Below are 55,610 nucleotides of genomic sequence, written 5' to 3' on the forward strand. Positions count from 1 at the left end.
GTCCTGCCCGCGTACCGGCGGCGGGGGTACGGAACGGCGCTGTACGAGAACGGGCTCGCCCACGCGCGCGTGCTGGGTGCGAGGACGATCGAGACATGTGTGCTGGCCGTCAACGAGGACGGTCTGCGCTTCGCCGGGAAACAGGGGTTCGTCGAGGTCGAGCGGTATGTGCTGGACGGCGAGAGCGACCTGTGGATCGATCTCAGACGCGATACGGCCGCGTAGAGACGCGTAGATACAGGAGCGGCGTACAACGATTCCCCCAACTTGTGGGAACTCGGTGTGTGCTGCGTCACGTTCCAGTTAGATGATTGCAAGTGAGCGAACCGACGTGCCGTACGGACGGACGCAAGCCTGATGGGGGTCCAGGTGAGTGCTTCCAGGCGTAGTGGGACCACCGACGAGCTGGGGCCGGACGAGCCCGAGCGGCCCGGCCAGCCGGAGCAGCCCGAGCGGGACGGCTCGGATCTGCTGGCCGCCCTGCTCGACGGCATGGACGCGGCGCTGTGCGCCTTCGACGCGGACGGCGCCGTCACGCACTGGAACCGTGAGGCCGAGCGGATTCTGGGGTGGACGGCGGCCGAGGCCGTGGGGCGGCAGGGGTTCGCCGGGTGGGCCGTACGGGAGGCCGACGCCGAGGAGGTCGAGGGGCGGCTGATGTCCGCCATGGAGGCTCCTGGGCGGCAGGTGCACGAGTTCGCGCTGCTGACCAAGGACGGCGGGCGGGTCCTCGTACGGACGCAGTCGGCCGCCGTGCGCGGTCCGGACGGCAAGCCCGCCGGGGTGTACTGCGCGTTCAGCGAGGTGCACGCGCAGATCGACCTGGAGCGGTCGATCGCGCTGAGCGAGGCGCTGTTCGAGGACGCGAGCTGGGGTGTCGTGCTCGTGGACGCGGATCTGCGGCCCGCCGTGGTGAACGCGCACGCGGCGCGGGCGCTGGGCATCGGCCGTACGTCGGTGCTGGGCCGGCCCCTGGGTGAGCTGCTCGCGCAGGGCGTGGAGGAGCTGGAGAGCGCGCTCACGCATGTGCTGGCGGAGGGTGCGCCGCCCGCTCCGGCGGAGATCTGGGTGAGTGTGCGGACGCCGGAGGGCGAGCAGCGGCGCTGCTGGCGATGCGGCTTCGTGCGGCTGGCCTCGCCACTCGCGGAGGAGCCCGTGCCGTTGGGCGTGGGCTGGCTGTTCAACGACGTCACCGCGGCCAAGCTGGCCGAGCAGGAGGCGTCCATGCTGCGCTTCCGGGGCAACCAGCTGCATCGCGCGGCCCGTGCGGCCGCCGAGTGCGAGGACCCGACGGAGGCGGCGACGATCCATCTGGACTTCGCGCTCGCCGGCTTCGCCGACCACGCGGTGATCGACCGGGTGGCGGGGGCCGTCGGCTCACTGGCCGACGGGGACTCGGATGTGCCGGTACGGCTGGTCCGGGTCGCCGCGACTCCCTCCGGGGCGTCGGGGCCGAGCGTGCTGACCGGGCAGGCAGGGTTGCCGGTGCGGTACGCGGAGGGGCATCCGGCGTTGCAGTGCGTGGAGCGGGTCGGGTCGGTGCGGGCGAGTGTGGGCTCGGTGCCGGTGGAGCGGGCGCGGGAGTGGGCGCTGGCTCGGCAGTGGCCGGGGGACGCGGTGCACGCGCTGTGTGCGGTGTTGCGGAGCCGGGGGCGGACGTTGGGGGCTGTGACGTTTCTGCGGGGCGCTGGGCGGAGTGCGTTCGAGCGGTCTGACGCGGCTTACGCGGAGGATGTGGCGCTGCGGATCGCTGCGGCGCTGGATCTGGCGGGGGTGCTGCGGGGATAGGGGCGCGCCGGTTCGCGGGGCGCCCGGAGTGGGGGCTGGGCGGGGGTGGGTCTCGCTCGCCCGCGCGTGCGGGGTGCCGTCGCGCCCACCCGTGCCGCCCTGCGGCACGACTGCCCGCAGCTACGGCGGACGGGCGGTGGCCGCAGCCAGGAGCCCTAGCGCCGGTAGAAGATCCTGTCCGCGTACTCCTCGAACACCCGCTCGTTCCAGTCCAGCCCGCCGTCCACGTTGCCCGACCTCAGCATCGGTGGTTCCACGCCCCGCTCGGCCAGGGACGTCGCGGCCGTGGCCACCATGGCCTGCATCAGGGCGGACGTCACCACGGTCGACGCGGGGGCGAAGGGGGCCGGGACCGTGTCGAGGGTGAGTTCCGCGTCGCCGATGGCGATCTTGGAGTCGAGGACGACGTCGCAGTGGTCCTTGAGGTAGGTGCCGGACGAGTGCCGGGAGCGGGTCTCCGTGGCATACGCCACCGACGTGACGCCGATGACCTTCACTCCGCGCGCGCGGGCGCTCATCGCCATCTCCACCGGCATCGCGTTGCGGCCGGAGAGGGAGATGATCACCAGGGCGTCGCCCGCGCGGAGCGGGGAGGAGTCGAGGACGGCGCCGGCGAGACCGTCGACCCGCTCCAGGGCGGAGCCGAGCGTGGCCGGCATGACGTCGACGCCCACGGCCCCCGGCACGGCGAGCAGGTTCATCAGCGCGAGCCCGCCGGCCCGGTAGACGACGTCCTGCGCGGCGAGCGAGGAGTGCCCGGCGCCGAAGGCGAAGAGCCGGCCGCCGGCGGCGACGGTGTCGGCGAGGAGCGTGCCGGCCGCGGCGATGGGCTCCGCCTCCTCGTCGCGGACCCGTTGCAGCAGGCCGATGGCGGCGTCGAGGAACCGGTCGGCGGGCGTGCCGTCGCTCATACGAACCCCTTCGGTTGGCTGTGTCGCGGATCACCGTGCGGTCTGGACCAGTGCGGTGTCAATACGGCCGACCGTAGGCCCCGGAATGGCCCCGGAATGGTTGCGGGGAGGCGTGGGACGGCCCGGGAAGGGCGCTCCGCGGCGGCCGGGAGGCCGACGAAACCGGCTCGTTTCACCGGCGCGGCACGGTTGTCAGTGGTATGCGTCAGAATTGAGGTCAGGGCCAGCGCACGCGCCGCGGAGTGGTCGCGCTTCCGGCAGAGCTAATCGAGGGGCACGTATGTCCGGACTGATCGACACCACGGAGATGTATCTCCGCACCATCCTCGAACTGGAAGAGGAAGGTGTGGTCCCCATGCGCGCCCGGATCGCCGAGCGGCTCGACCAGAGCGGGCCGACCGTCTCCCAGACGGTGGCGCGGATGGAGCGGGACGGCCTGGTGTCCGTGGCGAGCGACCGGCACCTGGAGCTGACCGACGAGGGACGCCGCCTGGCGACGCGCGTGATGCGCAAGCACCGCCTCGCCGAGTGTCTCCTCGTCGACGTGATCGGTCTGGAGTGGGAGCAGGTCCACGCCGAGGCCTGTCGCTGGGAGCACGTGATGAGCGAGGCCGTGGAGCGCCGCGTCCTGGAGCTGCTCCGCCACCCCACCGAGTCGCCGTACGGCAACCCGATCCCCGGTCTGGAGGAGCTCGGCGAGAAGGACGGCGCCGACCCGTTCCTCGACGAGGGCATGGTCTCGCTGGCCGACCTCGATCCGGGCCTTGAGGGCAAGACGGTCGTGGTGCGCCGTATCGGCGAGCCCATCCAGACCGACGCCCAGCTGATGTACACGCTGCGTCGCGCGGGCGTGCAGCCCGGCTCGGTGGTGAGCGTGACGGAGTCGGCCGGCGGGGTCCTGGTGGGCAGCGGAGGCGAGGCGGCGGAGCTGGAGGCGGACGTGGCCTCGCATGTGTTCGTGGCCAAGCGCTGAGCCTCGGGTCCCTTCCTTCCGGCGGCCAACTGCTGGGGCGGCCGGGGCAGTTGTGGCGTCCCGGTGATCTCGCCGATGCGGGGTCGATGTGAAGCAGATTCGAAGATTCAGTGCGTCGAATCGCAGCGCTCGGACGCCCCGCGTGCAAGGCTGTCGCGTGAGGCATATGACCTGAGGGGGCGGGGATGATGTGCCGCAGACGTGTGGAGGGCCCCGGCGCCATGTGGCGCCGGGGCCTGTCCTCCCCTGTGCTGACCCGGAGCCCCGAGCTCTCAGGGTCATTCCCCTCGGACCGATTTCCCCGAGCGGTCCGCCTCCCGCTGAAGATCTCCCCTCGGCGTCGGCGATCAATCCTTGAGGGAGGTCACTCGAATGAGGGGTGTTCTCGGCGGAGGACGCATTTTCGAATAGGCATTCGATAGCCTCTGGGTGACACGCCGGGCGGAACGTGCGCTTCAGGGAGGGGCGGCGCGAAAGCGAGCACGTCAGGCAGGGCAAGGCAGACATGGTTCACAGGACCGGCCGGCTGAGCGGGAGCAAGCGGTCCGAGCGGAGCTAGGGGGGTGCCAGGACCAATGGCGCGGCGCATCGACGTGACCGGGGCAGGCGGCGTACGCCTGGCCGCCTGGGAGTTCGGCGACCCTCCCAAGCCCGACCTGACGGCGGAGCCGAGGGAGCACGGCGTACGGGAACAGGGCGGCGCGGCCGGCCGGCGGGCCGGGCAGCGGACCGCCCAGGGCGCCCTCGACCGCTCGCCCGGCGTGCTGTTACTGCACGGCCTGATGGGCCGCGCCTCCCATTGGGCCCCTACCGCCCGCTGGCTGTCCGAGCGCCACCGGGCCGTCGCCCTGGACCAGCGCGGCCACGGCCGCAGCGACAAGCCCCCGCAGGCCTCCTTCACACGCGAGGCCTACGTCGAGGACGCCGAGGCGGCCCTCGAACAGCTCGGCCTCGGCCCCGCCGTCCTCATCGGCCACGCCATGGGCGCCCTGACCGCCTGGCAGCTCGCCGCGAAACGGCCCGACCTGGTCTCCGGCGTGATCATCTGCGACATGCGGGCCTCCGCCCTGGGAGCGGCCTCGCAGCGCGAGTGGGCCGACTGGTTCAAGTCCTGGCCCCTCCCCTTCGCCACCCTGGCCGACGTACGGAAGTGGTTCGGCGAGGACGATCCCTGGGTGGAGCGGCCGAACCCGGCCCGCGGAGAGTTCTACGCCGAGGTGATGGCCGAGTCGCCCGACGGCTGGCGTCCGGTCTTCGAGCCCGAGCAGATGCTGAAGTCCCGGGAGACCTGGGTCTACGACGCGCACTGGGAGGAGCTGACGCAGGTGCGGTGCCCCACGCTGGTCGTACGCGGCCTCGACGGCGAACTGGGGCGGGCGGAGGCGCAGGAGATGGTCCGCGTCCTGCCCCGCGGCGAGTACGCCGAGGTGGCGGACGCCGGGCACCTGGTCCACTACGACCAGCCGGACGCCTGGCGCGCGGCCGTCGAGCCGTTCATCGACGGCCTGTTCGGAGGGTAAACACCCTCAGCCCTCAGCCCCCACCCCTGTCACCCCTTGCTCACCGCCGCCAGGATCTCCGGGAGCCGGGCCGCTGTCCTCGGGGCCGACGCCCGCAGCCCCGCCAGTGTGATCGCCACCCCGTACAGCGCCCCCGCCGGCAGCAGCACCCAGGTCCACCGGTCGCCGTCCCTGACCACGTTCAGCCAGATCGTCAGCGTGATCACGGGCGCGCACAGCAGCGCGGCGGCGATCATGCCGCCGAAGATGGAGATCCAGGCGAGCCCGGTCTGACCGGGGGCCACGTTCTTGTAGCCCTCCTGCGGGATGGAGTACGGGAACCGGGCCGAGGTCCAGGCGCCGGTCGCCAGCATCGCGCCCAGCAGGGCGAAGGACAGGCCGAGCGCCTCGGGCAGCCTGGCCCAGTCGCCGAGCATCGCCGTCGTCACGACGGTCACGAGCGTCGCGTACGGCAGGGTGATCAGCAGCAGTGCCAGGGCCCGGCCGCGCAGCTCGACGTAGGCGTCCCGGGGCGAGGAGATGGTCATCGCGACCATCCAGAACGCGGAGGTGTCCTGCCCGAACTGGTTGTACATCTGGATGCCGAGCATCCCGGCGGCGAAGCACGCGAAGTAGATCGAGCCGGTGCCCTGAAGGGCGTTGAAGACGGGGACGATCAGTCCGATGGCCAGCGAGGTCACCCACGCGGCCTTCGTCTTCGGGTCGCGCCAGATGTAGCGCAGGCTCCGCTCGACCACCGTGCCCGTCCGCCCGCCCGGCAGCAGACGCGCGAGCCCGGTCGACGCCCGTTCGCGGGCGGCCGGTTCGGTGGCGGACTGGAGTGTGGAACCGTCGGGCGAGACCATCAGCCGCGTCATGTGCCGCGACCACAGTCCGAGCAGCGCCACCAACGCGCCCGCACTGAGAGCGAGTTGAGCGACCGCGACGCCGTACGACCCCGAACTCGCCGCGTCCGCAGCCCCTATCGCGGACGCGGGCGGCACCCAGCGCAGCACATCCCCGACCGGGTCGAGCTGCTCAAGCCCGCTCGAACCCAGGCGCTGCGCACCGAAGTTGACGAGCTGCGCCCCGATCGCGATCACCAGCCCGCTCAGCACGGCCAGGTCCCGCCCCTTGCGGCTGGTCAGCAGCCGGATGTTGGCGGCGGCGACGGCCCGCGCGAGCGCCACGCACACCAGCAGCGCGAGCACCACCCCGACGACGGCGACGACGTACGCCACCGCGCCGTGCGCCACCGCCACCGCGGAACCGGCGAGCAGGCACAGCGTGAACAGCGGCCCGATCCCCACCAGCGAGGCCGCGAGCAGCGCCCGCACCAGCGGCCGGGGCCGCAGCGGCAGCATCACCAGACGCGTCGGATCCAGGGTCTCGTCCCCGCCGGGGAAGAACAGCGGCATCACCGCCCAGCCCAGCGCCAGCACCACCACCAGCAGCACCACCACCGATCCGGCGTGCTCGTTGCCCCGCAACGCGATCAGCCCGATCAGCTGGAGCGCCGCGAACAGCAGCGTGACGACGGCCGACGCGACGTACGCGGCCCGCCGCCCCCCGGACTGCCGTAGCCCGTTGCGCAGCAGCGACAGCTTCAGCCGTACGACGACGGCGGTGACGTCGGCACTCATCGCGCCGCCCCGCCGCCGAGCCAGTCCAGATCGGAGCCGGCGTTCCGCCCGTGCGCCCCGACCAGCTCCAGGAACGCCTGTTGCAGCGAGGGCGCCTCTCCGCGCACCTCGGCGAGCGTGCCATGGGCCCGGATGCGTCCGGCGGCCATCACGGCGACCCAGTCGCACAGCGACTCGACGAGTTCCATGACGTGTGAGGAGAAGACGACGGTGGCGCCGGAGGCGGTGTACCGCTCCAGCACCCCGCGGATGGTCTGGGCGGACACCGGGTCGACGCCCTCGAACGGCTCGTCCAGGAAGAGGACTTCGGGGTTGTGGAGGAGCGCGGCCGCGAGCCCGATCTTCTTCCGCATACCGGTCGAGTAGTCGACGACCAGCTTGTGCTGGGCCCCGGCCAGGTCGAGCACATCGAGCAGCTGTGCGGCCCGCTTGTCGACCTCGGTCCCGGGCAGCCCCCGCAACCGCCCGGAGTAGCCGAGGAGTTCGCGGCCCGACAGCCGCTCGAAGAGCCGCAGCCCTTCGGGGAGGACCCCGATCCGTGCCTTCACCTCGACGGGGTCCCGCCAGACGTCATGCCCGACGACGGAGACGGACCCCTGATCGGGCCGCAACAGCCCGGTGATCATGGAGAGGGTGGTGGTCTTCCCGGCTCCGTTGGGCCCGACGAGCCCGATGAACTTCCCAGCGGGCAACTCAAGATCAATCCCGGCCACGGCAACTTGCTGCCCGAACCGCTTCCAGAGCCCACGCACACTTACGGCCGACGTCATGCATGCCAACCTAAGCGCTGGTTACCTGTCCCGACCGCACGCATAGGCAAGCGGCGAGATCAACTCCTCAGCATCCGGCAACCACCGATTCGCCGGGGTGGGCCGACAAGCCCACTGCACAGCTCCACGGGACCCGTAACGAGTAGGCGGAGCAGCCACGTACGCCCCCTCGCCCAACGCCACCAGATCCAAGGAAGAAGGCGTCCACCCGAGCTTCCGCACCAACTCCGGCACCTTCACCGAGGCTCCCGGCAACACGAAGAAGTGCATCCGACGATCGGGCGACAAGGTCACCGGCCCGAGCGTCAACTCCATCCGTTCCATACGGGCCAGCGCGAGAAATCCCGCGGTCTCCGGCACGGACACCGCGTCGAACGTCCGCCCCGTCGGCAGCAGAATCGACGCCAGCGGCTGCTTGGACCACAACCGGCGCGCGACGGTCGCACTGCCCGTGGCCTGCGTCGCCCAGTCCTCCCGCGCCGGGTGCGCGCCGGGTGCGGCGCACGCCGCCTCGCCGCAGGAGCAGCGCTGCACCCCGTCGACGGCTTCCAGCCAGGCGCCGGGGAAGACGTCCCAGTGGCGCTCCTCGGCGTAGCGTACGGCTGTCTCCAGCAGCGATTCGCCGCGCTGCTTCGGAATCTGAACGGCTTCGGTGCCCGCGATCGTCTCTTCCACGATGAACACAACTCCCGCACTCACCTGGAGTTACGGGGGTAACGCGCGCGGGGGAGGGGCATCGATTCCGCATCTGGGGCGCATGGATGCACGTGTGGGGGCGCGCGGGAGGATCTGTCGCCGGACGTGGGTAGCCCCGTACGGGGTGGCTTCCGTCTTTTACCCCGGCAATCCTCGCATGTCCCGCATTACCGGTATGTCCGCGGGGCATTGATCTTCACGGCCGGATCTTTTCGCTTCAGGGGTTGTTCCCAGGGGGTATGCCATGGCCGCAAGGCCTCTCGTCGCGCGGCAGCCGAACGAACGGTTGCAGGCGCTCATCCAGGAAGCGGGTTGCTCGAACGCCGGGCTGGCCCGCCGCGTCAACATGTGCGGCGCGGAGCACGGTCTCGACCTGCGCTACGACAAGACGTCCGTGGCCCGTTGGCTGCGCGGTCAGCAGCCGCGGGGCCGGGCGCCGGCGATCATCGCGGAGGCGCTGGGGCGCAAACTCGGCCGTACGGTCACGATCGACGAGATCGGCATGGCCAACGGCAAGAACCTCGCCTCGGGCGTGGGCCTCCAGTTCTCACCGACCGTCCTCGGTGCCATCGAGCAGGTCTGTGAGCTGTGGCGCAGTGACGTGGGGCGGCGGGACTTCCTGTCCGGCTCGTCGGTGGCCGCGTCCGCGCTCGTCGAGCCGAGCCGTGACTGGCTGATCTCGTCGCCGGACTCACAGGTGGCGCGTTCGGCGGGGCCCCGGGTGGGGCAGTCCGACGTGGCGGCCGTGCGGGCGATGACCCAGGCCCTCGTGGACCTCGACCACCAGTACGGCAGCGGGCATGTGCGGCCGGTCGTCGTGCACTACCTCAACAGTGTGGTGAGCGGGCTGCTCGCGGGGTCGTACCGGGAGGCCGTCGGGCGGGAACTGTTCGCCGCGGTCGCGCGGTTGACCGAGCTCGCCGGGTACATGGCCATCGACACCGGCCAACCGGGCCTGGCCCAGCGGTACTACATCCAGGCGCTGCGGCTCGCGCAGGCCGCCGGGGACCGTGGCTACGGCGGGTACGTCCTCGCCGCCTCCATGAGCCATCTCGCCGCGCAGCTCGGAAACCCGCGTGAGATCGCACAGTTGGCGCGGGCGGCGCAGGAGGGGGCGCGGGGGCGCGCGACACCGCGCGCCGAGGCGATGTTCCATGCGGCGGAGGCGCGCGGGCACGCGCTGATGGGCGACGCGCGGGCGGCGCAGGTGGCGTCCGGGCGGGCGGTGAGCGCGCTGGAGTCGGCGGACGTGAACTCCGGGGACGACCCGGTGTGGATCGCCCACTTCGACGAGGCCTATCTGGCCGACGAGTTGGCGCACTGCCACCGCGACCTCGGTCAGGCCGAGGCGGCGGCGCGGCGGGCGCAGGAATCCCTCGACGGGCTGCCGGAGACGAAGGCGCGGCGCCGGGCCATCGGGTACGTCCTGCTCGCCAGCGCGCAGGTGCAGCAGCGCGAGATCGAACAGGCCTGCCACACCGGGCTGAAGGCCGTGGAGTTGCTGGAGACCGTCCGGTCCAACCGGGGCGCCGAGTACCTCGACGACTTCCAGCAGCGTCTCGAACCCTTCCGGGACGAGCCCGTGGTACGGGAGTTCGGGGCCCGGTTGGACCTTCAGGCCGCCGCGTGAAACCTGTGGGTACGGGGGTGTGAACTCCCGGGAAACGAAGGCTCTTGGGCAGAAAGGAGGGCTTATAGAGCGGATGCGGGCCCGGTTCTGTTACCGCGGTCACAGGGACGCAGGTCACGTCCCGTGCTGCGTGGCACCGGGCTCGGGGGACCCGGTAGCGTGAGCCGACGATTCACAAGGTCCCCCATTAGTAGGAGTCCCGGTGACGCAGAGTGGACAGGGCGAGGAGCCCTCGCCGCGCGTGGCGCGCGAAGGCATCGTGCTGCCCTCCGACGGTGGCGAACCGCTGCTGCCGGGCATGACGGGCGTACCCGCGGGCGGTCACGTTCCGCCGCCCGCGCCCACCGCACCTCCGGCCGCCCCGCCCGGCGCACAGGCCTGGGGCACACCGTGGGGTCCCGACCAGCAGGCCCCGGCCCCGCAGCAGCCGGGCCCCGGTGAGGGCTGGGGTGCCCCGCAGGGACAGCCGTGGGGCGCGCCGGACGCGTACCAGGGGCAGCCGCAGGCCCCTGACCCCTACCAGGCCCAGAGACCGGCGCCGGACCCGTACCAGGCGCAGCCGTCCGGCTATGACAGCGATCAGGCGACCTCCTACTACCTGCCGCCGGTCGGCCAGACGCCTCCCGCGTCGCAGCCGTCGCCGCAGCAGGACGCCTCGGCACCGCAGCCGTCCGGCTATGACAGCGATCAGGCGACCTCCTACTACCTGCCGCCGGTCGCCCAGACGCCTCCCGCGTCGCAGCCGCTGCCGCAGGAGAGCGCCTCGGCGCAGCCGCCCGGCTACGACGCCGACCAGGCCACCTCCTACTACCTGCCGCCCGTGGGCCAGCCCTTGCAGACGCCGCCCCCCGCCGGCCCGTACGGCGCCACCGGCGGCGCGCCCCTGCCGCCGGCCGACGAGGGCGCCACGCAGTACATCCCGCCGGTCGCGCCGGGGGCCCTGCCGCCCGAGGTGCCCGCCGAGCGCACGCAGTTCCTGGGACAGCCGGCGCACGGGCAGGCGCCGCAGGGTCAGGGCGCCGGGCCGATGCCGCCGGTGTCGGGGCCGGACGCGGAGGCGACGCAGTTCATCGCGCCGGTGACCGGGGAGCACGGTGGTGAGCGGCAGCCGCCCGCCGAGTTCGACAACCTCTTCCGCGGCGGGCCCGGCGGGGACAGCCCGGCCGGGGCCACGCAGCAGCTGCCGCGCTTCGAGCCGGGGCAGGCCCACCCGGCGCAGGGCCGGCCGCAGCCGTCGTACATGCCGCCGACCGGTACCGGACGGCGGGCGGCGCAGGTGCAGGCGGACGAGCGGGACCGCAGCGGGCGTACCCGGTCGCGGGTGCCCGCCATCGCGGCCGTCGGGGTCGGTATCGCCGTCCTCGGCATCGGTGCGGGCGCGCTGCTGGCGAGCGGTGGTGGTGACGACAAGGGCGACGACAACAAGCCCGTCTCCGCGACTGCCCCGGCGACCGAGGGTTCCGCCTCGCCGTCGACCGACGCGGCGAAGGAGCAGGCGGTCGCCCTGGACAAGCTGCTGGCCGACAGCGGTGACAGCCGGGCGTCCGTGATCAGCGCGGTCGGCAATGTGAAGGCCTGCAAGGACCTCGGTCAGGCCGCGACCGACCTGCGCAACGCCGCGACCCAGCGCAACGACCTGGTCACCAGCCTGTCCGCGCTGTCCGTCGACAAGCTCGCGAACCACTCCGAGCTGACCACCGCCCTCACCAAGGCGTGGAAGGCGTCCGCGTCGGCCGACAACCACTACGCGGCGTGGGCGGACCAGGTCGCCTCGAACAAGAAGGGCTGCAAGAAGGGCCAGGCTCGCTCCACCCCGCAGACCGTGGCGGGCAACCAGTCGAGCGGCGAGGCGACCACGCAGAAGAAGACGGCCGCCCGGCTGTGGAACGCGATCGCGCGGACGTACGGCCTGACCGAGCGCACCTACACCCAGCTGTAGCCGTCGCGGCGGCTACGGCCAGGTGCGGTCGGCTCAGTTGACCTCGGCGGTCGCCAAGGTCCTGCGGACGTCGGTGAAGCCCGGGTGCGCGGCCACGAGGCGGCCCTTGCGGACGACCTGGAGCGTCACGTCGGTGTTGACGAGGCGGGTCAGGCCGATGCCGGCGAGGCTGTTCTCGTACTCCCAGTTGAGGGTCGGCGTGAGGCTGCCGGTGTCGACCTTCAGACCGCCGTTGAGGGCCTTGCGGATCGCGGTGCCGGTCACCTCGCCGTCGCCGAGCGACTCGAGGACGGCCCTGAGGACGGTGTAGGCGATCCAGGTGGTCTGCACTCCGGCGTCCGCGGGGTCGATGCGGTTGTCGCCGAAGGCCTCCTTCCCGATCACCTTCTTCATGGCGTTCCAGCGCCGGTCGGTCGAGGGCGGGTACCAGCTGGTGATGTACGACCCCTCGTACGGCCCCGACCGGCCGCCGGAGGCGTCGATCACCGTCTGGTCGACGCTGCCGAGCACGGTGGCCGTGCGGACGGCCGGGTAGTCCTCGCGCGAGCGCCGGAAGGAGTCCATGAAGGTGCCGGTGTGGTCGCCGAGGGCGGGCACCACACAGCCCTTCTTCGCGGGGTCGGTGGTCGTGTGGTCGAGGGCGCGTGCGGACTGGGCGGAGTACTCGGTGGCGTCCTCGTCGGCCAGCTGGTCCGCGGCGGCGGGATGGCCGCCCGCCTTGAGGCCGGAGTCGATCATGACGTGCAGCTCGTCGCCCGCTATGGAGTCGGGCCGGACCAGGGCGACGGGACCGCAGGCGCCGGCGAGTTCCTTGCCGAGCCCGGCCAGCAGGGTCGACTGACCGCCGTTGACGGGGAAGGAGAGAGGGCTCTCGAACTCGGAGTTGGTGATGCCGTAGCCGCCGATGTAGGGGATGTCGGCGCTCTCCAGGGTCGGGAAGAACGCGTCGCCGTGCTGGCTGTAGGAGCCGACGACCGCGACGACGCCCTCGTCCGCCGCGCGCTGGGCGCACTTGGCGGCGGTGACGGTGTCGTTCTGGTCGTTGCAGACCAGGACGGCGAGTTTGTGGCCGTTGATGCCGCCGCGGGAGTTGATCCAGCGGGCGTAGGCCTGGGCGAGGGCGGGCATGCCTGGCTTGTTGGTCGCGTTGGTGTCCATCGGCGCCCAGGTCATGATCTTGATGGGTTCGTCCCCGGTGCCCCCCGTGACACCGGGGACGACCCCGCAACCGGCGACGAGTGACGCACAGGCCACCAGGGCGCCCGCCGCGAGGGCGGTTGCTCTGACGGGACGTGTGAGCGTGGGGAGGAAGGTGCTGCGGGTGCGTCGCCTGCCGGTCATGGGCACACACGCTTCCGCCACATCGCCAACCTGGGAGTGACGTACGGTCAACGGTTGGTGACGTGCAGGTGAATTGCGGGGTCCGGTGAGACGCGTGGGACGGGGAACGTACGATCGATGACCGTGCAAGGTTCGGAGAACTCTTCCCGTCGCGGCCGTCGCTCATCCACCATGGGCGGTATGCCACTGAACGACATGCCGTGGTGGCGCTGGCGCAGCAATGTGCGCTCCGCGCTGCACATGCTCTCCGACCCCGGGTTCCAGCGGGACGTCTGGCTGGCCGGCGTCGAGGGGTACGGGGACGTCACCGACGCCGTGTACCGCCTCGTCGAGGACACCTGGCTGGACAACTGGTCCGCCGAGAAATACGTCGGCACGATCTTCCGGGACTCCCAGGAGGCGGCCCTCGTCGACACCGCCGTCCTGCGCGTGCTGCGGATCATGCACCAGGCCGGACCGGACGCCCCCGTGTCCGTGTACATGGAGAACCCGGGCTGGCCGGACGCGGTGCGGGCGGCACGGGACGCGCATGTACGGATGGCGACGGCAGACGGGGAGGACCCGGACGCCCCGCCGCGCTCGCTCCAAGTGCTGCACATCATGACCCGGTCCGCGTGACGGACGCGTTCTCTGCGGAACCGGCGGTCGTGAGACCCTGTCCTGCATGAACGAGCAGTCCACCCGAGCCGCGGCCCCGGCCGAGCAGTACGTCCTCACCCTGTCCTGCCCCGACAAGCAGGGCATCGTGCACGCCGTGTCGAGCTACCTCTTCATGACCGGTTGCAACATCGAGGACAGCCAGCAGTTCGGCGACCACGACACGGGTCTGTTCTTCATGCGCGTCCACTTCTCGGCCGAGGCGCCGGTGACCGTGGACAAGCTGCGGGCCAGTTTCGCGGCGATCGGTGACTCCTTCCACATGGACTGGCAGATCAACCGGGCCGAGGACAAGATGCGGGTCGTGCTGATGGTCAGCAAGTTCGGGCACTGCCTGAACGACCTGCTGTTCCGCGCCCGGATCGGCGCGCTGCCGGTGGAGATCGCCGCCGTGGTGTCCAACCACACCGACTTCGCCGAGCTCGTGGGGTCGTACGACATTCCCTTCCACCACATTCCGGTGACGAGGGAGAACAAGGCCGAGGCCGAGGCGGAGCTGCTTCAGCTGGTGCGCGAGCGGGACGTCGAGCTGGTCGTGCTCGCCCGGTACATGCAGGTGCTCTCCGACGACCTGTGCAAGCAGCTCAGCGGGCGGATCATCAACATCCACCACTCGTTCCTGCCGAGCTTCAAGGGCGCGAAGCCCTACCACCAGGCGCATGCCCGGGGCGTGAAGCTGATCGGTGCCACCGCGCACTATGTGACCGCCGACCTCGACGAGGGGCCGATCATCGAGCAGGAGGTCGAGCGGGTCGGTCACGACGTCACGCCGGACCAGCTGGTCGCGATCGGGCGGGACGTGGAGTGCCAGGCGCTGGCGCGTGCGGTGAAGTGGCACGCGGAGCGGCGGATCCTGCTCAACGGGCGGCGGACGGTCGTCTTCGCGTAGTGGTTTCCCTCGCGCATACGAAAAGGGCGGCGCCCACCGACGTGATGTCGGTGGGCGCCGCCCTTTGTGGTCCGTGGCCGCCGCCTCTCCCTCAGAGGCTGCGGGCGGCGATGTCGCCGTAGGACGTGGTGGCGTGGATGTCGAGCGCGGGGGTGCCGTCGTTCCGGAGGGTGTTGGTGACCCGGCCGTAGGAGGTGCCGGCGTCGAGGGTGGCGGAGGTGTCGCGGGCGGCGCCGACGGTGATGTCGCCGTGCTCGGTGTGCAGGGTGAGGGTGCCGCGGGTGGCCTCCGTGACGGTCAGGTCGCCCTTCTGGGTGCGCAGGTCCGCGGGGCCGGTCAGGCGGCCGAGGACGATGTCGCCGGCCTGGAGGGTGAGGCGGGCGCCGGAGGTCTCGTCGAGCTTGACCGTGCCGTGGGCGGTGTCGAGGGTGACCTCGCCGAGACGGCCGACCCCGCGCAGTTCGGCGCTGGCCGTCCGCGCCTCGACATGGGAGCCGACCGGCAGCTGGACGGTGACCTCGATCGCCCCCGAGGGGCCGAGGAGCTGGTTCTTCGTCGGGCTGTTGATCCGCAGCACCCCGTCGGCGCAGGCGACCTGCGTCTGCCTCGCCGCCTTGACGTCCCGGCTCTTGGCGGGGTTCGCCGGCCGGATCTCGACGGTCGTGTCGGCGCGGTGGGCGGCGATGAAGCGGAGATGCCCGGCGGGGACGTCCAGGACGACGGTGACGGGGGCGGGGGTGGTGAACTTCTGCATGGTGCTGCTCCTTCGGGTTATGTTTCCGACGAAGGAAAAGCTACGTTGCGTTCATGGAATCGGCAACGGACTCGTTGCTCGGAGTGGGTATTAGCGCAGGTGGTGGTAGGTAAATCATTGCAACGGCTCAAGAAGTAACGCAACATGGGGTGACTGTGCTCATTGCAATGGGTGAGGGTGAACGCTACATGCGGCTCAGTGACGCCGCCGCGAACAGCACGTCCCTGATCGCCTCGCGGTCGCCCACCTGGCCCGCCGCCGCTTCCTCCGGTGACACATGGCCCGCGGCCAGCTGGCAGAACTCCACGCCGTCCAGCGCCACATGGGCCACCTCGTGCGCCGCGGAGCCCACGGCGGCCGGGGAGTCCAGCGGGATCAGCCACTCGCCGCCGCCCCGCCCCTCGATCTCCAGCCGCAGACTGCGCCCCGGCGCACCCGCCGGCACCAGATGCCGGCCCACACCACGCGACGCCAGCCCGTAGCGCCGCCGGACCGCCAGCGCGGTGGGGAGCATGCGGGCCGCGAGGTCGATCATGCGGTTGAGATGGCGCGGGGACGGGGGCTCGTACGGGTAGTCGACGGCCTCGGCGATGTCCTCCGCGTGCACCCAGCACTCGAAGGCGCGGTCCAGCATCGCGTCGTGCAGCGGGAGTTCGAAGTCGCCGTAGGCGACGGACAGCTTTCCGGCGCCACCGCCCGTGAACGACACCGTGCGCACCAGGTCGTGGCTCTGCTCGCGCCACGGGGCGCGCACGGAACGGGTGGGCGGGAAGTGCGAGCCGCGCCAGTACGCCTCGGTGCGGGCCGCCGGGGTGGGCGTTCGCGCGGTGACGTCACCCAACGGGTCGTCGAGACCGAGGGCCAGCGCCACCAGGCCGTCGACGGTGAGTAGATGCGCGATCACACCGGCGACGGTCGTACGACGGCTCGTCGCCTCGTCGGCCTCGAACCAGCGCAGCCGCACGGGCGCGTGCCACTCCGCGTCGCCCATGTCGCGGAGCAGGGCGTCGAGGCGGGCGGCCTCGGCGTCGTACGGCGCCGCCCACTCGGGTACCGGGATGCGCGGCGGACGGCGGTCCAGGCAGCCCTCCAGTACGCGGGTGCGCAGGCCCGGGTCGAGGTCGAGGCTCTCGGGCGGGTGGAGCAGGCCGACCGCCTCGCGCAGCCGCAGCGCCTCGTCCGCGCACGCGCCGCAGAAACCCAGGTGGTCCTCCACCGCGGCGGTCTCCTCCGCCGAGCAGGCGGCCAGCGCCCAGGCCCCGAGGAGGGACTTCAGGACCGGGTGCTCCAGGACCAGCGGCGGAGGCTTCGGCAACTCCTCCAGCGGGGGCAGCGGCTGTCCCGTGTCCTCGAGGGAGGCGCGGGGGAGCGGTATGCGGGGCGGCTGGTCGGGGTGGGGGTGGGAGGGGCCGGAGCCGGTGCCGTCGGTGGGGCCGCCCGGGGTGCCGGGGCCGCCGGGTGTACCGGGGCCGGCCGGGGTGTCGCCGTACGGCTCGTGGCCCCCGCGGTGCGCGTCGCCCACGTCTCCCGTCCCTCCCGGGCGCTCTTCGCGTTCCTTCCGGTTCGCCTGGCCGTCCTGGCCGTCCTGTCCCTCCGGGTCCTCGTGCTCGTCGTACGCCTCGGAGTGGTTGTCGTTCACGCCGCGCCCCCGTATCCCGGAGGGGCTCCGGGTGCTCCGGCGTCATGGGCGGTGGAGAGGAGTTGCAGGCCCAGGCGGAGGCGACGGCGGGCCTCGTCCTCGGTGACGCCGAGGTCGGCGGCGGTCTGGCGGTAGTCGCGGCGCTGGAAGTAGGCCAGCTCCAGGGCGGCGCGCAGCGGGGCCGGCATGGACGTGACGATGTAGTCGGCGCGGGCGGCGACGGAGGCGTGGCGGACCTTGCGCTCCAGTTCCTCGGTGGAGCCGAGGCCGCCCTGGGCGAGCGCGGCGGTCTCGGTGGCGCGCAGGCGCTGCACGGCGAGGCGGTGGGTCAGGCCGGCCACCCAGGTGCGCAGCGGGCCCTGCTTGGGGTCGTAGGTCTCGGGGTGTTCCCAGACGTGGGCGAAGACCTCGCGGGTGATGCCGTCGGCGGCGCGCTCGTCGCCGAGGACGCGGTGGGCGAGGCCGTGCACGAGGGAGGCGAAGCGGTCGTAGAGCTCGCCGAGGGCGGCCGCCTCACCGCGTGCGAGCCGCTGCTGCATCTTGCGGTCCCAGCGGGGCGGTGCGTCCTTCTTCGCCATGCGGCCCCCTCACCCTGTTCGCCTGCCCGTCCTGCCGGGCGTGGCGCCCGTCAAGCCTGAACCCACCGTCTCCTCGAATGTAGTCGGCACGTCTGACAGCGCACGCCCCTTTGTCGCAATGCGCGCCCCCGGGGAGCGGAGGGTGATAGTGGATGTTCGCGTACCCCACCGTTTCGTGCGCATCCCCGATCGAACAGGATCGAAGGCGACTAAAACAAGCCTCTTCTGATCGGTTTCCGTTTCCCGGGCCGGGTTTCAGGGCACCGCCGGTGGGCAGCCGCGCTGCAAGGAAGCGTAGGAATCGCTTCCGTTTCCGGCGAGCGAAGGGCGTGGTGGTGGCGTTCAACGTGACCGGCGACCAGCACGGGGACTGGGCCGTGCTGCGGGTGTCGGGCGAGCTGGACCTGGTGACGTCGCCGGTGCTGCGCCAGCGGGTGCACGACGTGGTGGCCGAGGGCCGCCACAGTCTCGTCCTCGACCTCTCGGAGGTCTTCTTCTGCGACTCCAGCGGCGTCGGCGTGCTCATCGCCTCCCGGCGTCTGATCCGCTCCTGCCAGGGCAGCCTGCGCCTGATACTGCCCGCCCAGGGGGCACCGGAGGGCTCCCACGTCAACCGGGTGCTGGGCGCGCTGGGAGTACGGCGCCTCTTCGACGTCCACCTCGACGTGGACTCGGCGACGGAGGACGAGGCGGGCCCGCTGTCGGCGTGAGGGTCTCCGTTGTGCGAGCGACTGCGCCGTGCCACACCGTTGTCCCGAAATTCCCCCGGTCTTGGCACAACCGTCGCTTTCCCGCGCCGCGGCCCGGTCCCGCGTCGTACGCTCCGAGCGAGATGCACCGGATGCACCCCACGTGATGTAAGGCGGCTGGTAGAGACATGGTCAGCAGCGAGTACGAGCGCAGGATCGCCGCCCGGTTCGCCACTTTCGACCAGGACGGCAACGGCTACATCGACCGGGCGGACTTCAGCGCGGCGGCCAAGGCGCTGCTCGCGGAGTTCGGGACCGCGGCCCGGTCGGACAAGGGCCAGGCCCTGTACGGCGGCGCGGAGGCGTTCTGGCAGGGCATGGCGGGGATAGCGGACCGGGACGGCGATCAGCGCATCACCCGGGACGAGTTCGTGAACGGGGCCGTCAAGCGGCTGCGGGACAATCCCGAGCGGTTCGCCGAGATCGCCCGCCCCTTCCTGCACGCGGCCCTCGCCGTGGCCGACCGGGACGGTGACGGGACGGCCACCGTCGAGGACGCCGCGCGCGTGCTCAGGGCCCTCGGCGCGGAGGAAGGCGTCGCCCTCGCCGCCGCGAGCGCCCTCGACACCGACGGTGACGGGAAGATCGCCGAGGCCGAGATCGTGCCCGCCTTCGCCCGCTACTTCACCGTCCCGGAATAGCGGAACCGGAATCCGCGTCAGCGGAGCCCGAATAACGCTCGCGCAGTTTGTACTTGAGCACCTTCCGCAGGGTCTCGTTGCGCGGAAGGGCGTCCACCACCTCCAGCTGCTCCGGCAGCTTGTGGACCGACAGCCCTTCCGCGCGGAGGTAGGAGACGGCGGCGGCAAGCGTCAACTCCGGGCCCCCGCCCGCCGGTTCGATCACCGCGCACACCCGCTCGCCCCGCTCCTCGTCCGGCAGCCCCACCACCGCCACGTCCCCCACCGCCGGGTGCGCGGCCAGCAGGTCCTCGATCTCCTTCGCCGAGATGTTCTCGCCCTTGCGGATGATCACGTCCTTCGCGCGGCCGGTGAGGACCAGATGCCCGGAGTCCTTGAGGAACCCCAGGTCGCCGGTGCGCAGGAAGCCCTCCTCGTCGAAGGCCTCCGCCGTCTGCGCCGGGTTCAGATAGCCCTGGCAGACCGCCTCGCCGCGCAGCCGCACTTCCCCGTCCACGATCCGTATCTCCATGCCCGCCGGCGGGCGGCCCTCCGTCGTCGCGAGGTTCTCCGTGGTGTCGTCCGGCGAGCCCATCGTGATCATCGGCACCTCGGTCATGCCGTACCCGTGGGTGAGCTGGACGCCCATCTCGCGCACGACCGCGTGATAGACCTCCGGAGGCTTCGGCGCCCCGCCGCCCGCGAGCAGCCGCAGGGTGGGGATGACGGGCGTGCCCGGCTGCTTGCGCTGCTCCGCCAGGAACATCGAGTAGAACGCCGTCGACCCGCCCGCCACTGTCACCCCGTGCTTGCGGTACCCCTCCAGCGCGTCCGGCAGCGCGAACTGCTCGAACATCACCGCCGGGAAGCCGTACAGCAGCAGCATCACCGTGTAGTCGGGGCCCGCGATATGGGCGTACGGGAAGGCCATCGAGCCCACGTCGGCGGCGGAGAGGCGCAGTGCGTGGGCGAGGCAGGAGCCGCCCGCCATCAGTGAGCGGTCCGTGTGCAGGACGCCCTTGGGGTCGGAGGTGGTGCCCGAGGTCCAGTAGATCCAGCGCACCGAGGTGCCCTCGGCGGGGGGAGCGGGGAGGGTGGCCGGGTCGCCGTCGGGGAGGTCGTCGTACGCCTCGAAGACACCCTTCGCGCCGAGGCGCCGGGCCATCGCCGGGTAGTCGAAACCCCGCCATACGCCGGGTACGGCGAAGTACTCCGCCTTGGACTCACGGAGCGCGAAGCCGACCTCGCGGTCGCGGTAGAAGGGGATGACCGGGGACTGGACGGCGCCGAGGCGGGCCAGGGCGAAGGAGAGCAGGGCCGTCTCGATCCGGGTGGGCAGTTGCCAGGCGACGACCGTGCCCGGACGCACGCCCATGCCGTACAGCCCCGCCGCCACCCGCTCGGCACGCGCGCGCAGCTCGCCGAAGGTCAGGGTGCGGTCGTCCTGGAGGAGGACCGGACGGTCGGGGGTCAGGCCGGCGCGGCGCGCGGCCAGGTCCCAGAGGGTGCGGGCGGAACTCAGGGAGTGCGGGGTCTCGTTCACGGGTGCCCCCTGCTTGGCTGACGACTCGTCAGGTGACATGCTATCTGACGATCCATCAGATAGTGCCTGTCAGGTGAACACCGTCCGGCGGAGGGGATCATGCCGACCGAACTGCCCCGCATCATCAGCGTCGACGACCATGTGATCGAGCCCGCGCACCTCTTCGAGACCTGGCTGCCCGCCAAGTACCGCGACCGCGGACCGCAGCCGCTCACCGCCGGGATCGGCGAACTCGCCTACGTGGGAGGCAAGTACCAGATCACGATGGACCCGGACGGCCCGCCCACCGACTGGTGGATCTACGAGGACCTGAAGTTCCCGTACAAACGCAACATCGCCGCCGTCGGCTTCGACCGGGACGAGATGACCCTGGAGGGGATCACCCGGGAGGAGATGCGGCGCGGCTGCTGGGATCCCAAGGCACGCCTCGCCGACATGGACCTCAACCATGTCGAGGCCAGCCTCTGCTTCCCCTCCTTCCCGCGCTTCTGCGGCCAGACCTTCGCCGAGGCGCACGACAAGGAGGTCGCGCTGGCCTGTGTGCGCGCCTACAACGACTGGATGGTGGAGGAGTGGTGCGGCGGGAGCGGCGGGCGGCTCATCCCGCTGTGCCTGATCCCCTTGTGGGACATCGAGTTGGCGGTCGCCGAGATCCGGCGCAACGCCGCGCGGGGCGTGCGGGCCGTGACCTTCTCCGAGATCCCGACCTATCTCGGCCTGCCGTCCATCCACTCCGGCTACTGGGACCCGTTCTTCGCGGTCTGCCAGGAGACCGGCACGGTCGTCAACATGCACATCGGCAGCAGCTCGCAGATGCCGGCCGCCTCACCCGACGCACCCCCCGCCGTCCAGGCCGCCCTCAGCTTCAACAACGCCATGGCCTCGATGATGGACTTCCTGTTCAGCGGTGTCCTGGTGAAGTTCCCGACGCTCAAACTGGCGTACAGCGAGGGGCAGATGGGCTGGATCCCGTACGCCCTCGAACGCGCCGACACCGTCTGGGAGGAGCACCGCGCGTGGGGCGGGGTGCGCGACACGATCCCCGAGCCGCCGTCCATGTACTACTACCGGCAGATGTACTGCTGCTTCTTCCGCGACCAGCACGGCGTCGCGTCCCTGGACGTCGTCGGCCGGGACAACGCCACCTTCGAGACCGACTACCCGCACGTCGACTCGACCTTCCCGCACACCAAGGAGGTCGCCCTCGACCATGTGAAGGGCCTCGACGACGAGACCGTCTACAAGCTGATGCGCGGCAACGCCATCCGCATGCTCGACCTGGATCTCGACAGGGATCTCGACAGGGATCTCGGCAAGGGCCCCGGCGAGTAATGGACCTGTCGTACACCGCGGAAGAGGAGCAGTTCCGCGCGGAGTTGCGGCGCTGGCTGGCCACCGTACTGCCCACGCTGCCGACCAAGCCGTCCCCGGACGACTGGCCGGGCCGCCGCGCCTACGACCTGGGCTGGCAGCGCAGACTGTACGACGCCGGGTACGCGGACGTGCACTGGGACGCCTCGCCGACCCTGCGGCTGATCTTCCTGGAGGAGACCGAGAAGGCCGGAGCGCCCTATGTGGGCGCAGGGTTCGTCGGGCTGCTGCACGCCGGGCCGACCATAGCCGCCGAGGGGACCGACGAGCAGCGGGCGCGCTGGCTGCCGCCGATCCTGCGCGGGGACGAGGTGTGGTGCCAGGGGTTCAGCGAGCCCGAGGCCGGCTCCGACCTCGCGGCGCTGCGCACGCGCGCGTGGCGGGACGGGGACGACTACGTGGTGAGCGGCTCCAAGATATGGACCTCGCACGCCGAAGTCGCCGACTGGTGCGAGCTGTTGGTGCGGACGGACCCCGCGGCGCCCAAGCACCGGGGGATCAGCTGGCTCGCGATGCCGATGGACGCGCCGGGGATCACCGTACGGCCGCTCAGGACCCTCGCCGGGTCCGCCGAGTTCGCCGAGGTGTTCCTCGACGAGGTGCGGGTGCCGGTCGGCAACCGGGTCGGGGCCGAGAACGACGGCTGGCGCGTGACCATGGTGACGCTGTCCTTCGAACGCGGCACGGCCTTCGTGGGCGAGGTCGTCGCCTGTCGGCGCGTGCTGCGCGAACTCGCCGTGGAGGCACGGAAGAACGGGCGCTGGGACGATCCGGCGCTCAGGCGGCGGCTGGGGGCCCTCAACGCCGAGTTCCGGGCGTTGTGGCGGCTCACTCAGTGGAATGTGAGCGAGGCGGAGGCGCGGGGCGGGGTGCCGGGGGTGGGGGCGTCGGTCTTCAAACTGCGGTATTCGCAGGTGCGGCAGGACCTGTACGACGCGGCGGCGGAGGTTTTGGGGGAGGGGGCGTTGGACTTGAGGGCGCCCTGGGTGGTGGACCGGTTGTCGTCGTTGTCGTACACCATCGCGGCCGGGACCTCGCAGATTCAGCAGAACATTGTGGCGGAGCGGATTCTGGGGCTGCCGAAGGGGCGGTGAGCGGTGCGGTTTCAATTGACTGTGGAGCAAAGGGCGTTGCGCGATACCGTGCGAGCCGCAGTTGGCCGTCGGGCGCCTGCGGGTTCGTCGGGGCTGGTCGCGCCCACGCGGCGGAGCCGCACATGTCACAGCCCCGCGCCCCTTAGCGGCATGCAGGTGGCCGGCGATTCCCAGCTCCGTCTTGATCGGGGGATGTGGCGGGCTCTTGGGGAGCTTGGGTTCTTTTCTCTGCGGCTGCCCGAAGCCGACGGAGGAGCCGGATTGGGGCTGCCCGAAGCCGTGTTGGCGTTCGAGGAGGCCGGGCGGGCGCTTGTGCCCGGGCCGCTCGTGGCTACGCATCTCGCCGCCGGGGTGGTGCCCGGTGCGGATACCGGGGAGGTTGTCGTGGCCGCCGCTGACGGGCGGCTCGTGGAGTGGATGGACGAGGCCGATGTCGTGTTGCCGGGGGCGGAGGGGGCCGTAGCGATGCGGTCGGTGGATCCGCTGACGCCGCTGCACCGGGTGCCCGCTCCGGCGCCCACCGATTCCGTGGCCGTCCTGCTCACCGCCGCCGAACAGCTCGGGACGGCCACCCGCGCGTGCGAGCTGGCGGTGCAACACGCCCGGACACGTGAGCAGTTCGGGCAGCCGATCGGGGCGTTCCAGGCCGTCAAGCATCTCTGCGCGCAGCTGCTGGTGCGGGTCGAGCCGGCCCGCGCGGCCGTGTACGCGGCGGCCGTGACCGAGGACCCGGCCGACATCGCCGCGGCCCGGCTGCTTGCCGACGAGGCCGCCGTGCGCGGCGCCCGCGACTGCCTCCAGGTGCACGGCGGCATGGGCTTCACCTGGGAGTCCGAGGTGCATCTGCTGCTGAAACGGGCATGGGTGCGGGCCCAGCGTGGCGGTGGCCGTACGGAGAGTGAGGAGCTGCTCGCGGCCGAGCTGACGGTCTGACAGGGCCCGGCCCCGGCCTGGGCTGGGCAGTCGCGGAAGCCCGTCCCGGAAATGTCGCGGACTGTGGCATACCGGAATCACGGAGCGTTGATATCGGGTTGTGTCCTATGCGTGACCCGTCACGGCCTGGAGTCGGTGTCCTACTCCGGTACCTTCTGTGGGATGCGAGTGGTTCCGAGCACGAGCCGTGCCGGTGTTGCCTCCGAGGCGGCTCCGGGTGCGGCGGTGCGCGCCGCCTCTCGCCGGGTGGGAGGGCCGTCGGCCCCCGCCTGTTCGACTCCCCGCAGCGAGCGTCGCACAGTATGGCGCACGGGTACTCCTTCGCGCTGGAATATGCCCGAAGCGCTTGTTGGGGTGACTGTACGTCAACCATGCTGGCTCGTAAGGGACTCACGTTGTGTGACCCCGGCTTTGGCTGTTGTTCTGGCCATGCAAAAAATGGCTACGATCGTGGCCCTCGTGAGGCGCGAGGCTATGTGTCTGCCGGTTCGGATGGTGTGAGCGGTGCAGGTGCTTCAAGTGCAGCTGGAGATCCGGCCCGACCCCGCTGAGGTGGGACGAGCACGCAGGTGGGCCCGGTCGCGGCTCGCCGGGTCCGGCATAGGGGCCGACGAGCCGCTCGCCGAGACCCTGATCCTGCTCGTGTCCGAGCTGGTGACCAACGCCGTGGTGCACACCGGCTGTCCGGCCGTGCTGCGGCTGTCGTTGCCCGGTTCCGCGACCGAGGAGGCCACCGTCCGGTTGGAGGTGGCCGACACCAGCGGCTGTGCGCCGGTGCCGCGTTGCGCCGACGGGGACGCGACGGGCGGCCGGGGTCTCGCCCTGGTCGACGGACTCGCCGACCGCTGGGGCTGGAGCCCCGAGGGCGCGGGCAAGCGCATCTGGTGCGAGCTCGACCGGTGTACGCAGGGCCGCCGGGAACCCGCGCCCGCCTTCGGCGGCGGCACTTCGGCGTTCGAGGGCTACGAGGGCCTGGCGTACGAAGCGGTGTAGGGGCCGCGCGATCGGTGCACGGCCGCAAAGTGGCCGGGTCGCCTCCGTCGGATGAGGGGCGGTGCGCCGTGACGTGCTTCCGTGCGCGCCTGTCACAAATGGGGCGTAAGTAATAAAAACCTTTGCTGGTGTTGACGCCGCGTGTCCGTTTGCTCACGCTTGTGGTCAGCGATTCGCCGCGAGGGGACGGCGAGGGTTTCGGTGACGGAAGCCCTTGGCGAGTGTGGGTCGTTGGTTCGGCGTCGGTTCCCTCGGGGCCGGGAACCGGGGCGGGTACGCCGGAGCCGGACGGCGGCGCGCGGTGCCGCCGTTCGGCCTTGTACCGGAAGACTTGTCCGGAAGGCCTGCTCAGAGAATGGCGACCGGTGCCACGGGAGTTCCCGTCGCGCCCGTGAACGGCTCGGGCATCGCCGACAGCAGGAACGTGTAGCGGCGCTCTTCTCCACAGGCTGTGGACAACTCTTCGAGATTCCAGTTCTGGCCCTGCAGCATCCCCATCTCCACCAGGTCCAGCGCATGCACGGGCAGCCACAGATCCTCGATCTCCGGCGGAAATATCTCGAAGGTCAGGGTGTCGTTCGCGACGGCCGCCACATCGCGCGCGTGGAACCACTGAGGCGTACGGATCGACAGGCCCGGTGACGGATAGCCGTACGCGTGCTTGTCGCCCGCGAGACACACCTGGATCTGGCCCGTCCGTACGAGCACGATGTCGCCGGCCCGCACGCGCGTGCCCGCGAGTTCCTCGGCCGCCTCCAGGTCCTCCGGGGTGACGGCGTGGCCGCCGTCCAGCCGTGCGACGCCCCGCGCGCGTGCCACGTCCAGCAGCACCCCGCGCGAGACGATGTGCCGCGCCTTGTCGATGCCGCTGAACTCGGCGCCGCCGTGCGGGGTGATGGTGTCGGCGGGGCGGCCGTTGTAGAGCCGGCCCGAGTGCGAGACGTGGGTGAGCGCGTCCCAGTGGGTGGCCGCCTGGAGGCCCATCGTCACGGCGTCGTCGCTGCACGCCACCGTTCCCGGGCCGAAGATCTCCTGGTTGATCTGCACCATGGCGTGCAGCGGGTTGACCCGGCCCGGGATCATGCCGGTCTGCACGCCGTCCTGTTGCAGGGGCAGGGCGAGCGGGACACGGCGGCCCGTCCTGACCTCGGCGGCGGCCTGTCGTACCACCTCGTCGGTGATCAGGTTGAGCGTGCCGATCTCGTCGTCGGTGCCCCAACGCCCCCAGTTGTTCACGCGTTTGGCGATGTCGTGGAACTCGGCCGGCAATGTCATCGACGCTCCCCAGGGGCTTGTCTCCGGGTATCTGACGGGTCATAAAATCTAACGGTCCGTCAGAAACCGCGGGAAGGGGCCGGTCGTGGGGAACTTCTTGGCAGGCAAGGTCGTCGCCGTGACGGGGGCGGGGCGGGGGATCGGACGGGCGGTGGCGCTCGCCGCCGCGGCCGAGGGAGCGCGGGTCGTCGTCAACGACTACGGCGTGTCCGTGGACGGGTCCTCGCCGACGAGCGAGATCGCCGAAGGGGTCGTCAAGGAGATCGTGGCGGCGGGCGGCGAGGCCGTCGCCGTGGCCGACGACGTGTCCACGATGGCCGGTGGACAGCGGGTGGTCGACGTCGCGCTGTCCTCGTACGGGCGGCTCGACGGGGTCGTGTGCGTCGCCGGGATCCTGCGCGAGCGGATGCTGTTCAACATGACCGAGGAGGAGTGGGATCCGGTCGTCGCGACACATCTGAAGGGCACGTTCACCGTGTTCCGGGCGGCCTCGGCGGTGATGCGGAAGCAGCGGGCCGGGACGCTGATCGGGTTCACCAGCGGCAACCATCAGGGGTCGGTCTCCCAGGCGAACTACAGCGCGGCGAAGGGCGGGGTCATCTCGCTCGTGCGGAGCGCCGCGCTGGGCCTGCACAAGTACGGGGTGACCGCGAATGCGGTGGCGCCCGTCGCTCGTACGCGGATGTCCGCGGGCGTGCCCATGGAGCTGGCGGAGATCGGGGAGCCGGAGGATGTGGCGGCCCTGGTGGTGTATCTGCTCTCGGATCGGGCCCGGGAGGTGGGTGTGACCGGGCAGGTGTACACGATCGCGGGGGCGAAGCTGGCGGTGTGGGCTCAGCCGCGGGAGCTGCGCGCGGCGTATGCGGTGGGTGGGTGGACGCCGGATGCGATCGCCGAGTTTCTGCCGGGGTCGGTGGGGGTGGATCCGATGCCGATGCTGGCGCGGGTGGCGGCGATGGAGGAGGCGGCCGCGCGGGGTGAGAGGCCTAACGCCCAATAGCTCGGGTGGAGTTGTTGTTTGGCGGGTGCGGGTCGGATGTGGCGGGTCGCGCAGTTCCCCGCGCCCCTTAGGGGCGTGCACATGTCCGGCGTTGAGAGGAGGCCCTCTGTGGACTTCGGGTTCAGTGGCGACGACGAGATCTTCCGTGCCGAGGTGCACGACTGGCTCGGTGCGCATGTTCGTGGTGGGCTCGACCGGCGGGAGTGGGAACGCGCCCTCGGCGCCGCCGGGTGGATCGGGCTCGGATGGGCTGAGGAGGGGTACGGCAATCGGACCGTCGGGCTGACTCAGCAGGTCGTCTGGGCCGAGGAGTATGCGCGGTCCTCGGCTCCTCCTCGGTCCGGGCACATCGGGGAGAACCTGCTTGCGCCCACGCTCATCGCTCACGGCAGCCCGGAGCAGAAGGCGCGGTTCCTTCCCGCCATCGCCGCCGGGGACGAGCTGTGGTGTCAGGGGTACAGCGAGCCCGGGGCCGGGTCGGATCTCGCCGGGGTGCGGACCGGGGCCGTGCGGGACGGGGCGTACTACCGGATCACCGGGCAGAAGATCTGGACCTCGCTCGCGCAGGACGCCGACTGGTGTTTTGTGCTGGCCCGGACCGAGGCCGGGTCGCGGCGGCATCAGGGACTGTCGCTTCTCCTCGTGCCCATGGATCAGCCGGGGCGGATCGAGGTGCGGCCCATTCGGCAGCTGACGGGGACGAGTGACTTCAACGAGGTCTTCTTCGACGGGGCACGCGCGCGTGCGGAGCATGTCGTCGGGGGCGAAGGGGCCGGGTGGCGGGTCGCGATGAGTCTGCTCGGGTTCGAGCGCGGGGTGTCCACGCTGGCCCAGCAGATCGGGTTCGCCGAGGAGTTGGGGCGGGTGGTGCGGGCCGCGGTCGGGTCGGGGGCGGTCAAGGACCCTGTCGTACGGGAACGGCTCGTCCGGCAGTGGGCCGAGCTGCGGGTCATGCGGTGGAACGCGCTGCGGACGCTCGGCCGGGCCGGGGACGCGGGGGCGCCCAGCGTGGCCAAGCTGCTGTGGGGCGGCTGGCATCAGCGGCTCGGGGAGCTGGCCATGGCCGTGCGGGGGGCGAGCGGGGGTGTGGGGCCGCGGGACTGGGCCGCCTCCTCGCCGTATGAACTCGACGCGTTCCAGGAGCTGTTCCTGTTCTCCCGGGCCGACACCGTGTACGGCGGCTCGGACCAGATCCAGCGCACGATCATCGCCGAGCGGGTGCTCGGTCTGCCCAGGGAACCCAAGGGGGTTGTGTGATGCGCGGAGTCCTGTTCGACGGGAAGCGGGTCGAGGTCGTGGACGACCTGGAGGTGCGGGAGCCGGGGCCCGGCGAGGTGGTCGTCGCCATCGCGGCCGCCGGGTTGTGTCACAGCGATCTGTCCGTCGTGGACGGCACCATCCCCTTTCCCGTGCCCGTGGTGCTGGGGCACGAGGGGGCGGGCGTGGTGGCGGCCGTGGGCGCGGGCGTTACCCATGTCGCGGCCGGTGATCATGTCGCGCTGTCCACCCTTGCCAACTGCGGGACCTGTGCGGAGTGCGACCGGGGGCGGCCCACCATGTGCCGGCAGGCCATCGGGCGGCCGGGGCGGCCCTTCTCGCGCGAGGGGCGGCCGGTGTTCCAGTTCGCCTCCAACTCGGCCTTCGCCGAGCGGACCGTGGTGAAGGCCGTCCAGGCGGTACGGATCCCGGAGGACATCCCCCTTTCCTCCGCCGCGCTCATCGGATGCGGGGTGCTGACCGGGGTGGGCGCCGTGCTCAACCGGGCCAGGGTGGACCGGGGGGACGGCGTGGTCGTGATCGGCACCGGCGGCATCGGGCTCAACGTCCTCCAAGGGGCCCGGATCGCGGGGGCGTCGCGGATCGTCGCCGTCGACGCCAATCCGGCCAAGGAGGCGGTGGCGCGGCAGTTCGGGGCGACGGACTTCCTGACGTCCACGGAAGGGGTGCGCGAGCTGCTGCCCACGGGGGCGGATCACGTGTTCGAGTGCGTGGGGCGGGTAGAGCTCGTCCGGCAGGCGATCGATCTGCTGGACCGGCATGGACAGGCTGTGTTGTTGGGGGTGCCGCCGGCGGGCGCGGAGGCGTCCTTCGCCGTGTCCTCGCTGTTCCTGGACAAGTCGATCCTGGGGTGCCGGTACGGGGCGTCGCGACCGCAGCGGGACATCCCGCTGTACGCCGAGCTGTATCGGACCGGGCGGTTGCTGCTCGATGAGCTGGTGACGCAGACGTATCCGGTGGAGGAGTTCGAGCGGGCGGTGGCGGACGCGGAGGCGGGGAAGGTGGCTCGGGGGGTGCTGACCTTCTGAGCCGGCTCGGGGCTGATCTTCTGAGCTGGCTTGGGGCTGATCTCTGAGCCGGCTCGGGGTTGTCCACAGGCCGGGAAAAACCACTGCCGGGTTGTCGGTGGCGCCGCCTACCGTCGTGCCCATGTCCTATCGCGATCTCGCCTCCCGACAGGTCCTCGTCTGGGCCGCGACGGCCGTCGGCTCCCGTATGCCGGTCGCCATGGCCCCGCTCGCTCTGGTCTTCCTGGTGCGGGAGCGACCCGGTGGGTACACGCTGGGTGCCGCGCTCGCGGCGGCCTATGTGATCGGCGAGATCGTCGGTGCGCCGGTGCTCGGGATGCGGCTGGATGCCGCGCGGGGGCGCCGCCATCTGGCCCTCGGGCTGGTGGGCGGGGCGGTGGGGTTCGCGGGGCTCGGGGTGCTGCCCGGTGCGCCGAGCGGGGTGCTGGGGGCGTTCGCCTTCGTGGCCGGGTTCGCGCCGGGGGCGGTCACCGGTGGGCTGCGGACGCTGCTGACCTCGCTCGTTCCCGACCGTGCCGTGGCCCAGGCGCTGTCCACCGAGTCGATGCTGATGGCCGGGGTGTGGGCCGTGTCGCCCGTCGCGGTCGCCTGGCTCGCCCTCGGCGTCGCGCCGCGCGCCCCGCTTCTCCTCGCCGCCGCCCTGATGGCGTCGTCGGTCGCGGGCCTGTGGCGGCTGCCCGCCCGCTGGGACGACGAGGCGCGAGAGGGGGAGGACGGCGGCCCCTCGACCCTCCGCGTGCTGATCCGCGCCTGGCCGGTCTACGTCACCGGCGCAGCCAGCCTCACCCTGCTGGGCCTCTCCGAACTCACCCTGCCCGCCCTGCTCGAACAGCGCGGCATCGGCATCGGCTGGACCGGCCCGATGCTGGCCGGCATGGCCGCGTCGGCGGCACTCGGCGCGTTCCTGTACGGGGTGCGGGCATGGCCCGGGCGGCTGCGGACGCGCAGCGCGGTGCTGATGTGCGGCATGTCGGCGTTCGTGGTGCTCGCCGCCCTGATACCGGGCGCGGCCGGTATCGCGGTCGCCCTGGCGCTCGCGGGCGCGATCCAGTCGGGTGCGCTGATCACCCGCAACCTGGCCCTGCGGGAGGCCGTGCCGCCCGGTGCCGTGGCCGCCGGGTACTCCGTGATGTACGCGGCGGCGGGGGCCGGATACGCGGCGACGGGGTCCCTCGCCGGTGGGCTGCTCCAGGTGGTGGCCCCGTCCACGGCCGTTCTCGCGGGTGTGGCGCTGGGGCTGCTGCTCACGGCGCTCGGCTGGTGGGGGGAGGTGCGCGGCGAGGCGCGGGCGCGGGCGTCAGATACGGCTGGGCGTACGGCCGGTGGCGTCGGTGCCCGCGCGGAACGTGCGCCGGTAGCTGGTCGGGGTGACGCCGAGCGCCTGCTGTAGGTGCTGGCGCATCGACTGGGCCGTGCCGAAGCCGGCGTCCCTCGCCACTTGGTCGACGGACAGGTCGGAGGACTCCAGCAGATGCCGGGCGCGCTCCACCCGCTGCTGGGTGAGCCACTGGCCGGGGCTGATGCCGACCTCCTCGCGGAAGCGGCGCGTGAAGGTCCGTACGGACATGGCCTCCTGTTCGGCCATGTCCCGCAGCTGGATCGGCTCGTGCAGCCGGTCAAGCGCCCAGGCGCGGGCCGCGGTCGTGGTGGCCAGCTGCGGCTCGGGCACCGGACGCTGGATGAACTGCGCCTGTCCGCCCTCGCGATGAGGGGGTACGACCGTACGGCGGGCCACGGCGTTGGCGACGGCGGTGCCGTGGTCGCGGCGCAGCATGTGCAGGCACAGGTCGACCCCGGCGGCGACGCCCGCGGAGGTCAGGACGTCGCCGTCGTCGACGTACAGGACGTCCGCGTCGACCCTGATCCGCGGGAAGAGCCGTTGGAGGCGTTCGGCGTCGGCCCAGTGCGTGGTGGCGGGGCGGCCGTCGAGCGCGCCGGCGGCGGCGAGGACGTAGACGCCCGTGCAGATGGAGGCGAGACGGGTGCCGGGGCGGATGTGGGCGAGGGCCGCGGCCAGCTCGGGGGTGAGGACGCCGTCGTCGTAGACCGGGCCGAACTCGTAGGAGGCGGGGACGATCACGGTGTCGGCGGTGGCGAGGGTCTCCGGGCCGTTCGCCACCATGATGTCGAAGTCGGCGTCCGTGCGGACCGGGCCCGGTGGCCGGATCGAGCAGGTGACGACCTCGTACAGGTGCCGTCCCTCGGCGTCTCGCGGGCGCCCGAAGATGCGGTGCGGGATGCCCAGCTCGAAGGGGAGCGCGCCGTCCATGGCGAGGACGACGACGCGGTGCGGACGGAACCCCGGCTCAGCGGTGGGCGCGGTGGTGGTCGGCCCGGTGCTCGGCTCACGGCTCGCGGATCGATGCATGGCCCGATCCTAACGAATGCTGTCCTTCGGGCCACTCGATCGGGAAGGCCGCGGATCGGAAGCTCTATGTCGTGACCCAGACAACCGAAGCCGCCGTCCAGGCGCCCCGTACGGGAAAGAAGCCCGCCCGCCCGCGGCGGAGCCGCAGAATGTCACTGCACCGCGCCTGGTTCGTCGCCGCCGTCGCCTTCGTGACGATCATCGGCGCCGCCGCCTTCCGGTCGCTTCCCGGCCTGCTCATCGACCCGCTGCACCAGGACTTCGGCTGGTCGCGCGGCACGATCAGCGCCGCTGTCTCCATCAACCTCGCCCTGTACGGGCTCACCGCCCCCTTCGCCGCCGCGCTGATGGACCGCTTCGGCATCCGCCGGGTCGTCGCGGTGGCGCTGACCGTGATCGCGCTCGGGTCGGGGCTGACCGTGTGGATGACGGCGGCCTGGCAGCTCATGCTGTGCTGGGGGCTGCTGGTCGGGCTGGGGTCGGGATCGATGGCGCTGGCCTTCGCGGCGACCGTCACCAACCGCTGGTTCACCGGGCGCCGCGGTCTGGTCACCGGCATCCTGACCGCCGCCTCCGCCTCCGGCCAGCTGATCTTCCTGCCGGTGCTGTCCTGGATGGTGGAGGAGCACAGCTGGCGCCCGGCGGCCGTCACGGTGTCCCTGGCCGCCCTCGCGGTCGTCCCCTTCGTCTGGCTGCTGCTGCGCGACCACCCGGCCGACGTGGGCCTGAAGCCGTACGGGGCCGAGGAGTTCGTGCCCAAGCCGGAGCCCGTGCCGGGCGCCGGCCGCCGCGCGCTGAGCGTCCTGGTCAAGGCCGCCCGCACCGGCCCGTTCTGGCTGCTGGCCGGCACCTTCGCGATCTGCGGCGCCTCCACCAACGGCCTGATCCAGACCCACTTCGTGCCCGCCGCCCACGACGCGCACATGCCGGTCCAGGCGGCGGCCTCGCTGCTCGCGGTCATCGGCGTCTTCGACGTGGTCGGCACGATCGCCTCCGGCTGGTTCACCGACCGCTACGACGCCCGCCGGCTGCTCGCGACGTACTACGCGCTGCGCGGCGTCTCGCTGCTCTTCCTGCCGATGCTGCTGGCGCCCAGCGTCCACCCTCCGATGCTGTTCTTCATCGTCTTCTACGGCCTCGACTGGGTCGCCACCGTGCCGCCCACCGTGGCGCTGTGCCGGGAGCAGTACGGCGAGGACAGCCCGATCGTCTTCGGCTGGGTGCTGGCCTCGCACCAGGTCGGGGCGGCGCTGGTGGCCTTCCTCGGCGGTGTGGCCCGGGACGTCTTCGGGTCGTACGACATGGTCTGGTACTTCTCCGGGGCGCTGTGCGCGGCGGCGGCGCTGATGGCGCTGGTGATCCGGCGGAAGCCGGTGGCGGCGGTGCGGGTGGCCGCGGTCTGACCGGTCGGTCAGACGAACCGCCCCCTGTGGAACAGCAGGGGCGCCGCGTCCTCGTCGCCCGTGCCCAGCGCGTCCACCCGGCCGACCACGATCAGATGGTCGCCGCCGGTGTGCACCGCGTGGATCGTGCAGTCGATCCAGGCGAGCGCGCCCGTGAGGCGGGGGGCGCCGGAGCAGGGCGCCGCGTCGTAGGCCACTCCCGCGAACTTGTCCGCGCCGCTGACCGCGAAGCCGCGGCACAGGGCGCCCTGGTGGGCGGCGAGGACGTTGACACAGAAGGCGCCGGCGCGGGCGATGCGGGGCCATGTCGTCGACGTACGGCCGACCATGAAGGTGACCAGGGGCGGGTCGAGGGAGAGGGCGGAGAAGGACTGGCAGGCGAAGCCGGCGGGACCGGACTCGCCGTCGGTGGCGGCTGCGGTGACCACGGCCACGCCCGTCGCGAAGTTCCCCAGCACCCGCCGGAACTCGCCCTGTCCGACCGGCGCCCGCTCGTCCTCGCCGACACAGCGCAGGTCGGGGCGGGGCAGGGGGTCCAGGGGTGTGGCCGGGACGTCCCGCGCCGTGGATTCCCCAGCCGCGGCCACGGACCGCAGATAGCGGACGGCGGCCTCGGCTGTGCCTGCTTGTCCCATCACACCTTCATTGAAGCTGACGGAGCGTCAGATGGAAAGGGGTGGTGCGCGGGCGCCGAAGGCCTTCCGTACCCTGCGTGCATGGGGTGGGGAGAGGGACGACGGCAGCTCACGGACGCCTGGAAGTGGTCCGAGCTGCACACGGCTGCGGCGGCGACCGCGCTTCAGGTGCCGGTGCTCTGGCTGCTCGCGTGGCTGACGACCATCAACGACGACGACTACGGCAGCGGGCTGGGCGGCGCGCTCGCCGGGGCCTTCTTCCTGCTGGTCCTCGTCCTGCTGCCGTTCCTGGCCACCCTGTACGCGGCCGTGGCCGTGATGCCCGTGCTCGTCCTCGCGCGCGTGGCCGTGCGCCGGCTGCGTGGGCCGGAGTGGCTGTGGCACCTCGGGTTCGTCATCCTGGTCAGCGTCTTCTGGGTGCTGGTCCTGGCCGGGTGGTCCGCGTCCGGGCCGGCGGTGCTCGCCGCGGCGGGCATGCTGGCCGCGTTCGGTCTTCTCCCGCTCCTGGCCGTGGCCTACGTCCGCCGCCGTGCCCGGATCAAGGGCAGCGCGTGGGGGTTCTTCGGTGTCTGGCTCCGCTCGGCCTGCGCCACCTTCGGGCTCTGCGTCCTGATCGTCGGCGGCGCGGTCGCGGCCTCCTTCACCGGACTGCTCAAGGACTACGCGCCTCCGACGCTCTCCGTCGAGCAGCTCACCGGCGCCTGGCGCGGCGACGGCGGCGCGGTCCTGAACCTGCGTGCGGGCGGCCGGGCCGACTTCACCGACCTCCCGCTCCAGGACCCCGACGGCTTCGAGTACGTCCGCTGCGACGGCACCGGCACCTGGACCGTCGACCGGGAGGGACGCGAGGACGCCTACGGCGGGGAGGGGCCGAAGGAGCGGGACGGAGTCGTCGTACGGCTCGACGGCGGATGCGGGGAGCAGACGTACTGGACGATCGGCGGCACGGCCCACGACCCCCAGCTGTTCGTGCTGTTCGGCGACGCGGACGCGGGCGAGCTGCGGATCCTCAAGAAGAAGTGACGCGGATCGGCTGCGGTCACCGCCCCCTGAACTCCGCGCTCCGCCGCTCCACGAAGGCAGCCACCCCCTCCCGGGCGTCCGCCGTCGTCATGTTGATCTCCTGCGCGGCGGCCTCCGCGGCGAACGCGGTGGCGCGGTCGGTGTCGAGGGAGGCGTTGACGAGCTGCTTGGTGAGGGCGATCGCGCGGGTCGGCCCCGCGGCGAGGCGGCCGGCCCACTCGGCGGCCGTCTTCGCCAGCTCCCCGTCCGGGACGACCCGGTTGACCAGGCCCAGGCGTTCGGCGTCGGCGGCGGTGAGGGCGTCGCCGAAGAACATCAGCTCCTTCGCGCGCTGCGGGCCGACCAGGCGGGGGAGGAGATAGGCGCCCCCGCCGTCGGGGACGAGGCCGCGTCGTACGAACACCTCGATGAACTTCGCCGACTCCGCGGCCAGGACGAGGTCGCAGGCGAGCGCGAGATGGGCACCGAGGCCCGCCGCCGTGCCGTTCACCGCCGCGATCACCGGCTTCTCGCAGTCGAGGACCGCGGCGATCAGACGCTGGGCGCCCAGCCGGAGCATCCGCGCCACGTCCCCCGCGACCCGCTCCCCGGCTGCCGCACCACCACGCAGGTCCGCGCCCGCGCAGAAGCCGCGCCCGGTCCCGGTGACGACCACGGCCCGCGTCCCCGGGTCGGCCGACGCATCCGCCAACAGCCGGATGAGAAGGTCGCGTTGGCCGGGGGTGAGGGCGTTGAGGGCCTCGGGCCGGTTGAGGGTGAGATACAGGACCTGGCCGGTGACGGTGTACCCGACGTCATCGCTCACCGGCACACCACCAGTGCGTCCAGTGCCACCGCGCCCTGGCCGCGTGGCAGGACCATGAGTGGGTTGATGTCCAGCTCGGCCAGTTCGTCGCCGAGTTCCAGGGCCATCCGCTGCACCCGCAGGACGACCTCGACGAGGGCGTCCACGTCGGCAGGTGGCCGTCCCCGCACCCCGTCGAGCAGTGCCCGACCCCGCAGGTCGCCGAGCATGTCCCGGGCCTGCTCCTCGGTGAACGGCGGTACGCGTACCGCCACGTCGCGCAGGACCTCCACCAGCACGCCGCCGAGTCCGACCGTGACCGTCGGTCCGAACAGGTCGTCGTGGGTGACGCCGACGACCATCTCGACGCCCCGCTCGACCATCTGGCAGACCAGCACCCCGTCCAGGGAGACGCCCTCGTAGCGGGCGATGTCGGTCAACTCCCGGTAGGCGTCGCGGACCTGGCTCGCGGAGGTGAGCCCGATCTTCACCAGGCCCAGCTCGGTCTTGTGGGCGATCTGCGCGCCGGAGGCCTTCATCACCACCGGGTAGCCGACCAGGCCCGCCGCGCGGACGGCCGCCGCCGCGCTGGTCACCAGTTGCTCGCGCGGCACGCGGATGCCGTACGCCCGCAGCAGCTGCTTCGCCGCGTGCTCGCTCAGCTGCTGGCCCGGGCGCGTCAGCGCCTGCGCCTTGCGGAAGGACGGGGAGGTGGTGCGGGGGGCCTCGTCGAGGGGGGAGCGGTAGGCGGCGGTGAAGCGGTGGTGTTCGAGGTAGGCGCGGACCGCGGTGACGCAGTTGCCGACGGTGCGGAAGGTGGCCACCCGGGAGGAGCCCAACAGGACCTCGCGGTATGCCGGTTCGGTGCCGACCGGCGATCCCCACACCACGCAGACCAGCTTGTCCGTCTGCTCGGCCGCGTCCACCAGGTCCTGGACCAGCTTGTCGCTGAGCGGCGGGAAGGGGCCGGTGACCGGGCAGATCAGCACGCCGACCGCCGGGTCGTCGAGGATCGCGTCGATGATCTTCCGGCCGCGGTGGTCGCCGACCGGATGCCCGCCGTTGTCGACGGGGTTGGCGACATTCAGGTACTCGGGTATCCACTGGTGCAGTTCGGCCTGCTTGGCGTCCGAGAGCGTGGGCAGCTTCAGCCCCGCCTCCGTCGCCAGGTCGGCGAAGTGGGCTCCCGTGCCGCCCGAGATCGAGTAGACGACGACGCCGTCCGCGCGCGGCGGCCGGGCCCGCGCCAACAGGGCCGCGGTGTCCTGGAGTTCGTCGAGACCGTCGACCCGGATCACGCCGTACTGCCGCATCGCCGCGTCCACCACCGCGTCCGCGCCGGTCAGCTTGCCGGTGTGGGAGGCGGCCGTGCGGGCGCCGGTTTCGGTGCGGCCCACCTTGACCGCGACCACCGGCACCTTGCGGCGGGCGGCCCGGTCGGCGGCCAGCAGGAAGGAACGGCCGTCCTTGAGGCCCTCGACGTAGCAGGCGATGGCGCCGACGTCCGGCTGCTCGGCGAAGTAGGAGAGGAAGTCGGCGGTCTCCAGGTCGGCCTCGTTGCCGGTCGGCGCCCAGTGGGAGAGGCGGATGCCGAGCTCCTGGAGGGCGAAGACGGGGCGCCCCTGGTGCCCGGACTGGGTGATGAGGGCGATCGCCGGTCCGACGAGGTCGTCACGGAAGTGCTCGAAGGCGTTGAGGTTGGTGTTCGGACCGAGCAGCCGCATGCCTGACCGCCGTACGGCGGCCGTCAGCCGGGCCTGTGCGGCGGCGCCCGCCTCGCCGGTCTCCGCGAACCCGGAGGCGAAGACGACCGCGAACCTCACCTTGGTCTCGGCGAGTTCCTCGATCACCGGAAGCGGGTCGGCGACCAGCAGGACGGCGAGGTCGACTTGCTCGGGCAGCTCGGCGACGGACGCCACGCAGGGGATGCCGAACACGTCCGGACGGCTGGGATGCACCGGGTGCAGCCGGGCCCCGACGCGTTCGGCCCAGCCGAGGAGCTGCCGGGTGACGCCGGTGTTGGGGCGGCCCTCGGTGTCCGAGGCGCCGATCACGGCGACCGATTCCGGCCGGAAGAAGCGGTCCAGGTCGGGGACGTCGCCGTAGAGCCGGCGGCCGCTGACGTCGAGGTCGTCGACGTCGGCCGGCCGGCCGTGGACGGCGGGCCCGGGTTGCTCGCCGCATGCGATGGCCCGGGCCCGGCGGGAGTCGGTGGTGAGGGTGCCGTGGGTTGATCCAAGCATCGGTCCGCCCGCTCCTGTGTGACAGCGATTAACTGACGCAGTGTCAGATTAAAGGAACTGACGCTGTGTCAGGAATGGCCGTGCACGCAAAGTTGACGCCGGCGTACCGCGTGGGTGTGCCCGCGCCTCGTGAAGGGCGGTCATCCGTGGTCGTACCCGCTGGAGGCGCTCTACGTACGTACGGCGTCCAGCCGGGCCGCGGACCCCGTCCGGGCGATCGCCTTCGCGATCTTCTCCGCGTCGATCGCCAGCTCGCGGAACATGCCGGAGATGGGGTTGGTGTAGCCGGTGAAGTAGAGGCCGGGGGCGTTCGGCGGGGTGTGCGGGCCGTGGACGACCGGTCTGCCGCGGGCGTCGAGGACCTTGAGGTGGCCGACCAGACCGTCCAGGGCGCGGACGTAGCCGGTCGCCGCGATCACCGCGTCCGGGCCGACACGGTCGCCGTCGGCGAGGACGACCTTGCCGTCCTCGAAGCTCTCGACGGCGGCGACGATCTCCACCCTGCCCGCCCGGACGGCGTCGATGAGGCCGACGTCCTGGACCGGGATGGCACCCTCGTTGACCCGGCTGTAGAGGCCGCTGTCGGGGCGGGGCAGGCCCTGGGCGGACAGGTCGGGCACGCTCAGCTTGGCCATGGGGCCCGCCAGGCGGTCGACCAGGCCGACCGGGAGACGGCGGACCAGGACGCCGGTGTACTGGGCGGCCCAGCCGGCCGTCGAGCGGCGGACGATGTGCGGGGCGGTGCGCACGGAGAGGCGCACCCGGGAGGCGCCGCCCTCCACCAGGTCCACGGCGATCTCCGCGCCGGTGTTGCCGACGCCGACGACGAGCACGTCACGTCCCGCGTAGGGCTCGGGGTTGCGGTACTCCGAGGCGTGCACGAGGTCGCCGGTGTAGGCGTCACGGCCGGGCCACTCGGGCAGTCGCGGGGTGTGGTTGTAGCCGGTGGCGACGACCACCGCGGCGCCGGTCAGTTCACGGCCGCCGGTGGCGTGCAGCAGCCAGCCGGTGCCGTCGGCGGCGCGCTCGACGCGGGAGACCTCGACGCCGGTGACGATCTCCAGCTCGTGGTGCTCGGCGTACTTCTCCAGATAGCGCACCACGTTGTCGCGGGACACCCAGCGCCCGAACCTGCGCGGCATCGCCAGGCCCGGCAGGCCGGAGAGGCGGCGGGTGGTGTGCAGATGGAGGCGGTCGTAGTGGCGCCGCCAGGAGGCGCCGACGCGGTCGGACTTCTCCAGGACGACGGCGCGCACGCCCTGGGCGCGCAGCGCGTACGCGGCGGCGAGCCCGCCGGGGCCGCCGCCGATGACGTACACGGGGCGGGCGGCGGAGTTCGGCTCCGCCGGGGCTGGAGGGGACGCTGTGGAGTCGGCCATGAGCGCGAGCGTAATCACGCGTCCGGTTGATGGGTCTCGGTCAAGACGGGAATTGGTTGCGGATTGATCACGCCTGTAGGAGGAGTGGGTGGGGCTCGTGGCGTAGGACGCCTGGTTGTGGTGGGCCGGTGCGCGCGTGCCCGCGGAGAAAGGCCACGGCGCCGAGCCCGCTTCTCGCGGAGGGGCTCGGCGCCGTGGTGTGCGGTGGCCAGGTTTTTATGACGGGAAACCGGCACCGCGTTCAGGGGGGTGAGGCAGGAGGCTACTTCTTCTTCGGGGCCTTGTAGCCCGTCACCTTGGCGATCCAGGTGATGAAGTCACCCGGGTCGGTGTTGGCGCCGTGGCCCTGGTCCCAGTAGTAGAGGTGGTTCACGTCGTCGCCGAGGCCCTTCGCGGCGGCGGCGAGGTTGGCGGAGACCGTCAGCGAGGTGTCGGAGTCCTTCGTGCCGAGGCGGATCCACCAGTGCTTGGTGCGGCCCTCGTTGGGCTTGTCGACCAGGTGGTACATCGGGTTCATCAGCCGCAGCTTCTCGGGGATGTCGCTGTCGAGCCGGGCGCTGCTGCCCTTGACGTGCTTCAGGCTGTACGCCGTGAAGTGCCGGAACTGGGTGGTGCCCGTGCCGAACTCGTTGTTGATGTCACCGGCCATCGCGTCGGACGAGTCGGTGGGGAACGTGAACAGGTCGAACGCGGGGGCGTCCTTCTTCCGCGCGCCCACGTGGGTGAGGAAGTCGGCCCAGGTGAAGGTGGCCTTCTTGCCGTCCCATGTGATGAAGGTGTTGGCGGCGAGGTAGGTCGCGCGGTCGGCGTCCGAGAGGGCCGCTAGATAGGTGGTGGCCGACGGCTGGATGTACTGCTTGAGCATGTACTCGTCGTAGTTGCGGGCGTTGAGCGTGCCGAAGCCGTTCAGGCCGCGCAGCTTGAGGCCCGCCTGGTACTCCGCGAACTGGGCCTTGAGCTCCTTCGACACCGTCTGGTCGACCTGCTTGCCGGTGCTCAGGGCGTTGGTGCCCCAGTTCCACTCGTAGGCGGCGTCGGCGTGCTCCAGGTCGGTGATCGGGCACCAGGCGCCGGTCGCGAAGATCGCGTCCGAGGTGTCGGCGGCGCCGGCCGCCTTGAGGTACTTGTCGTAGATCGGGCTGTCACCCGACGCGCCGAGCAGCGCGGACACGGCGCCGCCGGCGCTGGTGCCGGTGGAGACGATCCGGTCGACGTTGCCGGGGATACGGCCCTTGTTGAAGCGCACGTACCGTACGGCGGCCTTCAGGTCCACGATGACGGCGGGCGCGGTGCCGTAGAACTCGCCGGCGGAATTGGTGAGGGTGCGGCCGCGGGCGCCGGGCTCCACGACGACGTATCCGGCCGCCAGAGCCAGGGTGCCCAGGTCGACCATCTTGCCGCCGTTCTGCTGGGCGGAGCTGCCGGACTCGGTGCCGCCGGCGGAGGCCGAGGCGCTGGGGGAGGCACTGGCCGAGGCGCCGCCACCGCCGGATCCGGTCGGCATGCCGGTCGAGCCGCCGCCCACGCCGGTGGCCGAGGCGACGGAGGAGGGCATGTACCCGCCGACATGGTTGGCGAAGAGGATCGGCGCGTCGGACGCGTCCACCGCCTTGCCGTCGATCTCGACCGGAACGCTGACGTTCAGGCTCTGGTACTCCTCGTCCACCGGGTTGGCGACGTAGGTGAGGGCCTTCCAGAAGTGGTAGGCCACCTCGTGGTCGGTGCCGGCGGCGTCCGCGATCGTGGCCGTCACCTTGGTGTAGCCGTCCGGGTCGAAGACCAGGCTGTCGTCCGTGCTGTCCGAGGCGCTGTCGGTCGCCGCGCCGGCGCTCAGGGCAATGCCCCCGACCGCCGCGGCGCCCGCCGTCGCGCCGATGCCGATGACGACGTTCCTGCGCTTGATTGCCCTGTGCTTCACGGTTGGCTCCCTCGGCGGCTTCTGCTTACGGAAGCGAACGTATCCAGAGTGCGGACAAAATTGCCAACAATCCGTGGGTATTCTCAGGGACTGCTCAGATTCTCAGCGGCCGCACAGGCTTCTCTCATCTCCTCTCACCCGCACTCCGGTCTTCCGGGGCCGGTCCATCTGACGTACCGTCAGATCTCATGGACACGATCTGGCTCACCGGTGCGGAATGGCTGGCCGTCCTGCGCATAGGTCTCGGGCTGTGGTGGCTGGAGAGCTGGCGGCACAAGGACAAGAAGACGTGGTTCGAGGGCGGCGGGATCACCTGGGCCGCGGACATCGCCGCCAAGCACCGGTGGACCCCGGTCCGCAGCGGCTTCGACGTGGTCGTGACGCCGCGCCCGAAGACGATGGCGTACGTCGTCGCCTACGCGGAACTGGCCCTCGGCCTCGGTCTGGTCCTCGGTCTGCTCACGCCCGTCGCCCTGGTCGGCGGGCTGCTGCTCAACGCCCTCTACTTCACGCTCATGATCCACGACTGGGCCGAGCAGGGGCAGAACTCGATGATGGCGCTGATCTCGGTGGTCGGCCTGTTCGGGATGTCCTGGCAGACATGGTCGCTGGACAGCGCGCTGGGCTGGTTCTGATGAGCGCGGCGCGGCACAACGTCCCCGAGGCCGACGCCTTCACCCGTACGTACTGGGACGCGGCGGCGGAGGGCACCCTTGTGATCCGCCACTGCCGCGCCTGCGACCGCCCCCACCACTACCCCCGCGAGTTCTGCCCGCACTGCTGGAGCGAGGACGTGCAATGGCGGCCGGCGAGCGGCCGGGCCGAGCTCTACACATGGTCCGTCGTCCACCGCAACGACCTGCCGCCCTTCGGCGAGCGCACCCCGTACATCGCCGCGGTCGTCCAACTCGCCGAGGGACCGCGGATGATGACGGAGGTGGTGGACGCCCCGCCCGAGACCCTGTGCGCGGGCATGGAACTCCAGGCCGGCTTCCGCGACGGGATCCCGGTGTTCCGGCCCCGGGGATGATCGACGGCCCCCTTTTTTGCGGCGCCGCGGTATTCAATGGCCCGATGGCTCCTACACGCGCACGGACCCCGAGTCCCCACCCGGCCCCCGAAGTGCTCGGACACGGGCTGCGGTTGAGCCCCTGGGACCCGGACTCCGAGGCCGACGCCGCGACCTGGCTGCGCGCCCGCGCCGACCCCGAGTTCCGGCGCTGGAACACCCCGCTGAAACTGGTCACCGACCTCGCGAGCTCCCACGCCTCACTGCGTGCGGTGGCGGAACGCATGGCGGACGGCGAGAACGTGTCCTTCCGCGTCGCGGACGCGGCGAGCGGTACGACGCTCGGGCACCTCGGCGTCAACGCGATCGACCCCGTCATGCGCGTCGCCCGCGTCGGCTACTGGGTGCTGCCCGAGGCCCGCGGCCACCGGGTCGCCGCCCGCGCCCTCGTGCTCGCCTCCCGCTGGGCCTTCACCGAGCTGCGCCTGCACCGCCTCGAACTGGGCCACGCCCTCGGCCACGAGGCGTCCTGCCGGGTCGCCGAGCGCTGCGGCTACCCCTACGAGGGAACCCTGCGGGGTGCGATGTTCGAGTCGGGCAGGATGGACGCCTTCCGGGACGTCCATCTGCACGCCCGGCTGGCGAGCGACCCGGAACCGGGGGATCCGCGATGAGCTGGCACATCACCGAGGACCTCGACGCCTTCCTCGCCCGCACCGGCGCCTTCCTGCGCTCCCGTCCGGTGCTGCACACGGTCCAGCTGACGGTGACCGAGCGGCTGCGGACGTACGGGAGCAGGGCGTACGGCGACGAGGCGCCGGTCTTCGGCGTGCTGGAACAGGACGGAGCCCCCCGGGCGGCCTGGTTCCGCACCCCGCCCCACTGGCTGACGCTCACCCCGCTCGCCGCCGAGGAGGCCGCCGCCCTCGCCGCGCACCTCTCCGACCTCGGGCACCGGCTCCCCGGTGTCTCCGCCGACCGCGGCACCGCCGTCGCCTTCGCCGAGGCCTGGCGGCGGCACACCGGTGCCGAGGTCGCCCTCTGGCAGCACCAACGCCTCTACCGGCTGGACGCGTTGACACCGCCCGACCCGATGCCGCCGGGCCGGGCCAGGATCGCGGGCAAGGCGGACCGGGAACTGCTGGTGCGCTGGTTCGACGGCTTCCTCGACGACGTCGGCAAGACCGGCGCAGGCGACCCCGAGGCCTGGGCCGACGCCCGCGTCGAACACGGCGGCGCCCTGCTCTGGGAAACCCCGGACGGCGTCCCCGTCTCCCTGGCCGCGGCGCACCCGAGCGTCGCCGGACAGGTCCGCGTCGGCCCCGTCTACACCCCGCCGGAGCTGCGCGGACGCGGCTACGCCGGGGCCGCGACCGCCGCCGTCAGCCGGGCCGCCCGGGAGGCCGGTGCCGAGGAGGTGCTGCTCTTCGCGGACCTGGCCAACGCGACGAGCAACGGCGTGTATCTGCGGGTCGGCTATCGCGGGGTCGCCGACTTCGCGGTCTACGACTTCTCCACCCCGCGGCCGTCTCAGGGCCAGAGCAGCTCCCGCGTCCAGCCGTCCTCGGTACGGCGGTAGCGGAGCCGTACATGCTGCCGCCGGGCGTCCCCCTGGAAGAACTCCACCTCCTCGGGGACGAGCCGGTACAGCGTCCAGGACGCCACGGGAGCGTCCGGCTCCCGCTGCGCCCGCTCCCAGGCCGCCTGCGAGGTGCGCGCCAGTTCCTCCACCGAGCCCAGGACCTCGCTCTGCCGCCCGGTGAGCGCGGCGGCGAGCGCGCCGGTCGACCGGGCGTGCAGATCCGCTTGCCCCTCGACGGAGGGTGCGGCGGTCACCGGCCCCCGCACCCGCACCTGACGGCCGAGCACCGGCCAGTAGAAGCCGAGGGCGGCGTACGGCCGGGCCGCCAGCTGTCCGCCCTTGCGGCTGTGGGAGTGGCTGGCGAAGGCCCACCCGTCCGCGTCGGCGCCGTGCAGCATCACGGTCCGTACGTCCGGGTTGCCCGCCGCGTCCGAGGTCGCGAGGGACATGGTGTGCGGCTCGCTCTGCCCGGCCGCCACCGCCTCCGTGAACCAGGTGGTGAACAGGGCCAGGGGCGCCGGGGGCGCGGAAGCCGGGTCGAAGGCCGGCAGCGTGGTGACCTCCGGGTCCCACACCCGCAGCGACCTCAGCGACTCGTGAAGATCCGGGGTTTCCATGCCCCGATTCTCGCCTGCGCGGCGGTGCGGGGGTGTTTCCTGGGGCGTGGAACCACTGGGGCAGGGGAGACGATGGTGAAACGCATGTCCGGTACGGCGCTCAGCGCCGCGTCCGTCCTCCTCGCGAGCCTCACCGCCTGCACCGGAACCGGGGGAACCGCGTCCCCCTCCATCACCGCGCCCGCGGTCTTCTACCTCCGCCCGCCGGGCGACAAGGCGGGCCCGCACGACAAGATGCCGTACTCCCTGGTGGCGGAGGACACCGGCGGTCCCGGCGCGCGCACGCTCACCGCGGACGTGCCCAAGGGCGCGGAGGACACCGTCGTGATCCGCAAGTACGGGGGCTGCACCGGCAGTTCGGCGCACGTCACCTGCGAGGTCGACGGCGACTACAGCAACTGGGCCGACGCGCCCCGCGCCAAGGTGGTGGCCGCGAAGGGGGCGAAGGCCGGCGACTCGGCGGTGGTGACGTACACGTACACGACCAAGGGCGGCGAGAAGCTCACCGCGCGGACCCGTTTCGTCGTCGGTGAGCCGGTCGTGGAGGCGGTGGCGCCGGAGTCGGTGGACGACGTCCGCCCCGGCTCCCGTCTCACCGAGCCGATCGTGGTCCGCAACACGGGCGAGGTCCCGGCGCGCGGCCTGGGCCTGGAACTGCGCGTCAGCGGCACGGAGTTCGACACCCGGTACGCCAACTGCCGCTACCCGGGCCTCCAGAAGGGGACCATCGCCGTCTGTGAGTTCCCGGACCTCGTCCTGGACCCGGGCGAGACGGTCACCCTCGCCCCCGCCCTCGGTATCCGCGCGCCCGAGACGCGGATGTACACCTCCTACGGCAAGGACGTCTGGGCGCTGGACATGGGCCCGGGCCACTACGCGACGGTCCACAAGGGCGGCGACCACGGGGAGGGCCCGGCGCTTGAGCCGCGGCCCTTCGGCAAGGACACCGGCGACGCCTTCGTGGCGGGCGGCGGCTCCACTTATGTCGTCCTCGACACCTACGCCGACTACGAGGTGTCCGCGGTCGACCTGAAGGGCGACCCTGGCGACAAGAAGACCTTCGAGATCGAGGTCCACAACAACGGCCCCGCGGACGTCGGCTCCCCGGTCCGCCTCGTCTTCGAGCCTCCGCTCGGCATGTCGATGGTGAAGCAGCCCATGACGGAGTACGACGACGGCGTCTACGAGCCGTACTGCGAGAGCAACGGCTTCACCTACACCTGTGACGTGAAGTCCCTGAAGCCGGGGGAGAGCCAGAGCCTGGAGTTCACGATGACCCTCGGCGATCCGGGCGAGGGCACCCTGACCCTGGAGAACAAGAAGCCGTTCGGCCCCTGGGACGTGGGCCGCCGTGACCCGGACGCGGGCAATGACACGGCCGTCATCAGGGTGTCGCGATGACGGTTCATCCCCGCCCCAGGATCACCGTCCCCGATGAGCAGAACCAGCCTCCGGTGCCGGACGCCACCGCCAGTTCCGGCAAGGTTCCGTCCTTCCGGCGGACTTGCCGCTCGCCCGCCTCGCCCCGTAGCTGCCGTACCGCCTCCACCAGTAGGAACAGGCCGCGCATGCCGGGGTGTTGGGCCGAGAGTCCGCCCCCGTCCGTGTTCACGGGAAGCTCCCGCGCCTGGACGTAGGCCCCGCCTTCGCCCTTCTTGCAGAAGCCGAGGTCCTCCAGTGTCACCAGGGTCATGTAGGTGAACGCGTCGTAGATCTCCGCCAGTTCGATCTCGCTCGGCCGCACGCCCGCCCGCTCGAACGCCAGCCGGCCGCTCACCGCCGCCGGGGAGACCGTGAAGTCCGGCCACTCGGACATCGTGGCGTGGGAGACGTGTTCCCCGGTGCCGAGGATCCGGACGGGGGTTGCCCGGCTGTCCCGTACGTACTCCTCGGCCGCCAGCAGCACCGCCGCGCCGCCGTCGGAGCGGAGGCAGCAGTGCAGCTTGGTGAAGGGGTCCGCGATCATCGGGCCGGACAGGACGTCGTCCACCGTGATCGGGTCGCGGAACATGGCCTCCGGGTTCCGGGCCGCGTTCTCCCGCGCCTGGACCGCCACCTCCGCCAACTGCTCGACGGTCGTGCCGTGTTCGATCATGTGGCGGCGGGCCGCCATCGCGTACTTGGCGATCAGGGTGTGGCCGTAAGGGACCTCGAACTGGAGCGGCCCCCGGGCGCCGTACGAGAGGTTCCCGGTCCGTCGGCCCGCCTTGATGTCCGCCCTCGCCGTCGAGCCGTAGACCAGCAGCACGGCGTTGGCGTGGCCCGCGGCTATCGCGTCCGCCGCGTGGGCCGCCATCACCTCCCACGTCGAGCCGCCGACCGAGGTGGAGTCGACCCAGGTGGGGCGCAGCCCCAGGTACTCGGCCACCTCCACCGGTGCCAGCACCCCGGTGCCCGCCGACGCGAAGCCGTCCACCACGGACCGGTCGAGCCCCGAGTCCGCCAGCGCGCGGCGGGCCGCCTGGGCGTGCAGAGTGTACGGCGTCGCGTCGTCCACCCGGCCGCAGTCGGAGAGGGCGACGCCGACCACGGCGACCTTCCGGGCGCCCGCCGTCATCAATGAGGCAGCCATGAATGACCTCTCCCTCGCTCTGTGCTTATCGACCCACCACTCCTAATATGACGGACCGTCAGATCCGGAGGGAAGGGGTCGCCATGGACGCCGGCTTCACCGCCGAACAGGACGAGATCCGCCGCACCCTGCGCGAACTCCTCCACAAGCGCTGCGGGGCGGAGGAGCTGCGGGCCGCCGTCGACACCCCCGCCGGCCATGACCCGGCCCTGTGGACCGCCCTCTCCGAACAGCTCGGCCTGCCGGGCCTCGCCCTGCCCGAGGCGTACGGCGGTGTCGGCTGCTCCGTCACCGAACTCGCCCTCGCGGCAGAGGAGACGGGGCGCGTACTGGCGCCGTCCCCACTGCTTGCCACCGCCGTGCTCGTCGCCCCGTTGATCCTGGCCCTCGGCACCGACGCCCAGCGCGCCGACCTCCTGCCCCGGATCGCCTCCGGCGCCCTGACCGCCGCCCTCGCCGCCCCCGCCGCGGGCCTCGCCCTCACCGGCGACAACCGCGGGGACTGGGCCGGTGGCGGACGCGCGGGAGGTGTGCAGGCGCGGCGGGCGGGGGCGGGCTGGACGCTGTACGGGGAGGTCGCGCCGGTGCCGGACGGCCACCGTGCGGGCCTGCTGCTGGTCGCCGCGCACACCGGCGGCTTCGCCCGCTCCCGCACTCTTCTCTTCCTCGTCGCCGGTGACGCCGAAGGGCTCGCCCGCACCCGGCAGACGGCACTCGACGCGACGCGCGCGCTCGGCCGCCTCCAGTTCCGGCACGTCGAAGCCGAGCCGCTCGGCGACCAGGAGGGCGCGGACGTGCCCGGCGCGCTCGCCCGGGTCGGGGACGCCGCCGCCGCCGTCCTCGCCTGCGAGGCCGTCGGGGCCGCGGACCGCGTGCTGGAGCGGACGGTCGAGTACGTGAAGCAGCGCGAGCAGTTCGGACGGGCGATCGGGTCCTTCCAGGCGGTCAAGCACCGGCTGGCCGACGTCTACGTCCAGGTGCAGGCGGCCCGGTCGGCCGCCTACTACGCGGCCTGGGCCGCCGCCCACGGGGAACGCGTCGGCGGGCTCGCCCTCGCGCAGGGCCTGGAGGCGCTCAGAAGCTCCGCGGGTGAGGCGATCCAGCTGCACGGCGGCATCGGGTTCACCTGGGAGCACGACGTCCAGCTGTACTTCAAGCGGGCCGCCGGGGACGAGCTGCTGTTCGGGCCGGCCCATCGGCTGCGGGCGCACGCCGCCGACGCGGCCGCACTGTTCACGGCGACGGAGGTGCCGGTGTGATCGGCGAGAAGACGGTGCAGCGCATTTCGTCCACGCGGGGCTTCGCCAAGGTCGCCCCGCATGTCATCCCCGCCCTCGACCGGGCCGTCCACCGCCTCACCCGGGGGAAGGTCATCCTCAGCGCCCAGATGCTGCCGGGCGTCATCCTCACCTCGACCGGCGCCCGCAGCGGCCAGGTCCGCCGCTCCCCGCTCGCCTGCATGCCCGAGGCGGACGGCACCTGGATCCTCATCGGCTCCAACTTCGGCCGCCCCGGCCACCCCGCCTGGACCGCCAACCTCCTCGCCCACCCGGACGCCGGGATCAGCTGGAAGGGCACGGACATCCCGGTGCGGGCCCGGCTGCTGGAGGGGGAGGAGCGGGCGGCCGTATGGCAGCGCCTGCTGACGTTCTGGCCGCCGTACGCCACCTATCAGTCCCGGGTGGAGCGCGAGATACGCGTCTTCCGGATCACCCGCCGGTAGGCACAGCTGCTCCCGCATGACGAAGGCAGGCGGCGGCCCGTCCGGAGGGTGCCGGACGGACCACCGCCTGCCGGACAGGACGGGGTGTCTGAAAAGACGGGAGAGGGGCCGCTGTTACTTCGTCGGCTTCTTCCCGGTCACGCCCAGGTGGACCAACAGCGCCAGGTTCGGCTTGAGTTCGGCCTGCTTGACGCCCCAGGTCTGGAAGCCCTTCTGGTGCGAGGCGACGGCCGCGAGCATCGCGACCAGTGAACCGGCGACAGCCGCCGGGTTCACGTCCTTGTCGACCTTGCCCTTGGACTGCAACTCGGCCACCGAATCGGCCAGGGAGTTGTTCACCGAGTTCAGGATCTTCATTCGGAGTTTGTAGAACCGTTTGTCGCCCTCGGCGGCACCGAGATCGACGACCCTGAGGATGGCGTCGTTCTTGCGCCAGAACTCCAGGAACCCGTCCACGAGTTCCTGCGCGGTCGTCCAGCCGGCCTTGCCGACCCACGACCGGCCCTCCAGCAGAGCGGTCAACTGCCCGCCCTCGGTGGCCATTTGCTCGGCGATCTCCAGGACGGCGCCCTCGACGTCCGGGAAGTACTGGTAGAAGGTGGCGGGCGAAGTCCCCGCCTTCCGGGCGACATCGATGACTTTGACGTCCCGATAAGGGGAGGAGCTGAGCATCTCGCTGAGGCAGTCGAGCAGCTTCTGCCGGGTCGCCTGCCCACGCCGGCCGGCCACGCGGCCGTCGACGGTACGCACTTGTCCTGTCATGCCGTCAGCTTACCGAGGGGTGATCGGAGCGCGATTCGGCCGACTGCAAATGGGGTGCACGGGCTTCGGGAGACGGGTGTGCCTGGTCCTGCGGGGTGCGTGAGTCGCCGTTAGTTTGGCGGTATGGCCGAAAACAGGGCATCCGCGTACGGAGAGGGCGTCCCGTGCTGGGTGGACGCGCAGCTTCCCGACGTCGAGGCGGGCAAGCGGTTCTACGGTGAGCTCTTCGGGTGGAGCTTCGAGGAGCAGCGGTACGGCGGGGCCGTGTGGGCCCTGCACGAGGGCAAGCCGGTCGCCGCGCTCGCGCACAAGACGGACGGGCGGATGCCCACCGTGTGGACGGTGTACTTCGCCACCCCCGACATCGAGGGCCTGGCCGACCGGGTCTGGGCGGCCGGCGGGCAGGTCGTCACCGCCCCCATGCCGGTCGGCGACCTCGGCACCAGCGCCCTGGTCACCGACCCGGACGGCGCCGTCTTCGGCCTGTGGGAGCCGGAGAGCCACCCCGGCTTCGGCACCCGGCACGAGGTGGGCACCTTCGGCTGGGCGGAGCTGTACTCGCGTGACACCGAGGCCGCCAACACCTTCTACGGCGGGCTCTTCCACGACGCCCTGTTCGGGCCGGACGCCGTGCCCGACTTCGGCCGCGCCCCCGTCTCCGACGTCTTCCCGGCCGAGATGCCGCCGCACTTCCTCGTCCACTTCCAGGTCGCGGAGTGCGAGGCCGCCCTCGGGACGGTGAACCGGCTCGGCGGCCGGGTCCAGGCGCCACCTTTCGAGACGTCCTACGGCAGAGCGGCCGTCGTCACCGACAATCAGGGGGCGTCCTTCGCACTGCTGGAGCGCCCGTCCCGGGAGCCCGGCCGGTGAAGGCTGCCGTTTTGGGATGAGACATCCCGATGTGCGCCCGGGTTCGCCACCAGGCCTCCGGCCAGGAAGAATCAGGGTGCGTGCCGCCATGGCGGTGCGGTGGTGAGACGCTGCACGGGGTCGCGTACATAAGGATGTGACGTGGCCCGTACGGGGAGGTGGCAGGCAAGTGGTGGATCAGCTGACGCAGCACGATCCGCGGCGCATCGGGCCGTTCGAGGTGCTGGGACGGCTGGGTGCCGGCGGCATGGGGCTGGTCTATCTCGCGCGCTCGGCGTCCGGCCGGCGCGTGGCGATCAAGACGGTCCGGACGGAGCTCGCCGAGGACCAGCTGTTCCGCGTCCGCTTCACGCGTGAGGTCGAGGCGGCCAGGGCCGTCTCCGGCTTCTACACGGCGGCCGTGGTCGACGCCGACCCGCGCGCGGCCGTGCCGTGGCTGGCCACCGCGTACGTCCCCGCGCCCTCCCTCGAAGAGATAGTGAACGAGTGCGGGCCGATGCCGGCCCAGGCGGTGCGCTGGCTCGCGGCGGGCGTCGCGGAGGCGCTCCAGTCGATCCACGGCGCGGGGCTGGTCCACCGTGACCTCAAGCCCTCCAACGTCCTCGTCGTCGAGGACGGCCCCCGGGTGATCGACTTCGGTATCGCCTCCGGCGTATCGAACACACGTCTGACAATGACGAACGTCGCCGTCGGCACCCCCGCCTACATGTCCCCGGAGCAGGCCAAGGACTCCCGCAGCGTCACCGGCGCGAGTGACGTCTTCTCGCTCGGCTCGATGCTGGTCTTCGCCGCCACCGGCCACCCGCCCTTCCACGGCGCCAACCCGGTCGAGACGGTCTTCATGCTGCTGCGCGAGGGCCCGGACCTCGAAGGCCTCCCCGACGAGCTGCGCCCGCTCATCGAGTCCTGTATGCAGATGGAGGCCACCGGCCGCCCCAACCCGGCCGACCTCCAGGCCCAGCTGGCCCCGCACCTCTTCGGCTCCGGCTCCGACGACAGCGGCACGGCCTCGGCCTGGCTGCCCGAGCGGGCGGTCGGCCTGATCGAGGCCCGCCGCAACGGCCGCCCGGCCGTGAAGCCGGGGCACGGCGGACGCAGCGGAGGCGGCCGGCCCGCCCCCGTGCCCCCGCCGCCCTCCCATGACCCGGTCGTCCCGGCCCGTGTCCCCGTCGGCGCCCCCGACACCGGCCCGGTACGCCTCGCGAGCGCCCCCGTGCCCATCGGGCCCGGCCCGCGTGTCGCCGACGCCCGTGCCGCCGCCGTGAAGGCACCGCCGCCCGAGGCGGGCCTGGTCGCCAGCTGGTCCAAGCCGCGCCCCGGAGTCAACGGCACGGACGGTGCCGTGGGCCCCGCCGTACCCGCGCCCCCGCCCCTCGCGCCCGAGACGGCCTCCGGCTGGCGCCCCTGGCGTTTCCGTATGTCCAACGACGTGTGGGGCACCCCGTCCGTCGCCGGTGACCTCGTCTACGTCACCTCCTTCGAGGTGCACGCCCTGGACGTGGCGACCGGCCGGCGCAGCTTCAAGACGCGGGACGTCGCCTGGTCGATGGCGGTCGCGGACGGCCGTATCCACGCCTCCGACGGCCCCACCCTGTTCGCCCTGGACGCCCGCGAGGGCGGCGACCTGTGGCGGCTCCAGACCGAGGCCTGGGTGTACGCGCTCAGGGCCGACCGGGGCACCGTCGTCACCGGCACCCGCGGTGGCGGCGTCCAGGCCTGGGAGGCCGCCAACGGCCGCAAACTCTGGGAGGTCACCGGCGCCCAGACCGACTTCGAGTCCCCCGAGGCGGGCCCGGCCCTCCACGACGGCACGGTCTACGTCTGGCAGGACGCCCGGCTGCGCGCCCTGGACGCCCGCACCGGGGACGAGCGCTGGTCGTACCCGATCGGCGACGCGGCCTCCTGCGGCGGGGTGCCGGTACGGGTCTCGCAGGCGCCGGACGGCTATGTGTACGTCGCCGCCGGCACCCGCGTCCTCGCGCTGGACGTGGCGAGCGGCCATGTGAAGTGGCACTTCGAGGCGCCGGCCGTGTTCCTGTGCGCGCCCACCTTCGTGCCGGGCCCCGCGGTCACCGGCGGCGGGGTCTACCTGGCCGACTATCTCGGCACGGTCTACGCCCTCGACGCCGCCGACGGCCGCGACCGCTGGCGCATCGCCACCGAGGCACGGTCCTCCATCGAGCCGGTGCTGGTCGCGGCGGGCCATGTGCACGTGGGGAGCGGCAAGGGGCTCTACACGCTGGACGCGGTCACCGGTACACCCAAGTGGCGCTTCCAGGCGGGCGGCGACATCGTGGGCGCCCCCGCGGTCGCCGAGGGCCGGATCCACTTCGGCTCCACCGACCATCTGCTCTACACCCTGAAGGCCGACGACGGCCGGCTGCGCTGGAAGCTGGCGACCGGCGGCGAGATCACCGGCGCCCCGGTGGTCAAGGACGGCGTCGTGTACGCGTGCAGCAAGGACCGCTGTGTGTACGCGCTGGACGCGGAGAAGGGCACCGGGACGGCCCGCACGGCCTGACCGGGCCCGATCGGGCCTTGTGCGGGACGGCCGTCGTACGCCCGGGGCGGGAGGACCGCCCCGCGACGGCTGCTAGCGTGACGTGTTCACGATCAAGCAGGCGTTTTGTCGCCTTTTTCTCACGGGGGAACAGTGGTGAAGCTTCGCCATGTCCGCGCGGTGGCCGTCTTCGTCGGAGTGGTGGTCGCACTGACCGGCGCCCGGCACTCGTCCGGAGCCGGATGCTCGGGTCACAGCTCCAACTCCGACAGCTCCTCGCACAGTTCGACGGGCGGCGGCAGCACCCACTACGACGACGATGACGACTCCGTCTCGGGCTCGGGCTCGGACTCCGGCTCGGGCGGCGTCTCCGAGACCACGCTCGGTGAGCCGACGCAGGACCTGACGATCGCCGAGTGCAAGGTCGAGAACGGCTCCCTCGTCGCCGACGTCCGGGCCACCAACAGCAGCACCGCCGAGACGTACTCCTACATGTTCCAGGTGGCGTTCAAGGACGCCTCCGGCACGACCGCCGCGACCGGCAGCAGCGGCATCTTCTCGCTCGCCCCGGGCGCCTCCGACTCGGCCCTCGTCACCGCGAGCTCCACGGTCACCGACGGCACCTGCGAGCTGGTGGACCCGCAGCGCATCAGCGCGTCCTGAACCCCGGCCGGCGGGCGGAGAACAGCTCCGCCTGCCGGTCCCCGGGCAGGTTGCCCAGCGCGATCAGATGCGGCGCCTGCGCGAACCCGGCGGCCAGCGCCGCCTCCCGGGCCGCCCACAGGGCCCGGACGGTGCCCTGCACCCCGGCCGTCGGCTGCTCGGCGATGACGGCGGCACGGGCGACGGCGACATCCAACGCCTCGCCCGGGTCGCTGAGTTCGGAGACGAGCCCGATGTCGTACGCCCGCCGCGCGGACATCCGTTCCGCCGTCCCCATCAGCATCATCCGGGCGACCTCCCCGTACGGGATCCGCTGCGCCATGAGCACCGACTCGTACGCGCTGACCATGCCGTAGGTGGTGTGCGGGTCGAAGAAGGTGGCGTCCGGATCGGCGACGACGAACTCGCTCTCGCCGAGCAGATAGAAGGCGCCCCCGCAGGCCATGCCGCGCACGGCGGCGATGACGGGTTTCCAGAGGTCGTTGGACTTGGGCCCGACGCGCAGCAGCGGATCGTCGGCCATGTAGGGGGAGGTGGGCTGCGGGACCTCCGCGTCCCGGTCGAGCCCGGTGCAGAAGGCGCGTTCACCGGCGCCGGTGAGGACGACGGCCCGCACGGAGTCGTCGAACCGCAACGCGCGCCAGGCCGCCCGGAGTTCGTCCCTCAGCTCCAGGTCGAGGGCGTTGAGACGCTCCGGCCGGTCGAGGGTGACGACGGCGACGCCGGTGTCCTTGTCGGTGGTGGCCCGAAGGGTCATGGCCGCTCCAGGATCCACTGCGGCAGCCCGGTCCCGGGGTCGGGCACGAACCGCACTCTGGCGCCGATGCGCAGGCGCTCGACCGGCAGCGAGTCGAGCCGCGCCCCGGGCTCGGTGACCAGGTTGCCGACCAGCCGGATCCGCGGCGCCTCCGCCAGCTCCACGACGATCACGTTGTACGGCGCCTGCGCGGCGTAGTCCGGCAGCAGCGGCGGGTGGGGGACGACGTACGACCACACCTGCCCCTGCCCGGACAGCCGCCGCCACTCGGTGCCGAAGGACTGGCAGTGGGGACAGCAGGGGCGGGGCGGGAAGCGGAGTTCGCCGCAGTCGGCGCAGGCCTGGACGCGGAGTTCGCCCCGGGCGGCGTACCGCCAGAAGGGGGCGCCTTCGGGGTCGATGGCGGGAGAGAGCATGGTCAGCTCCTGTTCGTCAGCAGCAGGGCCGAGGTGGGGACGCCCTCACCGGCGGTGACCAGACAGGTGGCGGCGCCCGGCACCTGGGCGGTACTGGTTCCTCTGAGCTGCTTCACCCCTTCGTTGATGAGGTTGAAGCCATGGACGTAGGCCTCGCTGAGCCCGCCGCCACCGGTGTTGATCGGCAGCCGCCCCCCGCTCTCCAGCGCCCCCTGCTCGGTGAACGCGCCGCCCTCTCCCCGCCCGCAGAACCCGTACCCCTCCAGGGAGAGCGGGATGAGCGCGGTGAACGCGTCGTATATCTGGGCGACGTCGATGTCCTCGGGGGCGAAGTCGGCGTGCTTCCACAGGTGTCGGGCGGCGGCCCAGGACGGTCCGGTGAGGGGGTCGTCGTTCCAGTAGTTGACCATGCCGTGGTGCTGGGCGGGCAGGCCCTGGGCGGCGGAGTGGACGTACACGGGCGTCCGGCGGCAGTCGGCCGCCCGCTCCCTGCTGACCACGACACAGGCCAACGCCCCGTCCGTCTCCAGGCAGTTGTCGAAGAGACAGAGCGGCTCGCTGATCCAGCGGGCGGTCATGTACATCTCGCGGGTGAGAGGGCGGTCGTACATCACGGCCGCCGGATTCTGGTTGGCCCTGTTCCGGCAGGCGAGGGCGACATTGAAGAGGTGGTCGCGGGTCGCCCCGTACTCGTGCAGGTAGCGGCGCGTCAGCATGGCGATCTCGTCGACGGGCCGGAGCAGCCCGAAGGGCCGGGTCCACTGGGCGGGGGTGGGGAGTTGGGTGACGGTGTTG

General features: G+C 72.0%; 52 protein-coding genes (2 of these 52 only partly in view). 30 read left to right on the plus strand and 22 right to left on the minus strand.

Annotated features, from left to right (window positions below; translation table 11 throughout):
* Positions 1 to 225, plus strand: the 3' end of a protein-coding gene (locus OG866_RS24695) for a GNAT family N-acetyltransferase (RefSeq protein WP_329337885.1). 234 nt of this gene lie to the left of the window's left edge; the window shows 225 of its 459 coding nt (coding positions 235-459); its start codon lies beyond the left edge, outside the window; it ends in the stop codon at positions 223 to 225.
* Between the two features lie 144 nt (positions 226 to 369).
* On the plus strand, positions 370 to 1,788 hold the full coding sequence (locus OG866_RS24700) for a PAS domain-containing protein (RefSeq protein ID WP_329337887.1): 1,419 nt from the start codon (positions 370 to 372) through the stop codon (positions 1,786 to 1,788).
* A gap of 155 nt (positions 1,789 to 1,943) precedes the next feature.
* Here the strand turns inward: OG866_RS24700 and OG866_RS24705 are convergent, their stop codons facing one another.
* A complete protein-coding gene (locus OG866_RS24705; RefSeq protein ID WP_329337888.1) occupies positions 1,944 to 2,699 on the minus strand; it encodes an SIS domain-containing protein in 756 nt (251 codons plus the stop codon).
* 280 nt (positions 2,700 to 2,979) lie between these two features.
* Between OG866_RS24705 and OG866_RS24710 the strand changes: the two genes are divergently transcribed.
* Together OG866_RS24710 and OG866_RS24715 are read left to right on the plus strand one after the other, a co-directional pair.
* Positions 2,980 to 3,672: a metal-dependent transcriptional regulator gene (locus OG866_RS24710; protein WP_067020955.1), complete on the plus strand. Its 693-nt coding sequence runs from the start codon at positions 2,980 to 2,982 to the stop codon at positions 3,670 to 3,672.
* A 575-nt stretch (positions 3,673 to 4,247) separates the two neighbouring features.
* Positions 4,248 to 5,192 (plus strand): alpha/beta fold hydrolase, encoded by a 945-nt coding sequence (locus OG866_RS24715; protein ID WP_329337891.1) that lies wholly within the window; start codon positions 4,248 to 4,250, stop codon positions 5,190 to 5,192.
* Between the two features lie 29 nt (positions 5,193 to 5,221).
* On the opposite strand, the gene OG866_RS24720 is transcribed toward OG866_RS24715, so the two are convergent.
* Genes OG866_RS24720 through OG866_RS24730 form a run of 3 tightly spaced genes read right to left on the minus strand, consistent with a single transcriptional unit; the run spans position 5,222 to position 8,268 of the window.
* On the minus strand, positions 5,222 to 6,814 hold the full coding sequence (locus OG866_RS24720) for a transporter (RefSeq protein ID WP_329337893.1): 1,593 nt from the start codon (positions 6,812 to 6,814) through the stop codon (positions 5,222 to 5,224).
* Entirely contained in the window at positions 6,811 to 7,584 is a 774-nt protein-coding gene (locus OG866_RS24725; RefSeq protein ID WP_329337895.1) for an ABC transporter ATP-binding protein, read from the minus strand. Before OG866_RS24725 ends, OG866_RS24720 begins: the two co-directional genes overlap by 4 nt.
* Positions 7,585 to 7,605: 21 nt before the next feature.
* A complete protein-coding gene (locus OG866_RS24730; protein WP_329337896.1) occupies positions 7,606 to 8,268 on the minus strand; it encodes a bifunctional DNA primase/polymerase in 663 nt (220 codons plus the stop codon).
* A gap of 256 nt (positions 8,269 to 8,524) precedes the next feature.
* Between OG866_RS24730 and OG866_RS24735 the strand changes: the two genes are divergently transcribed.
* The gene (locus OG866_RS24735) at positions 8,525 to 9,910 is read left to right on the plus strand and encodes a transcriptional regulator (protein ID WP_329337897.1); all 1,386 of its coding nucleotides are present in this window, start codon (positions 8,525 to 8,527) and stop codon (positions 9,908 to 9,910) included.
* A gap of 202 nt (positions 9,911 to 10,112) precedes the next feature.
* Positions 10,113 to 11,849, plus strand: coding sequence for a hypothetical protein (locus OG866_RS24740; protein ID WP_329337899.1), 1,737 nt, complete (start codon positions 10,113 to 10,115; stop codon positions 11,847 to 11,849).
* A gap of 33 nt (positions 11,850 to 11,882) precedes the next feature.
* On the opposite strand, the gene OG866_RS24745 is transcribed toward OG866_RS24740, so the two are convergent.
* Positions 11,883 to 13,190 carry an ABC transporter substrate-binding protein gene (locus OG866_RS24745; protein WP_329337900.1) on the minus strand — a complete coding sequence of 436 codons (1,308 nt, stop codon included), beginning with the start codon at positions 13,188 to 13,190 and terminating at the stop codon, positions 11,883 to 11,885.
* A 117-nt stretch (positions 13,191 to 13,307) separates the two neighbouring features.
* Here OG866_RS24745 and OG866_RS24750 point away from each other — a divergent pair, with 117 nt between their 5' ends.
* Positions 13,308 to 13,808 (plus strand): SCO4402 family protein, encoded by a 501-nt coding sequence (locus tag OG866_RS24750; RefSeq protein ID WP_329337901.1) that lies wholly within the window; start codon positions 13,308 to 13,310, stop codon positions 13,806 to 13,808.
* 46 nt (positions 13,809 to 13,854) lie between these two features.
* The gene (gene purU, locus OG866_RS24755; protein ID WP_329337902.1) at positions 13,855 to 14,736 is read left to right on the plus strand and encodes a formyltetrahydrofolate deformylase; all 882 of its coding nucleotides are present in this window, start codon (positions 13,855 to 13,857) and stop codon (positions 14,734 to 14,736) included.
* Positions 14,737 to 14,827: 91 nt separating this feature from the next.
* Here the strand turns inward: purU and OG866_RS24760 are convergent, their stop codons facing one another.
* The 3 genes from OG866_RS24760 to OG866_RS24770 all read right to left on the minus strand — a co-directional run bounded on the left by OG866_RS24760 (position 14,828) and on the right by OG866_RS24770 (position 17,707).
* Positions 14,828 to 15,490, minus strand: coding sequence for a DUF4097 family beta strand repeat-containing protein (locus tag OG866_RS24760; protein ID WP_329337904.1), 663 nt, complete (start codon positions 15,488 to 15,490; stop codon positions 14,828 to 14,830).
* Between the two features lie 184 nt (positions 15,491 to 15,674).
* Positions 15,675 to 17,129 carry an MDMPI N domain containing protein gene (locus tag OG866_RS24765; RefSeq protein WP_443063560.1) on the minus strand — a complete coding sequence of 485 codons (1,455 nt, stop codon included), beginning with the start codon at positions 17,127 to 17,129 and terminating at the stop codon, positions 15,675 to 15,677.
* Positions 17,126 to 17,707 (minus strand): sigma-70 family RNA polymerase sigma factor, encoded by a 582-nt coding sequence (locus OG866_RS24770; protein ID WP_329337905.1) that lies wholly within the window; start codon positions 17,705 to 17,707, stop codon positions 17,126 to 17,128. The genes OG866_RS24765 and OG866_RS24770 overlap by 4 nt, the downstream gene beginning before the upstream one ends.
* Before the next feature lie 329 nt (positions 17,708 to 18,036).
* On the opposite strand from OG866_RS24770, the gene OG866_RS24775 reads away from it, so the two are divergent.
* Both OG866_RS24775 and OG866_RS24780 read left to right on the plus strand, forming a co-directional pair.
* Complete coding sequence (locus OG866_RS24775) at positions 18,037 to 18,417, plus strand: STAS domain-containing protein (RefSeq protein WP_329337906.1); 381 nt, start codon at positions 18,037 to 18,039, stop codon at positions 18,415 to 18,417.
* Positions 18,418 to 18,584: 167 nt separating this feature from the next.
* Positions 18,585 to 19,097, plus strand: a complete 513-nt coding sequence (locus tag OG866_RS24780) for an EF-hand domain-containing protein (RefSeq protein ID WP_329337908.1) — start codon at positions 18,585 to 18,587, stop codon at positions 19,095 to 19,097.
* On the opposite strand, the gene OG866_RS24785 is transcribed toward OG866_RS24780, so the two are convergent.
* A complete protein-coding gene (locus tag OG866_RS24785) occupies positions 19,081 to 20,619 on the minus strand; it encodes a class I adenylate-forming enzyme family protein (RefSeq protein ID WP_329337909.1) in 1,539 nt (512 codons plus the stop codon). The two genes, OG866_RS24780 and OG866_RS24785, sit on opposite strands and share 17 nt — an antisense overlap.
* Positions 20,620 to 20,718: 99 nt before the next feature.
* On the opposite strand from OG866_RS24785, the gene OG866_RS24790 reads away from it, so the two are divergent.
* The 4 genes from OG866_RS24790 (at position 20,719) to OG866_RS24805 (ending at position 25,010) form a co-directional block, all read left to right on the plus strand.
* Entirely contained in the window at positions 20,719 to 21,951 is a 1,233-nt protein-coding gene (locus OG866_RS24790) for an amidohydrolase family protein (protein WP_329337911.1), read from the plus strand.
* Positions 21,951 to 23,084 (plus strand): acyl-CoA dehydrogenase family protein, encoded by a 1,134-nt coding sequence (locus tag OG866_RS24795; protein ID WP_329337913.1) that lies wholly within the window; start codon positions 21,951 to 21,953, stop codon positions 23,082 to 23,084. The genes OG866_RS24790 and OG866_RS24795 overlap by 1 nt, the downstream gene beginning before the upstream one ends.
* Positions 23,085 to 23,087: 3 nt before the next feature.
* Entirely contained in the window at positions 23,088 to 24,017 is a 930-nt protein-coding gene (locus OG866_RS24800; protein ID WP_329337915.1) for an acyl-CoA dehydrogenase family protein, read from the plus strand.
* Between the two features lie 519 nt (positions 24,018 to 24,536).
* Entirely contained in the window at positions 24,537 to 25,010 is a 474-nt protein-coding gene (locus OG866_RS24805; protein WP_329344276.1) for an ATP-binding protein, read from the plus strand.
* Positions 25,011 to 25,358: 348 nt separating this feature from the next.
* On the opposite strand, the gene OG866_RS24810 is transcribed toward OG866_RS24805, so the two are convergent.
* A complete protein-coding gene (locus OG866_RS24810; RefSeq protein WP_329337916.1) occupies positions 25,359 to 26,285 on the minus strand; it encodes a cyclase family protein in 927 nt (308 codons plus the stop codon).
* Positions 26,286 to 26,370: 85 nt separating this feature from the next.
* Here OG866_RS24810 and OG866_RS24815 point away from each other — a divergent pair, with 85 nt between their 5' ends.
* The 4 genes from OG866_RS24815 to OG866_RS24830 all read left to right on the plus strand — a co-directional run bounded on the left by OG866_RS24815 (position 26,371) and on the right by OG866_RS24830 (position 30,981).
* Positions 26,371 to 27,285: an SDR family oxidoreductase gene (locus tag OG866_RS24815; protein ID WP_329337917.1), complete on the plus strand. Its 915-nt coding sequence runs from the start codon at positions 26,371 to 26,373 to the stop codon at positions 27,283 to 27,285.
* Positions 27,286 to 27,393: 108 nt separating this feature from the next.
* Positions 27,394 to 28,542, plus strand: coding sequence for an acyl-CoA dehydrogenase family protein (locus tag OG866_RS24820; RefSeq protein WP_329337919.1), 1,149 nt, complete (start codon positions 27,394 to 27,396; stop codon positions 28,540 to 28,542).
* A complete protein-coding gene (locus OG866_RS24825; protein ID WP_329337921.1) occupies positions 28,542 to 29,591 on the plus strand; it encodes a Zn-dependent alcohol dehydrogenase in 1,050 nt (349 codons plus the stop codon). Before OG866_RS24820 ends, OG866_RS24825 begins: the two co-directional genes overlap by 1 nt.
* Positions 29,592 to 29,712: 121 nt before the next feature.
* Entirely contained in the window at positions 29,713 to 30,981 is a 1,269-nt protein-coding gene (locus OG866_RS24830) for an MFS transporter (RefSeq protein ID WP_329337923.1), read from the plus strand.
* Here OG866_RS24830 and OG866_RS24835 read toward each other — a convergent pair.
* Positions 30,889 to 31,959, minus strand: coding sequence for a GlxA family transcriptional regulator (locus OG866_RS24835; protein ID WP_329337925.1), 1,071 nt, complete (start codon positions 31,957 to 31,959; stop codon positions 30,889 to 30,891). The genes OG866_RS24830 and OG866_RS24835 overlap by 93 nt on opposite strands.
* A 71-nt stretch (positions 31,960 to 32,030) precedes the next feature.
* On the opposite strand from OG866_RS24835, the gene OG866_RS24840 reads away from it, so the two are divergent.
* Positions 32,031 to 33,362, plus strand: coding sequence for an MFS transporter (locus OG866_RS24840; RefSeq protein WP_329337927.1), 1,332 nt, complete (start codon positions 32,031 to 32,033; stop codon positions 33,360 to 33,362).
* A gap of 8 nt (positions 33,363 to 33,370) precedes the next feature.
* Here OG866_RS24840 and OG866_RS24845 read toward each other — a convergent pair whose 3' ends face one another.
* A complete protein-coding gene (locus OG866_RS24845) occupies positions 33,371 to 33,997 on the minus strand; it encodes a flavin reductase family protein (RefSeq protein ID WP_329337929.1) in 627 nt (208 codons plus the stop codon).
* 81 nt (positions 33,998 to 34,078) lie between these two features.
* On the opposite strand from OG866_RS24845, the gene OG866_RS24850 reads away from it, so the two are divergent.
* The gene (locus OG866_RS24850; protein WP_329337931.1) at positions 34,079 to 35,020 is read left to right on the plus strand and encodes a hypothetical protein; all 942 of its coding nucleotides are present in this window, start codon (positions 34,079 to 34,081) and stop codon (positions 35,018 to 35,020) included.
* A 16-nt stretch (positions 35,021 to 35,036) separates the two neighbouring features.
* On the opposite strand, the gene OG866_RS24855 is transcribed toward OG866_RS24850, so the two are convergent.
* The 4 genes from OG866_RS24855 to OG866_RS24870 form a co-directional block, all read right to left on the minus strand.
* Positions 35,037 to 35,831 carry an enoyl-CoA hydratase/isomerase family protein gene (locus OG866_RS24855; RefSeq protein ID WP_329337932.1) on the minus strand — a complete coding sequence of 265 codons (795 nt, stop codon included), beginning with the start codon at positions 35,829 to 35,831 and terminating at the stop codon, positions 35,037 to 35,039.
* Positions 35,822 to 38,047, minus strand: coding sequence for an acetate--CoA ligase family protein (locus tag OG866_RS24860; protein ID WP_329337933.1), 2,226 nt, complete (start codon positions 38,045 to 38,047; stop codon positions 35,822 to 35,824). Before OG866_RS24860 ends, OG866_RS24855 begins: the two co-directional genes overlap by 10 nt.
* A gap of 170 nt (positions 38,048 to 38,217) precedes the next feature.
* A complete protein-coding gene (locus OG866_RS24865; protein WP_329337935.1) occupies positions 38,218 to 39,426 on the minus strand; it encodes a flavin-containing monooxygenase in 1,209 nt (402 codons plus the stop codon).
* 262 nt (positions 39,427 to 39,688) lie between these two features.
* Positions 39,689 to 41,344 (minus strand): subtype B tannase, encoded by a 1,656-nt coding sequence (locus OG866_RS24870; RefSeq protein WP_329337937.1) that lies wholly within the window; start codon positions 41,342 to 41,344, stop codon positions 39,689 to 39,691.
* A gap of 188 nt (positions 41,345 to 41,532) precedes the next feature.
* Between OG866_RS24870 and OG866_RS24875 the strand changes: the two genes are divergently transcribed.
* The 4 genes from OG866_RS24875 to OG866_RS24890 are packed head-to-tail and all read left to right on the plus strand — an operon-like array spanning position 41,533 to position 43,932.
* Positions 41,533 to 41,979 (plus strand): DoxX family membrane protein, encoded by a 447-nt coding sequence (locus tag OG866_RS24875; protein WP_329337938.1) that lies wholly within the window; start codon positions 41,533 to 41,535, stop codon positions 41,977 to 41,979.
* Complete coding sequence (locus OG866_RS24880) at positions 41,979 to 42,374, plus strand: Zn-ribbon domain-containing OB-fold protein (RefSeq protein WP_329337940.1); 396 nt, start codon at positions 41,979 to 41,981, stop codon at positions 42,372 to 42,374. The genes OG866_RS24875 and OG866_RS24880 overlap by 1 nt, the downstream gene beginning before the upstream one ends.
* Before the next feature lie 44 nt (positions 42,375 to 42,418).
* Positions 42,419 to 43,027, plus strand: a complete 609-nt coding sequence (locus tag OG866_RS24885) for a GNAT family N-acetyltransferase (protein ID WP_329337942.1) — start codon at positions 42,419 to 42,421, stop codon at positions 43,025 to 43,027.
* Positions 43,024 to 43,932 (plus strand): GNAT family N-acetyltransferase, encoded by a 909-nt coding sequence (locus tag OG866_RS24890; protein ID WP_329337944.1) that lies wholly within the window; start codon positions 43,024 to 43,026, stop codon positions 43,930 to 43,932. Before OG866_RS24885 ends, OG866_RS24890 begins: the two co-directional genes overlap by 4 nt.
* Here OG866_RS24890 and OG866_RS24895 read toward each other — a convergent pair.
* Positions 43,884 to 44,552 (minus strand): pyridoxine/pyridoxamine 5'-phosphate oxidase, encoded by a 669-nt coding sequence (locus OG866_RS24895; RefSeq protein WP_329337946.1) that lies wholly within the window; start codon positions 44,550 to 44,552, stop codon positions 43,884 to 43,886. The two genes, OG866_RS24890 and OG866_RS24895, sit on opposite strands and share 49 nt — an antisense overlap.
* 72 nt (positions 44,553 to 44,624) lie before the next feature.
* Here OG866_RS24895 and OG866_RS24900 point away from each other — a divergent pair, with 72 nt between their 5' ends.
* Positions 44,625 to 45,953: a hypothetical protein gene (locus OG866_RS24900; protein WP_329337949.1), complete on the plus strand. Its 1,329-nt coding sequence runs from the start codon at positions 44,625 to 44,627 to the stop codon at positions 45,951 to 45,953.
* Positions 45,954 to 45,957: 4 nt separating this feature from the next.
* Here the strand turns inward: OG866_RS24900 and OG866_RS24905 are convergent, their stop codons facing one another.
* Positions 45,958 to 47,109, minus strand: coding sequence for a thiolase C-terminal domain-containing protein (locus OG866_RS24905; protein WP_329344278.1), 1,152 nt, complete (start codon positions 47,107 to 47,109; stop codon positions 45,958 to 45,960).
* A 98-nt stretch (positions 47,110 to 47,207) separates the two neighbouring features.
* On the opposite strand from OG866_RS24905, the gene OG866_RS24910 reads away from it, so the two are divergent.
* Together OG866_RS24910 and OG866_RS24915 are read left to right on the plus strand one after the other, a co-directional pair.
* Positions 47,208 to 48,383, plus strand: a complete 1,176-nt coding sequence (locus tag OG866_RS24910; RefSeq protein WP_329344279.1) for an acyl-CoA dehydrogenase family protein — start codon at positions 47,208 to 47,210, stop codon at positions 48,381 to 48,383.
* Complete coding sequence (locus OG866_RS24915; RefSeq protein WP_329337951.1) at positions 48,380 to 48,847, plus strand: nitroreductase/quinone reductase family protein; 468 nt, start codon at positions 48,380 to 48,382, stop codon at positions 48,845 to 48,847. The genes OG866_RS24910 and OG866_RS24915 overlap by 4 nt, the downstream gene beginning before the upstream one ends.
* 114 nt (positions 48,848 to 48,961) lie before the next feature.
* On the opposite strand, the gene OG866_RS24920 is transcribed toward OG866_RS24915, so the two are convergent.
* Complete coding sequence (locus OG866_RS24920; protein ID WP_079310070.1) at positions 48,962 to 49,597, minus strand: TetR family transcriptional regulator; 636 nt, start codon at positions 49,595 to 49,597, stop codon at positions 48,962 to 48,964.
* 135 nt (positions 49,598 to 49,732) lie between these two features.
* On the opposite strand from OG866_RS24920, the gene OG866_RS24925 reads away from it, so the two are divergent.
* The 3 genes from OG866_RS24925 (at position 49,733) to OG866_RS24935 (ending at position 53,642) form a co-directional block, all read left to right on the plus strand.
* A complete protein-coding gene (locus tag OG866_RS24925) occupies positions 49,733 to 50,479 on the plus strand; it encodes a VOC family protein (RefSeq protein WP_329337952.1) in 747 nt (248 codons plus the stop codon).
* Positions 50,480 to 50,648: 169 nt separating this feature from the next.
* Positions 50,649 to 53,000 carry a serine/threonine-protein kinase gene (locus tag OG866_RS24930; protein WP_329337954.1) on the plus strand — a complete coding sequence of 784 codons (2,352 nt, stop codon included), beginning with the start codon at positions 50,649 to 50,651 and terminating at the stop codon, positions 52,998 to 53,000.
* A 135-nt stretch (positions 53,001 to 53,135) separates the two neighbouring features.
* Complete coding sequence (locus tag OG866_RS24935) at positions 53,136 to 53,642, plus strand: hypothetical protein (RefSeq protein WP_329337955.1); 507 nt, start codon at positions 53,136 to 53,138, stop codon at positions 53,640 to 53,642.
* Here OG866_RS24935 and OG866_RS24940 read toward each other — a convergent pair.
* The 3 genes in view from OG866_RS24940 to OG866_RS24950 are tightly spaced (at most 2 nt apart) and all read right to left on the minus strand, a layout consistent with a single transcriptional unit that may run on beyond the window.
* Positions 53,629 to 54,399: an enoyl-CoA hydratase/isomerase family protein gene (locus OG866_RS24940; RefSeq protein ID WP_329337957.1), complete on the minus strand. Its 771-nt coding sequence runs from the start codon at positions 54,397 to 54,399 to the stop codon at positions 53,629 to 53,631. The two genes, OG866_RS24935 and OG866_RS24940, sit on opposite strands and share 14 nt — an antisense overlap.
* Positions 54,396 to 54,815 (minus strand): Zn-ribbon domain-containing OB-fold protein, encoded by a 420-nt coding sequence (locus OG866_RS24945; RefSeq protein ID WP_329337959.1) that lies wholly within the window; start codon positions 54,813 to 54,815, stop codon positions 54,396 to 54,398. Before OG866_RS24945 ends, OG866_RS24940 begins: the two co-directional genes overlap by 4 nt.
* 2 nt (positions 54,816 to 54,817) lie before the next feature.
* Positions 54,818 to 55,610, minus strand: partial view of a lipid-transfer protein gene (locus OG866_RS24950; protein WP_329337960.1) — the 3' portion only. Its footprint extends 362 nt past the window's final position; 793 of the gene's 1,155 nt are visible here — the last part of the coding sequence; its start codon lies off the right edge, out of view — the gene reads right to left on this strand; the stop codon is at positions 54,818 to 54,820.

The sequence above is a fragment of the Streptomyces sp. NBC_00663 genome (assembly GCF_036226885.1).
Lineage (GTDB): Bacteria > Actinomycetota > Actinomycetes > Streptomycetales > Streptomycetaceae > Streptomyces.

Excerpts from the sequence above, each read along its gene's own strand:
- OG866_RS24705 (WP_329337888.1), bottom strand. The coding sequence starts at position 2,699 with ATGAGCGACGGCACGCCCGCCGACCGGTTCCTCGACGCCGCCATCGGC.
- OG866_RS24710 (WP_067020955.1), top strand. The coding sequence starts at position 2,980 with ATGTCCGGACTGATCGACACCACGGAGATGTATCTCCGCACCATCCTC.
- OG866_RS24715 (WP_329337891.1), top strand. The coding sequence starts at position 4,248 with ATGGCGCGGCGCATCGACGTGACCGGGGCAGGCGGCGTACGCCTGGCC.
- OG866_RS24720 (WP_329337893.1), bottom strand. The coding sequence starts at position 6,814 with ATGAGTGCCGACGTCACCGCCGTCGTCGTACGGCTGAAGCTGTCGCTG.
- OG866_RS24725 (WP_329337895.1), bottom strand. The coding sequence starts at position 7,584 with ATGACGTCGGCCGTAAGTGTGCGTGGGCTCTGGAAGCGGTTCGGGCAG.
- OG866_RS24735 (WP_329337897.1), top strand. The coding sequence starts at position 8,525 with ATGGCCGCAAGGCCTCTCGTCGCGCGGCAGCCGAACGAACGGTTGCAG.
- OG866_RS24745 (WP_329337900.1), bottom strand. The coding sequence starts at position 13,190 with ATGACCGGCAGGCGACGCACCCGCAGCACCTTCCTCCCCACGCTCACA.
- OG866_RS24750 (WP_329337901.1), top strand. The coding sequence starts at position 13,308 with ATGACCGTGCAAGGTTCGGAGAACTCTTCCCGTCGCGGCCGTCGCTCA.
- purU (WP_329337902.1), top strand. The coding sequence starts at position 13,855 with ATGAACGAGCAGTCCACCCGAGCCGCGGCCCCGGCCGAGCAGTACGTC.
- OG866_RS24760 (WP_329337904.1), bottom strand. The coding sequence starts at position 15,490 with ATGCAGAAGTTCACCACCCCCGCCCCCGTCACCGTCGTCCTGGACGTC.
- OG866_RS24770 (WP_329337905.1), bottom strand. The coding sequence starts at position 17,707 with ATGGCGAAGAAGGACGCACCGCCCCGCTGGGACCGCAAGATGCAGCAG.
- OG866_RS24780 (WP_329337908.1), top strand. The coding sequence starts at position 18,585 with ATGGTCAGCAGCGAGTACGAGCGCAGGATCGCCGCCCGGTTCGCCACT.
- OG866_RS24790 (WP_329337911.1), top strand. The coding sequence starts at position 20,719 with ATGCCGACCGAACTGCCCCGCATCATCAGCGTCGACGACCATGTGATC.
- OG866_RS24795 (WP_329337913.1), top strand. The coding sequence starts at position 21,951 with ATGGACCTGTCGTACACCGCGGAAGAGGAGCAGTTCCGCGCGGAGTTG.
- OG866_RS24810 (WP_329337916.1), bottom strand. The coding sequence starts at position 26,285 with ATGACATTGCCGGCCGAGTTCCACGACATCGCCAAACGCGTGAACAAC.
- OG866_RS24825 (WP_329337921.1), top strand. The coding sequence starts at position 28,542 with ATGCGCGGAGTCCTGTTCGACGGGAAGCGGGTCGAGGTCGTGGACGAC.
- OG866_RS24830 (WP_329337923.1), top strand. The coding sequence starts at position 29,713 with ATGTCCTATCGCGATCTCGCCTCCCGACAGGTCCTCGTCTGGGCCGCG.
- OG866_RS24835 (WP_329337925.1), bottom strand. The coding sequence starts at position 31,959 with ATGCATCGATCCGCGAGCCGTGAGCCGAGCACCGGGCCGACCACCACC.
- OG866_RS24845 (WP_329337929.1), bottom strand. The coding sequence starts at position 33,997 with ATGGGACAAGCAGGCACAGCCGAGGCCGCCGTCCGCTATCTGCGGTCC.
- OG866_RS24850 (WP_329337931.1), top strand. The coding sequence starts at position 34,079 with ATGGGGTGGGGAGAGGGACGACGGCAGCTCACGGACGCCTGGAAGTGG.
- OG866_RS24860 (WP_329337933.1), bottom strand. The coding sequence starts at position 38,047 with ATGCTTGGATCAACCCACGGCACCCTCACCACCGACTCCCGCCGGGCC.
- OG866_RS24865 (WP_329337935.1), bottom strand. The coding sequence starts at position 39,426 with ATGGCCGACTCCACAGCGTCCCCTCCAGCCCCGGCGGAGCCGAACTCC.
- OG866_RS24875 (WP_329337938.1), top strand. The coding sequence starts at position 41,533 with ATGGACACGATCTGGCTCACCGGTGCGGAATGGCTGGCCGTCCTGCGC.
- OG866_RS24880 (WP_329337940.1), top strand. The coding sequence starts at position 41,979 with ATGAGCGCGGCGCGGCACAACGTCCCCGAGGCCGACGCCTTCACCCGT.
- OG866_RS24885 (WP_329337942.1), top strand. The coding sequence starts at position 42,419 with ATGGCTCCTACACGCGCACGGACCCCGAGTCCCCACCCGGCCCCCGAA.
- OG866_RS24890 (WP_329337944.1), top strand. The coding sequence starts at position 43,024 with ATGAGCTGGCACATCACCGAGGACCTCGACGCCTTCCTCGCCCGCACC.
- OG866_RS24895 (WP_329337946.1), bottom strand. The coding sequence starts at position 44,552 with ATGGAAACCCCGGATCTTCACGAGTCGCTGAGGTCGCTGCGGGTGTGG.
- OG866_RS24900 (WP_329337949.1), top strand. The coding sequence starts at position 44,625 with ATGGTGAAACGCATGTCCGGTACGGCGCTCAGCGCCGCGTCCGTCCTC.
- OG866_RS24905 (WP_329344278.1), bottom strand. The coding sequence starts at position 47,109 with ATGACGGCGGGCGCCCGGAAGGTCGCCGTGGTCGGCGTCGCCCTCTCC.
- OG866_RS24910 (WP_329344279.1), top strand. The coding sequence starts at position 47,208 with ATGGACGCCGGCTTCACCGCCGAACAGGACGAGATCCGCCGCACCCTG.
- OG866_RS24925 (WP_329337952.1), top strand. The coding sequence starts at position 49,733 with ATGGCCGAAAACAGGGCATCCGCGTACGGAGAGGGCGTCCCGTGCTGG.
- OG866_RS24940 (WP_329337957.1), bottom strand. The coding sequence starts at position 54,399 with ATGACCCTTCGGGCCACCACCGACAAGGACACCGGCGTCGCCGTCGTC.
- OG866_RS24945 (WP_329337959.1), bottom strand. The coding sequence starts at position 54,815 with ATGCTCTCTCCCGCCATCGACCCCGAAGGCGCCCCCTTCTGGCGGTAC.